We start from the raw sequence: 41,254 nt of genomic DNA, 5'->3' as shown, positions 1-41,254 counted from the left end.
CCAGCTACGCCGGCTTCACCCACTTCTACAATCACCACAGATCACACGGCGCACTCAAATGGGCAACACCAGCCGGCACCCTCGCCACGATCATCAAGGACAACCTCCCCGAAGATCACAACTAGCAACTGGTCGCCGGGGTCGTGAGTGCGGCCGCGACCCGCCAGAATGGGCGAATGCCCGAATCCGAGACCGCGCCCAAGCTCGACGACGAGACCACGGCGGCCCTGACGCTGTTCAACGAATACGTCCAAGCCGATCGCGAGCGCACCCAGCGCGAGAAGCGGATCAAGAAGGCAGAGCGGGCCAAGGACGACGCCGCCGCCGTCGTCAAGAAGCTCGGTGACCGAGGTTCGGCCGAGGAGAAGGCCGAGGCCGAGAAGGCCTACCGCGATGCCGCCGATCGTTGGAAGAAGCTGCGCGACGGCGAGGAGCCCGACGAAGCACCGGCCGAAGACGCAACGCCGGCCGACGAAGCCACGGCGGCCGAGGACACTCCCGGCGAGCAAGCCGCCGCCGACGAAGCTGGCACCGAAGAGGAAGCCCCCGCCGAAGAAAGCGCGTCCGACGAAGAGGAGTGACGCCGGTCAGTGGGGGTGCATGCCCCCGTCGACCACCAACACCTGCCCCGTCATGTAGCTCGATGCCGGCCCGGCCAGGAAGAGCGCCGGACCCACCATCTCGTCGGGATCGGCGGCTCGCTTCAACAAGGTGCCCGAGGCCATCGACTCGGCCGCCCCCGGGCCGAGATTGCGCACCATGTCGGTGTCGACCGGTCCCGGCGCGAGCGCGTTGACCCGGATGCCCTTCTCGGCCAACTCGGCGGCATACGAGCGGGTCATCGACAACAGCCCCGCCTTCATCGCGGCATACATCGACACGCCGCGGGCGAACTGGAACGCGCCGACGCTGATCACATTGACGACGGTGCCCGAACCGGAGACCTCGAGATGCGGGACGGCGGCCTGGACCAGCAGCGCCGGACCACGCAGGTTGACCTCGAACGACTTCTGCCACGTCCCGTCGGTCTGCTGTCCGACGGGCGCGGCCAACGCGTTCGCCGCATTGTTGATCACGACGTCGATCCCACCGAAACGATCGACGGCCGCGCCGACGAGCGTCTCGGCCCCGTCGGCGTCGCCCATGTTGAGGGCCACCCCGAGCGCCGACGCACCCATCGACTCGAGGTGGGCCTGGGTCTCGGCGCACGCGTCGGCCTTGCGGCTCGCCACCACCACGTTCGCTCCCGCCGCCGCGAGTCCTTCGGCCACGGCGCGCCCGATGCCCCGGGTGCCGCCGGTGACGATGGCAGTCCGCCCGGAGTAGTCGAACAGGGTCCTGAGCTTGGTGGCGTCCATGGCGGCGGACGTTAGTGGATTCGACCTCGGGGCTCCGCTTGCCGCGCCGCCAGCGCGCACGCGTGCGCATACAAGCGCGAGTCGTACTCGGTGTCCGCCGCGATTCGATCCAGGAGTTCGGACGACTCCTCGCTCGACTCGTCGCTGACGTTGGAACGCGGTGCGGGTGGCAGTGGGAGACCGGTCAGCGCGACCGTCAGACCGACCATGTCGTCGAGACGCTCGGTCACGCCCACACCGTCGTAGGAGTCCAGCACCCGTGCGGCTCGTGTGTACTCCTCTTCTCCGATCTCCATGGGCCGTGCGATACCCGTGGACCAGAACTGACCGAGGCCCTCCTGGAGCGCAGCCTTCGCCTCGTCATCGTCGCCCAGCGCATCGCCGAGGCCCGCGTGGCGCTCGTTCCGTTCCTGCGTATCGGCGAACAGCTGGGACTGGTAGTTCCTCAATCGGCTGCGCCACCCCTCGTCGGCGTAGACCGCCTCAAGATCGCCGGGAATGCCCAGACTCCGCGCGATCTGGCGCAAGTGGGAGATGGTGCGGGCGATCGGTTCGCGCAACACGGTGAGCCGCAACGCGTCGGGTGCCACCGCGGTCGCAACCCAGGCCGGCTGATGCACGTTGATGAGCCGGAACTCCCTGCGCTTCGCCGGGTCGAGGCCGATCAGGAGATGGCTGAACGTCTTGGCGGTGACCTGACCGAGGTCGCTCCCTTCGGCCGGATAGATCGATTCGGTGGGGAGCACCGACCGAAAGCTGTGGCTCAGCGAGGTGCCACCCGTCTTCATAACGTGCGTGAAGAAGATCTGCCGGGGCGCCATCGGAGGATTGTGACAGAGATCAGTCGGCCAGCAGCCCGAAGAGCATGTCGAAGAAGTGATCGCTCGGGTAGTCGGTGACCAGGTCGAGATTGGGCACGCCCCCGGTCGTGCCGAGTTGGTCGACGTCGAGCACACCGCGCTGGGGACCGTCGCCCACCATCACGTCGACCCACAGGCGCGTCATCGTGGCGGGCGAGGGATCGATGGCGTGGGCCATCGCGATCGGGTCGGGCAGATCGTCGCCGGCGAGGCCGTTGCCCATGGCGAACCTGCGAACGACCTGGGCGATGTCGACCGCGAACTCCGAGTACTTCGTGCCCATGGCCCGCATCTGCGCGTGGCGATCGGCGTCGACCACCGCGGAGCCGATGGAGATGTCCCAGCCCACGAGTTCGAGTGGCAGGCCGGAACGCACCACGATCTGCGCGGCCTCGGGATCGGCCCAGAAGTTGTATTCGGCCATGGCCGACACGTTGCCGGGACCGTTGACGCCGGTGCCGCCCATCACCACGACCCGCGCCACCGCGTCGACGATCTCGGGCGCCCGCAGCAACGCCAACGCCACATTGGTGAGCGGGCCGAGCGTGACGAGCGTGATCTCGCCGGGAGCACCGAGGATGGTGTCGACGATGATGTCGGCACCGCGGCCGGGGGCGGGCGTGCGACCCGACAGCACGAGACCGCAGTCGCCCATGCCGTCGGCGCCGTGGACCTCGGTGGCCATCTCGAGTTCACGCATCAGCGGACGCGCCGCGCCGGAATGGACCGGCACGTCGACGCCACAGAGCTCGACGGTGTAGAGCGCATTCTGCACCGCCTGATCCAGCCCGACGTTGCCGCACGAGACGGTCAGCGCCTCGACCTCGATGTCGGGGTGGCGCAGCGCCATGAGGATCGCGACGGCATCGTCGGAAGCGGTGTCGGTGTCGATCAGAAATCGGCGCATCGGCGGATCCTAGGTGGCCGGCTCGGACCCGCCCAGCACCGAGCTGCTCCGTGGCAGCCCGGCCACTCCGCGTGATAGACCCGGGTCGTGTTCACCCGGCTCGGCAGGCTCGCCGTGCGACGGCGCGGCCTCGTGCTCGTTGCGACCATCGTCGTCATCGCCGCGGCCCTCGTCGTGGGCGTCGGCGTGATCGACCGCCTCGCCGGGTCCGGTTTCGACGACCCCGACGCCGACTCCGTCGCCGCACGGACCCAGCTGGAGGAGACCTTCGACACCGGGTTCACCGACGCCGCCTTCCTCCTGACCGTTCGCGACCCCGGGCCCGACGAACCGGCCGTGGACCGGGCCGACGTGGTGGCCGCCGGCCAGGCGTTCACCGCCGAGATCGCCGCGCTCCCCGGCACCGACGACGTGGTCTCGTACTGGTCGGCCGAATCCCCTGAGGCATTGCGATCGACCGACGGCACCCGGGCGCTGGTGCTCCTCCGATTCCCCGGCGAGGCCGACGACCCGGTGCGCGAGGCACTGTCGATCCGGCTGACCGAGGACTTCGTCGAGACGCCCCGCGGTCCGCTCGACGTCCGCATCGGTGGTCGCGACCCGGTGTTCGAACGCATCGGCATGGCGGCCGAGCGCGACCTCGCGATGGCCGAACTCATCGCGGTTCCGCTCACGCTCATCCTGTTGCTCGTGGTGTTCCGCACGATCGTCGCCGCGTTGATTCCCGCCGTCGTCGGCGTCGCCACGATGATCGGCGCGTTGCTGGTGCTCTTCCTGATCACACAGTTGACCGACGTCTCGATCTTCGCCATCAACCTCGTGGCCACACTGGGTCTCGGTCTGGCGATCGACTATTCGCTGCTGATCGTCAACCGGTACCGCGAGGAACGGGCTCGGGGGCTCGACGTCGACGACGCGGTGGTGACGACGGTGGGCACCGCCGGCCGCACGGTCGCGTTCAGCGGGCTGACCGTGGCGGTGTCGCTCTCGGCGCTCCTGGTGTTTCCGATCTACTTCCTGCGGTCCTTCGCCTACGCCGGCATCGGCGTGGTCGGCTTCGCCCTCCTGCTGTCCGTCGTGGCGCTTCCTGCGACGCTGAGCCTGCTGGGCGACCGGATCGAAGCCGGCGCGATCCGACCCCATCGGTCCCGCCGCCACGGCATCAGCATCTGGCGGGCGCAGGCCGACCGGGTCGTCGATCACCCGTGGCGCTATCTGGTCGTCGGCACGATCCTCCTCGGCGCGTTGGCCGTTCCGTTCGCCGGCGTCGAGTGGGGCGAATCCGACCATCGCTCACTGCCGCCCGGCGACGAGGTGCGAGCCACCACCGAACTGATGACCACCGAGTTCGACGCGGCGGAGATGAACGCCTTCCCCGTCGTCGCGACCGGCGGCGTCACCGCCGACGCGATCACCAAGTACGCGCTCGAGATCTCGCAGCTGCCCGGTGTGCAGCGCGTCGACACCGCCAACGGGGCGTTCGTCGGCGGCGCCTCGATCGTGCCGGGAGATGAGGCGACCACCGCCCGGTTCCTGCGAGACGATGCCACCTGGTTCAACGTCGTGCCCGGTGTCGAACCGATCAGCGCCGAGGCCGAGCGATTGGTGGAGACCCTCCGGCGCGGCGACAGTCCGTTCGACGAGGTCCTGATCGGCGGCGGCACCGCCGGGTTCATCGACACGAAGGCCGCGATCCTCGACAACCTGGCGCTGGCCGCGGCCCTGCTCTTCGGCGCGACCTTCGTCCTGCTCTTCCTCATGTTCGGCAGTCTCCTCGTGCCGCTGAAAGCCATCGTGCTCAACCTCTTGAGCCTCGGCGCCACGTTCGGTGTGCTGATCGTCGTGTTCCAGGACGGCCTGTTCGAGTCGACGCTCGGTTTCACCGCGACCGGCTTCACCGACATCAGCACGCCGGTGTTGGTGTTCGGTATCGCGTTCGGGCTGAGCATGGACTACGAGGTGTTCCTCCTGTCGCGCATCAAGGAGGAGTACGACCGCGCCGAACCGGGCCGGGCCGGGCGGAACGAGAACGCGATCGTCGACGGCATCGACCGAACCGGCCCGCTGATCACGGCGGCCGCATTGTTGTTGACCGTCACGTTCCTGGCCACCGCCGCCTCGAGCCTCAGCTTCCTCAAGCTCTTCGGCATCGGCCTCGCGGTGGCCGTGGTGGTCGACGCATTCCTCGTGCGGGTGACCATCGTTCCGGCGCTGATGGCGGTCGCCGGCAAGTGGAACTGGTGGGCGCCGGCGCCACTGCGAAGCTTGCACGACCGGTGGGGGTTCGCCGATCACGACACCGAGCCGGTCATCGATCTGGCCGATGAGATCGACCTTCGGGACACGATCGATCTCACCGACGAAGGCGACCTGGCCGACGAGATCGACCTCCGCCCGGGCGCCCATGACCTAACTTCGTGACACGACTCGAGGGGGAGAGCGTCATGGACGAATGGTTGGCGGAGCTGGGACCGGAGGCGCGCGAACGCCCCGAACCCACCGTTCGGGGATCGGTGGTTGCGGCGGCTGCGGTCCTCGCCGTCGTTGGCTTGGGGGCGATCGCCATCGATGCCGGCAGCGGCGACGACGGCACGAACATCGTCGGCGTACTGCTCGGTCTCGTGACCGTGGGTGCCGGTCATGCGACCCTCGTCGCCCTCCCGCCCAAGGTGCGGCCGGCCGGCGTCACGCTGGTCGCCCTCGGTACCGTCCTCGCGCTCGGTTTCATCTTCGACGACCTCGACGCGCCCACCCTGCCGCTCCTGCTCCTCACGGCGGCGTATGCGGCCCAGTGGCTGATCGGTCCCGCTCGCGGCGCGACCACCCTGCTGACCCTCGCACTGCTGAGCGCGTGGGCGCTGATCATCGATGTCGTCTCGAGCGACGAGTCGTCCTCGTCCGCGACCGTGAGCCTGGATGATCTCTCCGTGCCCGCCACCTCGTTCACGAGCGGCGACGAGACCGTCAGCTACGTTTCGCTGCTGATCGGCATCGCGCTGCTCCTGGCCACGCGGGCGCTCGACGGCCGGCGCTTCCACGGCCTCGCCACGAGTTCGCTGATCGTCGGTGACATCGCCTTCGTGATCGGCACGTTCGGCGTGGTGGCCTCCTTCGGCGACGACGCCGCGGGATCGATCTTCATCATTCTGGCCGGCCTCGTCCTCGCGTTCGTGGGCGCGGGCGGCGACCGTCGGCTCACCACCTGGCTGGGTGGCATCGGGGTGCTCATCGGGCTCCTCACCCTGCTGAGCACGATCGTCGAGCTCGACGACGCCACGCAGTTCGGATTGGTCGCCATCGTGCTCGGCGCCGGCATCGTCCTCGGTGTGGCCTTCATCACGCCGGACGCTGCCGACGACGCCGCGCCGATCGACACCCAGCCGGCCAACGCCGCTGCGGTGAATGCCCCGGCGCCGCCCGTCGATGCCCCTGCCCCACCGGTGCCGACCGCCCCGCCACCACCGGTGGTGCAGACCGGTTGGCACGCGGACCCGACCGGGCGTCATGAGTTGCGCTGGTTCGACGGCAGAACCTGGACCGCCAACGTGGCCGATCAGGGCGACGTGTCGACCGACGAGGGCGTCTGATCGCTCACGGCCGTTCGTACGGTGAGTCGGCAAACCTCGGCGGGCCGTCGGTGGCCCACCGCTAGCCTGACTCACGATGACTGCCACCGAGAATGACGGCGCCGCTCGCACGACGGCGCCCTACCCGCACGTCGAGAGTCCGGATCTTCCGGCCATCGAAGCGCGCATTCTCGAGCGGTGGGAGACCGCCGCCACGTTCGAGGAATCGGTCGCGCAACGCCCCACGGTCGTCGAAGGCAGCAACAACGAATACGTCTTCTACGACGGTCCGCCGTTCGCCAACGGTCTTCCGCATCACGGTCATCTCCTGACCGGCTACGTGAAGGACGTGGTGCCGCGCTACCAGACGATGAAGGGCAAGCGCGTCGAGCGGCGCTTCGGCTGGGACTGTCACGGCCTCCCGGCCGAGATGGAAGCCGAGAAGCAACTGCCGGTCTCGGGCCGCGCGTCGATCATCGACTACGGCATCGAACGTTTCAACGAGTACTGCCGCACCTCGGTGTTGAAGTACACCCAGGAGTGGGAGGAGACGGTCACCCGTCAGGCTCGCTGGGTCGACTTCGAGAACGACTACAAGACCATGGACCTGCCCTACATGGAGTCGGTCATGTGGGCGTTCAAGCAGCTCTGGGAAAAGGGCCTCATCTATCAGGCCAACCGCGTGCTGCCCTACAGCTGGGGCGCCGAGACACCGCTGTCCAACCACGAGATCCGTCTCGACGACGCCACCCGGCCACGCCAGGACCCCGCGGTCACCGTCGCGTTCACGCTCGACCCGGTCGACGGCGACGACGGCCCGATGGCGATCCTCGCGTGGACGACCACGCCGTGGACGTTGCCGTCCAACCTCGCCCTCGCGGTCGGCCCCGACCTCGACTACGCGGTCATGCTCGACGCCGACGGCACCCGCTATGTGCTCGGCGAAGCCGCAGTCGAGACCTACGCGAAGCAGCTCGAGAACGCCGAGCAGGTCGGCACGCTCAAGGGCACCGACCTGGTCGGCCGCACCTACACGCCCCTGTTCCCCTACTTCGCCGACATGGCCGAGGTCGACCCGACCAAGCCCCACCACGGCACCAGCCGCGCCTTCGTCGTGCTGTCCGGCGACTTCATCGACACCGACGAGGGCACCGGGGTGGTGCACATGGCCCCCGGGTTCGGCGAGGACGACCAGCGTCTGTGCGGCGAGGCCGGGATCGGCATGGTCGTGCCGGTCGACGATGCCGGGCGCTTCACCGACGACGTGGTCGAGTGGGCCGGCGAGAACGTGCTCGAGGCGAATTCCGGCATCATCAAGCACCTGCGCGAGACGGGTCAGCTGATCCGCCACGACAGCTACACCCACAACTACCCCCACTGCTGGCGCACCGACACGCCGATCATCTATCGGGCGATGCCGAGCTGGTACGTGAAAGTCACCGACATCCGCGACCGGATGCTCGAGACCAACCAGGAGATCAACTGGGTGCCGTCGCACATCAAGGACGGTCGGTTCGGCATGTGGCTCGAGGGGGCCCGCGACTGGTCGATCAGCCGCAACCGCTTCTGGGGTTCCCCGATTCCCGTCTGGGTCAGCGACGACCCCGACCACCCGCGCACCGACGTCTACGGCTCGCTCGACGAGCTCGAAGCCGACTTCGGGGTGCGACCCGAGAATCTGCACCGACCGTTCATCGACGAGCTCACGCGGCCCAATCCCGACGACCCGACCGGGCAGTCGACGATGCGACGCGTCCCCGAGGTGCTCGACTGTTGGTTCGAGTCGGGCTCGATGCCCTTCGCCCAGGTGCACTACCCGTTCGAGAACAAGGACTGGTTCGACAGCCACTTCCCGGCGGACTTCATCGTCGAGTACATCAACCAGTCGCGCGGCTGGTTCTACACGATGCATGTGCTGTCGACCGCCCTGTTCGATCGTCCCGGTTTCCAGAACGCCATCTGTCACGGCGTGCTCCTGGCCGACGACGGTGCCAAGTTGTCCAAGAAGCTCCGCAACTACACCGAGCCCTCGGAGATCTTCGAGAAGCAGGGATCGGACGCCCTGCGGTGGTACTTCATGTCCACCAACATCGTCCGTGGTGGCGACACCCGCATCTCCGACCAGGCGATCGACGACGTCGTTCGCCAGGTGATCCTGCCGATCTGGAACGCATATTCGTTCTTCACGCTCTACGCCAACATCGAGGGATACCGCGCACAGTTCCGTCCTGCGGCCGACGACGACTCGGTGATCCTCGATCGCTACATCCTGGCCAAGACCCACGACCTCGTCGTGAGCGTCGAGACGCGCATGGACGCCTACGATCTGCCCGGTGCGGCGATGGAGGTGCAGGCCTTCATCGACGCACTGAACAACTGGTACATCCGTCGTTCCCGCGACCGGTTCTGGGGCACCGACTCCGGCCACGCCGACAAGGCCGGCCTCGACACGCTCTACACCGTGCTCATCACGCTGGTGCAGGTGGCCGCGCCGCTGATGCCGATGATCACCGATGAGATCTGGGTCGGCCTCACCGCCGGCGACGGCGACCAGCCCGAGTCGGTGCATCTCACCGACTGGCCCCGGGCCGACGCCTATCCGGCCGACGCCGCGCTGGTCGCCGCCATGGACCGTCTGCGCGACGTGGCGTCCACCGGACTGCGACTGCGCGAGGACCAGGGCCTGCGGGTGCGCCTTCCCCTCGCCTCGGTCACCGTGGCCGGCCGCGACGCGTCGACCCTCGAACCGTTCTCCGACCTGCTGGCGGACGAGCTCAACGTCAAGGCCGTGCACGTCACCGAGGAGATCGGTTCGCTCGCCACCTTCATCCTCCGCCCCGACGGAAAGGCCCTGGGGCCTCGTCTCGGCAAGGACGTGCAAGCGGTGTTCGGCGCGGCCAAGAAGGGCGAGTGGACCGCCAACGACGACGGTTCGGTGTCGGTCGCCGGCCACGTCCTGGCCGAGGACGAGTACGAACTCGCCCTCGAATCCCCCGACGATGTCGTGGCCGCCGCCCTGCGTTCCAACGATGCGGTCGTCACCCTCGACACCGACGTCACCCCCGAGCTCGCGGCCGAGGGACTCGCCCGCGACATCGTCCGCGAGGTCCAGAACGCCCGCAAGGCCGAGGACCTCGTGGTCACCGACCGCATCCGGGTGTGGGTCGAGGTCGCCTCCACCGGCGCCGTCGCCGCGCTCGAGGTCCATCGCGCCTACGTCGCCGAGCAGGTCCTGGCCACCGAGGTCGTGACGGGCGCCGGCGACGACCATCTCCACATCCACGAAGCGACCCTCGACGGCGAGCCCTTCCGCTTCACCCTCTGCGTCGACCCCTGACCGTTGCATTCGGGGTCAGACCCCCGTTGCGATTCCAGGCGTTCAGCTGCCGATGCGGCGGCCGTCCTCCACGAGGTTGATCTCCCAGAGCACCTTGTCGAGGGCATCCGCCGAGCTGATCGTCGGGTAGCGCAGCGGGGTCTCCTCGGTGACGCACGTGCCGATGGGCGCGAGCATCGTCCACGGCGTGGGATGGGCGAACTGCACGACCGAGTAGCGGTCGCCCTGCTGGCCGGGGCTCGACACGACACGGTGGATACCGGGCGGGATGACCCCGTTGGTGAGGCGCTCGAGCATGAGGCCGGTGTTGATGATCGCCCGGTTCTCCGGCGGGGCCGCGTCGACCCACTCGTCGTCGATCTTCACCTGGAGCCCCGCAGCGGTGGCCCGGGGCAGGGCGGTGATCAGGTTGATGTCGGCGTGCTCGCCGGCCCACACGTGCTGCTCGCCGGGGGCGTTCTCCATGGCGGGATAGTGGATGGCGCGGGTGAGGGTGGCGCCGTCGACGAGCATGTCGTCGAAGAAGCGTTCGTCCACACCGAGGCCGGCGGCGATGATGCGCAGCACGCGGGCCTGGAGGTCGGCGATGGTGCGATGGAAGCCGAGCAGGAGATCGTGGACCCCGGGCAGGTCGTTCTCGGGCAGCGTCGGCGGGCCGTAGCGGTGCGGATACTTGCCCCGCAGCGGATGCCCGTCCGCCAAGGGCGCTCCCCAGTTGAGCATCTCTTTCCAGTCGGGCACGTCGGCGCTCGCCGCTGTCTCCACGAGCAGGCCGGTGTAGCCGCTCTGTCCGTTGGAGCCGGGCACCATGTAGGCGTCCTTGTTCTCCTGCGGAAGCGTGAAGAACGCTTCGAGCTGTCCGTAGACGTCGTCGATCATGTCGACCGAGAGATCGTGTTCGACATAGACGAACCCGGTGCGCAGGCTCTGGGTGACGCCGTCGATCACGGCCCTGCGAGCGGCGGCATCGCCGGTCTCGAACGCCACCAGATCCACATCGAGAATCGCGTGCTCACTAGCCATGTCGCTCACCCTATCTCGCTCCCCCCTCCCGCAAATTGAGGCGAGTTGGCCACCGGTGCGGTGGTCAACTCCACCAAGATCGGAGCGGAGGGTCACGCGGCGAGGGCGAGTGCGGGTTCGGCAGCCGCCTCGGAATCGGCGACCACCTCGACGCGGGTTCCGACGATCAGACCGAGGCCGGCGAGGCCGGGGAGACGGTCGATGTGGCGATCGATTCGGGCCGCGGCATCGAGACCGTCGTCGCCGCCGAAGAGGTAGGTGATGAGGTGGCTCGTCTCCGCTTCGGGCATCACCGACGACCCGACGGGACGCCAGGCCCGGGTCAGCGCCGATCGGGTGAGGCGCTGCGCCAGCCGCGAGTCGGCGAGCCGGTCGCCGGCCTGTGAGGCGTAGAAGTCGATGTGGCGACCCTCCTGCTTCATGATCCGGCGCAGCAGCGCCGTCAGTGTCGGATGATCGGCCCGCTGGACGAGCCGGGCGTAGCCGGCCTGGGTCGTCCACTCGTTGACCGCACCCCACGTCATGTGGACCGCCGAGAAGTGCCGCGAGAGCGACGAGGTCACCATCATCACCAGGGGGTCGAGACGGTCCCGCAGGCGGGAGCGCACCTCGGTCACCCGTTCGTTGCCGAACGGTTCAGCGTGGGCGGCGAGCACCTTGCCGATCGCCTCGCCGTGCCACAGCTCCTCGAACGCCCAACAGGTGAGGAACGTCGTCATCTCTGGGTCCTTGTGCGCCGGGGTGACCAGCAGGTCGCGGAGATAACAGGCGGTATGGAGCTCGACATCGTGCATGTAGCGCAGACAACGCAGCGCATCTTCGGACAACGGCCGGGTTCGGAAGCCGTCGTAGTCGATGTCGCGGTCATCGAGTCGCCCCACGACGGACTTGTACTTCTCGATGTCGAACTTCATGCCCACCGTTCGGAACGACGCCCTCCCCCGGATTGCCGATCCCCCGCCCCTTCCCCGATTGAGGCGGACTACCCACCGCTGCGGTGGTGAACCCGCCTCAATTTGCGGGGTTGCGGAGTAGAGGGTGGCGCGGGGCGACGGTTCGTGGGTTAGTACGGGTGACATGCAGGAGACGGGAGAGGAGGACTTCGACGTGTTCGTCACACGCACCCAGCCCCAACTCGAGCGCGCACTGGCCGGGCACCTCTCCGCGCCGATGGTGGGCGACGCGGTGGCGGAGGCGCTCGCCTATGCCTGGGAACACCGCGACAGGGTGCTCCCCATGGCGAACCCGGTCGGCTACCTCTACCGGGTGGCTCAGTCGAAGTCCCGTCGCCGCAAGCAGGGCCTGCTGCCGTGGACGTCCGACGACACCATCCCCGACATCGAACCCGGTCTGCCCGCCGCACTGGCCGCACTGTCGCCGAAGCAGTCGCAGGCGATCTGGCTCGTCCACGCCGCGGGCATGACCCATGTCGAAGCGGCCGAGGCGATGGACATCAGCGCATCGACCGTCGCCAACCACCTCGAACGGGGCATGGCCCGCCTCCGCACCGAACTGGGAGTGACCGAATGAGTCTCGAAGACCAGATCCGCCGCATGGGCGACGCCCGAGCGGCCGAAGTGCACACTCCAGAGGCGGTGGCAGCCGCGACGAACACCGACTCGCGATACTTCGCAGCCCGGATCGGCGTGGCCGCTGCAGCCGTTGCCCTGATCGCTGCTGGCATTGCACTGTTCGCGAGTCTCAGCGACGACGACAACAACACCGTTGCCGGCAACCCGACGAGCGACGAGGACATCCGCCACTGGATCCCGTCGGCGGGAGGTGAGATCACCAGCGTCCAGTACGGGACGACCCCGGCCGTGGGCTTCTTCGCAACTCCCGGACAGGAGAACGCGCTGATCAGCACTCCGGAGGACGCCACGGACCCGGTCGATGACGATTGGACCTGGGTCTCGATCGACGGCCCGACGCTGTTCCTCTTGAGCGAGAACAACGACCCGACACCGAGCGACGGACCTGACGGCAAGTCGACCTTCGCCTATCGCACTGAGGAGGGGTCCGACATCGTGGTGCAGAGCCGCCGCTTCGACGCAGCCGACATTCGCAACCACGAGACCGCCTTGCGTGTACTTGGTCCCGACATCGCAGCGATCGCGGCCGAGATCGCGAGCTGGGACGACGGTGTTGAAGTCGTGTTCGCAGGCGACGCGGCGGCTCCCGACCTGACCGTGGCAACTGACGACACTCAAGACGGCGGATTTCTTCTCCGGATCGACGAGCGCGATCCGGCTCGTTTCGCCGCTACCTACCGATGGGCACTCGACGATCCGGGAGAGGCCGTGTCCGACATGTTCGCGCTCGAGGGTGAAGGAACCCTGAACGCTTCGTACGCGACGTACGACCCTACCGAACCCACCGAGGTCACTGGAGACCAGTGGATGGCGATAATCCAACGCCTCATCGGGACTGAGCCAGCCGTGCAGGTCCGTCTCGGTGGGGCTGATTCCGCACGCGCCATCGTGTCGGAATACGACGGACACCACACGGTGGCGCTCGACCTCGTTCCCACAACTGCGACGGTGGCCGACGACACCGGGCTCGTCGGGTTCGCAATCGGATCTGGTGATGGCTCTGGCGTCGAGCTCGTTTTCGAGCCCGATCCCAGTGCGACCCCTGGCCGGCTGATCGTCCGCAGCCGGATGAGCGCAGAGGAGGCACAACTGTTCGCCGACCTTCTCAACATCGAGCTGAGCGAATCGGCATCGTCGACGACCTCACCGACCACGACAACCGAGTCGACATCCACATCGACTACGTCGACGACGCCCGTCCAGACCGGGATATGCGCGGACTACCCCGTACCGACCGACGAAGTGCTCGACATCGCGACCCACATCTCGGCGAACCGCACACCCCTCGACCTCGATCAGGACGGCATCGACGACGAGATGCTGATCTACGACGACGCCGACGGAAACTGGTTCTTGATCGCCCGTCTCCAGGCCGGCTGGACCAACGCGATCGGACTCGGGAGTGACACGGTTCCGGAACTCATCTCAGGGCCCAACGGGTCGCCGGCGGCGTTCGATCTCGACGAAGACGGCGGCCTCGAATTTCTGGTCACCGGGACAAGCGCCTGGGGTGGCGGCGTTCAGTTCATGATCTGGATGGACCCGGATGCCGCCGAGAGCGACCACGCTCAGATTCGCGTCGATCTCGACCAGCCCGCCATACGCAGCTACGAGTACGTCGACCAACAGGCGACGTACGAAGAATTCCGCGAGATCTTCGCCGATGTCCCCGAGATGTTGGAGGTGGTTGACGCCGACCAGCTGCCCTCGTCCTACCGGGTTACACCGGAGAGCTCAGACCCCGATTCGGTCGGGGATCTGGTCAACCAGTTCGAAGGCCAAGCAGGGGTACGGGACGTGACATCGGCCGATCCGAACACCCGACGTATTCGGGGACTCGCCGACGAACTCATGCAGAGAGCCCAGTTCGAAGGGGATGCCATCGTCGTGTCGCTCCGAGAGTGTGCCCTCAATCGAGGTTAGCCCAAGCCGTGCCATCACTTGGTGAATGAACCCTGTTCACCAAGTAGAATCACGACATGGCCAATCTCGATCACTACCTCGTGTCCTCCTCGGGTCAGATGTCGTTGCCCGCAGCCGTGCGTCGACGCTGGGGCCTCGCCGAGGGAGGACCAGTGGATGTGCTCGACCTCGGCTTCGGCGTTCTGACCGTTCCCGCCGGCGCCGGGCCGGCCCTGCTCGACGACCTCCTGCCGGCAGAGGCTCATCGCGCCTTCGTCGCCGATCTCGACGACCCCGAACTCGCGACGACGTGAGCCACGTCGTTCTCGACGACCATCTTCTTCGCGACCTCCTGGCGGCTACGCCGGGGCCCAGCCTCCGGCGCATCCTCCGCACGAGAAGCCCGGCAACGACCAACCTCTACTACCTCCGTCTCTGCCGAAGCGTCGTCCACGCAAGGGGTGGGGCGCTGACCGGCTCGTGGTCGAGCGAGCGACGACATGCGCTCGGACGAAGCCTCGTTGCTCTCCCCGACGAGATCCGGGTCATCCCGCTCCGGGCGCTGGCGTTCGACATGGCGGAGCTGGCCCAGGAACACGGCCTCTCGAGCCTGGGCGCGGAAGCCGTCGCTGCGTGCATCGCGCTCGACGCGCCGCTCTACGTCGACGAGTCTGACGACGGGCCCCGCATTCGAGTCGCTGCCGAATCGAATGCCATCACCTACCGCTCCATTCCGAGAGGAACCACATGACCGAGCAGCTGTACCTCGCCGACCAGGAACTGCGCACATTCACGGCCACCGTCACCGCGGTCGAGCCGGCCGACAACGGCCACGGCGGCCGAATCCTGCTCGACCGGACGGCGTTCTACGCGACCGGCGGAGGGCAGCCCCACGACCACGGCACGCTCACGATCGACGGCGTCGCCCACGAGATCACCGACGTGCGCAAGCAGGGCGTCGACATCTGGCATTCGATCGACGGGCCGCTCCCCGAGCCGGGCACCGAGGTGACCGGCGAGGTCGACTGGGACCGTCGTCATCAGCTGATGCGTACCCACTCGGCCATGCACGTGCTCGGCGGCGTGATCTGGAACGAGTACCGGGTGCTGTCGACGGGAAACAACATGGAGCCGTTGAAGGGTCGCATCGACTACGAGTTCGACCCGCTGCCCGACGGGTTCGCCGAGAAGATCCAGGCCGCGGTCAACGCCGAAATCGCCGCCGACCGTCCGATCGAGGTGACGTTTCTCCCCCGCGAGACCGCGGTGGAGGACGAGGACCTGATCCGCACCAAGGTCAACATGATCCCCGAGGCGGTGAAGGAGATCCGGGTGGTCGACATCGTCGGGCTGGACAAGCAGGCCGACGGCGGGACCCATGTCCGTTCCACCGGCGAGATCGGCACGTTCACCGTGGTCAAGACGGAGTCCAAGGGCAAGGGCAACAAGCGCATCCGCTGGGAACTCAGCTGACCCCACGGTTCTCGAGGCGACTTAGCCACCGCTGCGGTGGTGAACTCGCCTCAATTTGCGGAGGGGGTGGGGGGAGACCAGAGGCAGAGCGGGGCGATCGCTGGCAAGCTTGAGGTATGGCCATCACCGAACAGCCCGATTCGCAGGACGCCGGCACCGTCCCCGACAGCACCGACCTGGTCACGGTCGACGTGGCCGGGATCGTCGCTCGTGTACGCGAGACGTACCAGAGCGGCCGCACCCGCCCGATCGAATGGCGCGAGGAACAGCTCGACGGCCTCGTCCGCATGCTCAAGATGGAGGGCCCCCGCTTCGAGGCCGCCCTCGCCGCCGATCTCGGCAAGCCCGCACTCGAGGGCTTCGCGGCCGATGTCGGCCAGGTCGCCGGCGAGATCGCGGGCATGAGCAAGCACGTGGCCAAGTGGGCCAAGCCCCGCAAGGTCCGCCTGCCGTTGACCGCGATGCCCGGCAAGGGCTACATCGTCCCCGAACCCCTCGGCGTCGCCCTCGTGGTGGCCCCGTGGAACTATCCGATCCAGCTCCTGCTCCTCCCCGTGGCCGCCGCCATCGCCGCGGGCAACGCGGTGATCGCCAAGCCGTCGGAGATCGCCGGCGAAACCAGCAAGGCCCTGGCCGAACTCATCCCGCGCTATGTCGACCCGGAGGCCATCGCCGTGATCGAGGGCGACGTGGCCGTGGCCACCGAGCTGCTCGAACAGCGCTTCGACCACATCTTCTACACGGGCTCCACCGAGGTCGGCCGCATCGTGGCCATGGCCGCGGCCCGCCAGCTCACCCCGGTCACTCTGGAGCTCGGCGGCAAGAGCCCCGTGCTGGTCGACGACTCGGCCAACATCGAGGTCACCGGCCGCCGTCTCGCCTGGGGCAAGTGGCTCAATGCGGGCCAGACGTGCGTGGCCCCCGACTACGTCCTCGTCACCAAGGCCCGTCGCGACGAACTGGTCCGGAGCATCGAGACCGCGTTCTCCGAGTTCGCCGACGGCGCCGGCACGAAGGACAACCGCGACTTCGCCTCGATCGTCACCGAGCGTCACGCCGGCCGCCTCGCCGGCCTGCTCGAGGACCATGGCGGCGTCGTCGCCGTCGGCGGCGAGGTCGATGTCGAGGCCAAGCACGTCGCCCCGACCGTCATCGTCGACCCGGCCGGCGACTCCAAGCTGATGCAGGAGGAGATCTTCGGGCCGATCCTGCCGATCATCACCGTCGAGTCGATGAGCGAGGCGGTCGAATTCGTCAACGCCCGTGAGAAGCCGCTCGCCCTCTACGTGTTCTCCGAGGACGACGAGAAGGCCGACGAGCTCATCGCCCAGACCACCTCCGGCGGCACGTGCGTCAACCACGTCGTCCAGCACCTGCTCCCACCCGAACTGCCGTTCGGCGGCGTGGGCGAGTCGGGCACCGGCCGCTACCACGGCATCTCCGGCTTCGACACGTTCTCCAACCTGCGCTCGGTGCTGAAGAAGCCGACGAAGATGGACCCGAAGCTGCTCTATCCGCCCTACACGTCGCTCAAAGAGAAGCTGATCCGCCGCTTCATCTGACCCTCACCGGCGTTCTGGTGGACCGAATGATGCATTCCTGCGCACCTCGGTCCACCAGAACGGCGAGGGGATGGGCCCAAAAAGAACTCGGCGCCGGTCTCGCCCCACGCCCGGGTCGTGGATATCGTGGTCACCTGTGACTCTGCAGGGGGAGACGACGGCATGAGCACGCACGACGTCGTGGTCGTCGGTGCCGGTCTCGCGGGTCTCGCTGCTGCGGTCCGGTTGCGCGAACGGGGCCACGAGCCACTCGTCCTCGAGCGCAGCGACGGCCCCGGCGGCCGCGTCCGCACCGACGAGGTCGACGGCTTCCGGCTCGACCGCGGCTTCCAGATCCTGCTTCGGGCCTATCCGACGGCCAAGGAGATGCTGGACTACGACGCTCTCGACCTGCAGAACTTCGACGCCGGAGCACTTGTCCACATCGGCGACCGGATGCACCGTGTGGCCGATCCCTTCCGTAGCCCGGGCGACGCCTTCGGCACCCTGCGGGCTCCGATCGGCAGCATCAAGGACAAGGCTGCGGTCCTGAAGTTCCGCAACAGGGTCGGCAAGAACGACGTCGAGGACCTCTTCGCCGCGAAGGAGACGACCGCGATCGAGCGGCTGCGCGAGATCGGATTCTCCGACAAGATCATCGAGCGGTTCCTCCGTCCGCTCTTCTCCGGCATCGCCCTCGACACCGAGCTCCAGTTCTCCAGCCGCTCGCTCGAGTTCATCTTCCGCATGCTCTCCGAGGACGACGCCGCCGTGCCCGCGCAGGGGATGGGCGAGATTCCGAACCAGCTCGCGGCGAGACTGCCGGCCGGGTCGTTGCAGACCGGGGCCGAGGTCACCGAGGTCGGCGAGCACCACGTCGTCGTCAACGGCAGCCGGCTCGAATCCTCTGCCGTCGTGATCGCCACCGATGCCGGCGACGCGGCGCGACTCACCGGTGGCGAGGTCGGCGATCCCGGCACCAACGCCGTGACCACCTGGTGGTTCGCGGCCGACGAGGCGCCGGTGCAGCGTCCGGTCATCGTGATCGACGGTGACGGTGGCGGTGTCGTCAACAACCTTGCGGTGCTGTCCCGGGTGTCGTCCGCGTACAGCCCCGACGATCGTTCCCTGATCGCCGTCTCGACGCCGCGACTCGACGTCGACGAGACCGCAGTGCGCGCCACGCTGACCGACTGGTTCGGGGGCGGCGTCGCCGACTGGTCGACGCTGCGAGTCGACGCCATCGAGCGCGCCCAGCCCCGCCAGGCGGTGGGCGAAGACCCCGATCAGTCGGTGCGGTTGGCGTCGGGCATGTTCGTCGCCGGCGACCACCGTCAGCACGCCTCCATCAACGGCGCGCTCATCTCGGGGTGCCGGTCGGCCGACGCGGTCGCCGCGCGACTCTGCCGAGACTGCTGACGTCACTGCAGAGGTCTACTGCCGACGGCGCGTAAGTGCAGGTCAGCGACGAGTTGCCCGCGAGCCGGAACTTCTTCTTGACGCGGGTGTAGTTACGCGGCTGTAATTACGAGTCCGCAACTCTTGTGTTCGAGACGCGGCGAGGCGTGATCTGACCGGGTGTCACTGCCTTCGATTCGCATTTCCCGGTGCGGGGAAGGGGCCACGAAGATGGCAATCACCGAGAATTCAGTGACCGAGGCGACAAGCGAGCGACTGAGCTCCGTCGGCACCACCGAGGCGGTTGCGGTCACCGCCACCAGCATGCGCGTCAAGAAGCGCAGCGGTGCGCTCGAAGCGGTCGATGTCAACAAGATCGTGAACGCGGTGGCCCGCGCCACCGAAGGCCTGCTCGGTGTCGACCCGATGGTCGTGTCCACCCGCACCATCGCTGCCCTCGCCGACGGCGCCACCACCCGCGAGCTCGACGAGCTGTCGATCCGCACCGCCGCCGGCCTCATCGTCGAGGAACCCAACTACTCCAAGGTCGCCGCCCGCCTCCTGTCGACCTACATCGACAAGGAAGTCCGCAACCAGAACGCCCCCTGGTTCTCCGAGTCCGTCGCCCTCGGTCACGCGGTCGGCATCATCGGCGACGAGGTGCTCGAGTTCGTCAACGCCCACGCCCCCGAGCTCAACGCCGCGATCGACAGCCAGCGCGACAAGCGCTTCGAGTTCTTCGGTCTGCGCACCGTCTACGACCGCTACCTGCTGCGTCACCCCGAAACCCGCAAGGTCATCGAGACCCCGCAGTACTTCTTCCTGCGCGTCGCCTGCGGTCTGTCGACCAACCCCGACGAGGCCATCCGCTTCTACGACCTCATGTCGTCGCTGGCCTACCTGCCCTCCTCCCCCACCCTGTTCAACTCGGGCACCACCCACCCGCAGATGTCCAGCTGCTATCTGCTCGACTCCCCCGAAGACAGCCTCGAGGGCATCTACAAGCGCTACACCGACATCGCCCGCCTCTCGAAGTTCGCCGGCGGCATCGGTGTGGCCTGGCACCGCATCCGCTCGAAGAACAGCCTCATCGTGGGCACCAACGGCCTGTCCAACGGCATCGTGCCGTGGCTGCGCACCCTCGATGCCTCCGTCGCCGCGGTCAACCAGGGCGGCCGTCGCAAGGGTGCCGCGTGTGTCTACCTCGAAGCCTGGCACGCGGACATCGACCAGTTCCTGGAGCTCAAGGACAACACCGGCGACCACGCCCGTCGCACGCACAACATCAATCTCGCCAACTGGATCCCCGACATGTTCATGGAACGGGTCGAGAAGGACTGGCAGTGGAGCCTCTTCGATCCGAAGAAGGTCCCCGAACTCATCGACACCTTCGGCGACGAGTTCCGCACCATCTACGAGCAGGCCGAGGCCGACGGCAAGTTCGAGAAGCAGGTCCCGGCCCGCCAGCTCTACCAGCGCATGATGAAGACGCTGGCCGAGACCGGCAACGGCTGGATGACCTTCAAGGACTCGTCCAACGAGAAGTGCAACCAGACCGGCAAGGGCGCCGGCGGCGACACCAACTCGCGCGACCGGGTCGTCCACCTCTCCAACCTGTGCACCGAGATCCTCGAGGTCACGAGCCAGGAGGAAACCGCGGTGTGCAACCTCGGGTCGGTCAACCTCGGCGAGTTCGTGGTCGAGACCGAAGGGGTCACCGCCATCGACTTCGAGCGCCTCGGTGAGGTCGTGCGGCAGGTCGTGCCGTTCCTCGACCGGGTGATCGACATCAACTACTACCCCACCAGCGAGTCGGCCACGTCCAACGCCCGCTGGCGTCCGGTCGGCCTCGGGCTCATGGGCCTGCAGGACGTCTTCTTCAAGATGGGCGTGCCCTTCGATTCGCCGGTTGCCCGCGATGTCAGCCGTCGCATCTCCGAGGAGATCTACTTCAACGCCCTGTGGGCCTCCACCGAACTCGCCGAGGCCAGTGGTCCCCATGGGGCGTTCGCCGAGACCCGCGCCGCGGCCGGCGACCTCCAGTTCGATCTCTGGGGCGTCGAGCCGTCCAGTCCCGAGCGTTGGGCGCCGCTGCGCGAGCGCATCGAGACCCACGGCCTGCGCAACTCGCTGATGATCGCCATCGCCCCCACCGCCACGATCGCGTCGATCGCCGGTTGCTACGAGTGCATCGAGCCCCAGGTGTCCAACCTGTTCAAGCGCGAGACACTGTCGGGCGAGTTCATGCAGATCAACCGTCACCTGGTGAAGGAACTCCAGCGTCGTGCGCTGTGGGACGCCGAGATGATCAGCGACGTGAAGAAGGCCGAGGGCTCGATCCAAGGCATCGAGCGCATCCCCGACGACCTCAAGGCCGTCTACCGCACGGCCTGGGAGATCCCGATGAAGTCGCTCATCGAGATGGCGGCCGACCGTGGCGCCTTCATCGATCAGAGCCAGTCGCTCAATCTCTTCATGGAGGCACCCACCATCGGCAAGCTCTCGTCGATGTACATGTATGCGTGGAAGTCCGGGCTCAAGACCACCTACTACCTGCGTAGTCGTCCGGCCACCCGCATCAACAAGACCACGGCCGGCCCCGACAAGGGTCCCGACGGTGGTCCCGACGGCGCCCCGAAGAAGACCTTCACCGACGAAGAGGCCGTCGCCTGCTCGCTGGAGAACCCCGAGCACTGCGAGGCGTGCGACTGATGGCACTCGCCGACGACTACCTCAACACTTCGACCGCGCCCGCCATTGCGGCCGCCGACAAGCCGGCCGGTCACTACGCCGCCCCGGCGGGCAGCCAGACCAACATCCTCGACCCGGGGTTCAATCTCACCCTGCGGCCGATGCGCTACCCGCAGTTCTTCGACATGTACAAGGACGCGATCAAGAACACGTGGACGGTCGAGGAGATCGATTTCTCCGACGACTTGACCGACCTCGACCGCAAGCTCATGCCGGCCGAGAAGCACATGATCAGCCGTCTCGTGGCGTTCTTCGCCACCGGCGATTCGATCGTGGCCAACAACCTCGTCCTCAACCTCTACGAGCACATCAACGCGCCCGAGGCTCGGATGTACCTGTCGCGCCAGCTCTACGAAGAGGCGCTCCACGTCCAGTTCTACCTGAACCTGCTCGACAACTACATCCCCGACCCGGCCGAGCGGGCCGAGGCCTTCGCGGCCATCGAGAACATCCCGTCCATTCGGGCCAAGGGCGAGTTCTGCTTCAAGTGGATGGAGTCGGTGGGCAGTGGGCCGCTCGAGACGGTCGAGGACCGCAAGCGGTTCCTCATGAACCTGATCTGCTTCGCCACCTGCATCGAGGGACTGTTCTTCTTCGCCGCCTTCGCCTACGTCTACTTCTTGCGCTCCAAGGGCTTGCTCAACGGCCTCGCCGCCGGCACCAACTGGGTGTTTCGTGACGAGTCGATGCACATGAACTTCGCTCTCGAGGTCATCAACACCGTGCGCAAGGAGGAGCCCGAGCTATTCGACGACGATCTCGGCGAGCGCATCACCGAGATGATCGAAGAAGCCGTCGACGCCGAGTTCACGTTTGCCGAGGATCTCCTCGGCGAGGGCGTGCCCGGCATGTCCACGGGCGACACCCGCACGTATCTCGAGTTCGTCGCCGATCAGCGTCTGGCCCAGCTGGGCTTGGCCAAGCGCTTCGGCTCGCAGAATCCGTTCTCCTTCATGGAGCTGCAAGACGTGCAGGAGCTCTCGAACTTCTTCGAGCGCACCGTGTCGGCCTACCAGGTCGGTGTCGAAGGCGATGTCAACTTCGACGAGGACTTCTAGCGCTACCACCACCCCGTCTCGCGAGGACGGGAACCCCCCCGACGGCCGCCCGTTCGCTTCACCGAAGCGCCGGGCGGCCGTCCCGCGTTCGGCGCGTCGCGCCTGCTCCCGGCGACAGCGCTACCCTGACCGGCCATGGCGATCGGACGACTCGGCGTGGTCATGCTCGTGGCGTCGATCGCGGCGTCGTGCAGCCAGGCAGAAACCGCGGGGCCCGATGAACCGGAGTGCGAGGTCCTGGTCGACGACTACGGTTTCGAGATCGAGGTGTGCGGGTCGGCAACTACCGGCACCGCCGACGAGGCCACCGCCGAACTCACCGATCTCGTCCTGGCCATACCCTCGCCCGATCTCCAGGAGATCGTCGGCGACGCGCTGCGGGTGATCGGCGATGCCGCGGCTCCCTGTGCGTCGTTCGCGGCATGGGCGCCGCGCATGAGCGCCGCCGCCGACGCGCTCGACACCGCCACGGCCGCAGCAGTGGCCGACGACTCACTCGATACCTGGATCGGCAGCGATGAGGCTGCCGGGCTCGCCACGGCCGTCGAGCAACGGTTGATCGATCTCCCCGAGTGCGACGATCCGCCCTCTGAGGAGGACGGGCTGGCTCTGGCCGGGACCCTGACCAGCGCCGTCGATCGGTGGCGCCACGCGATCCGGCCGGGATTCGCATCCGGGTCGTCGGCCTACTGGTGGAGCAGCGACGCGCTCGGCCATTCGCTGATGGTGCAGGACGTGCTCGCCGACGAAGGACGGATCGACGTCGTCGTCATCGGAGACTCCGCTGTCAAACTCGGCTTCGACCCGATCGCCCTCGGCGACGGCCTCGAGCAGGTTGCCGTCGGCCTCGGCATCAACGGGATGGTCATCGGGCAGTACGCAACCTGGCTGGACGAGCTCGACGGGCTCGGGGCCGAGCCAGGTCTCGTGGTGTTGCAGGTCGCGCCGTACCAATCCCTCTACGCATGCGGCGACCTCCGACCCGCACTTCAACAAGGCGCGCGCGAGCGTCGAGGCGATGCGTTCGCCCGGGTCGCCGGGCTCGCCGACATCGACCCGTCCCGCCGGGTGAGCGGCGGAACGTCCGGCACCTACGACAGCCTTCTGCTCGACACCTATGCCGACTTCTTCGCCCCCGGCGGGCGGGGGCTCGCCGATCCCTCGCGCGACGCCATCACCGAGGCCGAGTTCGACAACATGGTCGACGTCTACACCGCGATCTACGGCAACCCTCCTTGTACCGACTGGGCGGACGCTCTCGACACCACCCTCACGCAGATCGAGGCCGCCGGGGCCACGGCGGTCGTGGTCGACATGCCGGTGTCGAGCGAGCTCGACGCGATCCACCAGAACTCGACGAACGCGCAGGAGGACCTCACGGCACCCTTCGCGCTCGTCGCCGACGCCCACGGCGTGGACTTCCTCGACTTCAGCGACCTCCTCGGCGATGACGACTTCCGCGACGTCGTCCACCCCAACCCGGCCGGGCGGGCGCAACTCACGGCCGCGCTGCTGACCGCGCTCTCGCCCACGAACTGAGCCGGTAGGCGCCGGCTACGGCCCGGGGAGGATCCAGGCCCGACCGTCGAGATCACCGGTGAGATCGACGGCGGGGTCGAACATCGGTATCGCCGGCCGACCGTTCATCGAGACGAAGGACCGGGCCCGGACCTCGAGGTCACGACCGTAGTGGGCCTCGATGAGCTCAGCCGTCTGACGGATCAGGTCGGGGCGAATCGCGGCTTGGGTCGTCTGCCAATCGGTCAGCACCAGCTCGGGTCCGGCCTCCCATTCGTCACCCGTCGCGGGGTCGGTGACCGCGAACTCGAGACTGCCCGCCTTCTCGGTCAGCATCACCCTCCACGCCAGGTAGTAGCCCTGCTCGTTCCAACGGACGTTGCCCGGGAGCGCGTAGTGGCGCAGGGGCAACGCGAGCTGCAACACCGCGAAGGCCATCAGGAGGCGACGGACCCGGGGGCTCGAGCGGGCCGGCGTCGCCGGGTCTACATCGCCCGGCCGGCGCTGGCCACGCAGCCGCGATGGCCAGTCCTGATCGAAGAAGATCAACCGTTAGGGACTCTTAACACCCACTGCCTATCGTTAGTGACAACGAACGTGAAGGGAGAGTCCCCGGGTCTAGGACAGGAGGACAGGTGTCAGACACTTCCGGGACAGGTGTCTGACACCTTTGGGACGGTTAGGTGACGGCGGTGCGATCGGGGGTGAACGACTCGTGGATGCCGCTTTCGACGATCAGCGCCAGCCGCTCGATGGCCGTGTGGACGTCGACGAAGGATGTCGTGAGCGGGGACAGCCCGAGACGGAGGTTGTCGGGAGTCCGGAAGTCGGGAACGACGTTGCCGATCTCGATGAGCGCGCGGGTGATCCGCCAGGCATCGGCATGGGCCAGGGCGGCGGCGGCTCCGCAACGCGCCGGCTGGCGGGGCGAGGCCCAGCGGAACCCCAACGGGACGAGGCGTTCGTCGGCCAACTCCCGGACGAATTCGACCAGAGCTCGGCCCTTCACGGCGATCGCCGGCATCCCCGCCTCGGCCACCAACTCGATGCCCGGAGCCGTCGCGGCCAGCGACAGGACCGGGGCGGTACCGACCTGGAATCGGCGGATGCCGGTGGCGGGGGCGTGGTCGAGGCCGAATTCGAACGGGTCGGCGTCGCCCCACCATCCGGTGATCGGGTTGTGCAACTCGTCCTGAAGGTCGCGCCGCACGTAGAGGAAGGCCGGCGACCCGGGCCCGCCGTTGAGGAACTTGTAGGTGCAGCCGACGGCCAGGTCGGCCCCGACCCCACCGAGATCGATCTCGACCGCGCCGGCCGAATGGCTGAGATCCCAGAGAACCAGCGCACCCACGTCGTGGGCGGCGGCGGTGATGGCTGCGAGGTCGTAGGTGTAGCCCGACTTGAACGCGGTCGACGACAGCGACACGAGGGCCGTGGTCTCGTCGATCGCCGCCAACAGCCCATCGACCGGGCCGTCGACGCCATCGGAGCCGACGACGCAGAGCTCGCGGCCCGACCGGGCCGCGAGACCGGCGAGCACATGGATGTCCGACGGAAAGTTCAGATCGTCGGTGACCAGGGTCGTGCGCTCCGGCCGGGCATCGAGGGCCGCCCCGGCCAGCTTGTGGAGGTTGGTCGTAGTCGATTCCGAGACGATCACCTCGCCCGGCCCGGCGCCGATCAGCGGCGCGATCAGGTCGCCGACATCGGACGCCAGATCCCACCACCCCTCGTTCCAGGATCGGATCAGACGATCGCCCCACTGGGCACGGACGACATGATCGATCACCGCCGGCGCCGCGCTCGGGAGTCGGCCGAGCGAGTTGCCGTCGAGATAGATCAGCGACGGATCGGCGACCTCGAACCGAGCCGCGAACGAGGCCAACGGGTCGTCGACGTCACGGCGTCGGACATCGTCGAAGCCCGGGCGAGTGGGAAACGGGCCGAGGTCGATGCGGGGCGTCACGGACCGACAGTATGCGGCCGGAAACTTCCCTGCGTCGCGGCCCGACCGCCTCGTCGCGCTCGGCGAGACAGGGGCGGGACAGGTGTCTGACACCTTTGGGACGGGAGGACGAACTGGTCTCGGAGCGCTGAAGGATCTCGTCAGGCTGAGTCTGCGGCTGCGGTCGCAGTCGCGGTCATCAGTTCGACCAGACGTTCGAGGTGGTGTCGCTCGGTCGACTCGACCCCGACCGACACCCGCACCATCCACCGCCCGTCGAGCACCGACGGCGACAGGAACGCCTCGCCCGAAGTGTTGATGGCCCGCAGCCACCGGAGCGTGTGCTCGTCGAGTTCATCTCCGTGGTCGGGGGCCGAGAGACCCGGAGGCACATGTCGGACACACACGGTCTGCAGGGGAACCGGCGCGACGACCTCCCAGTCGGGCAGCGCGCGGAACCGCTCCGCCAGCCACGCCGCGTTCTCGAGATCGCGGCGCAGGCGGGTCCGGATCTCCTCGATGCCGTCGATGCGCAGCTGGTACCAGAGCTTCAACGCTCGAAAGCGGCGCCCGAGGGGGATTCCCCAGTCGCGGTACTGGGTGGCGTCGCCGCCGGCGGTCGAGCGGAGGTAGCTCGGGTTGGTCGACATCACCCGGATCAGATGATCGGGATCGCGCAGATACATGAGTGAGCAGTCGAGGATCGTGCCGAACCACTTGTGGGGATTCCACGACAGCGAGTCGGCGCCCTCCAGTCCGACGAACAGCGACCGCATCTCGGGAAGCACGAGGGCGGCACCGGCCATGGCCGCATCGACGTGCACCCACGCACCGTGGACCGCCGCTGCTTCCACGATCTCGTCGATCGGGTCGAACGCGGTGGTGCCGGTCGAGCCGGCCGACGCCACGACGATCGCCGGCCGCCGCCCGGCATCGCGGTCGCGCGCCATCTCAGCGGCGAGCGCGTCGGCCCGCATGCTGCGGCTGACCGGATCGACCGCCACCGACCGGATGTGATCGCCGCCGAAGCCGGCCAGCAACGCGCCCTTACGAACCGACGAATGGGCTTCCTCGGTGGTGTAGACGCACAGCGGCGAGGACACGCCGGCGAGGCCGGTCGTGACCTGGGAGTGATCGGTGGCCCGCTCTCGGGCGGCGAGCATGGCCACGAGGCACGCGGTGGACGCGGTGTCCTGGATCACGCCGTGCCAGCCGTCGTCGAGGCCGGTCAGCTGACGCATCCAATCGACCATCACCTCCTCGACCTCGGTGAGGGCGGGCGACGACTCCCACGAGATGCCCAACGATGCGAGTCCCGACGACGCGACGTCGCCGAGCACCGACGAGAGGCTGGCGTTCGACGGGAACCACCCGAAGTGCATCGGGTGCTGGACCTCGGTGATGCCCGGCGCGATCAGGCGGTCGAGATCGTCGAGTACGACCGCGCCATCCACCGGGGTGGTGGGCGGCGTGGCCGGCAGACGGGCCGCGATATCGCCCGGCTCCACGTCCGGGCGAACGGGACGCGACTCGACCTCGGCGCGCCGGTCGGCGATCCAGTCGACCAGCTCGTGTGCCGCAACCCGGAACTCCTCAGGCGTCACCGCAACCGCCCCCCATGGGGCGCAGACTAGCCCTCGCGCTCGACCGAGCCGCCGTAGCCGTCGGTGCCCGAAGCGCCGGCGGCCGAACCGAGACGGTCCAGCGGCATGGTGTTGGTCGAAGGCGTGGGCGTGAACGCAACCGGCATCGACTTGACCCCGCCGATGAAGTTCGAACGGAGATAGGAGACCTCACCATCGAGGTGGATGTCGGGCAAGCGTTCGGCGATGCCCTTGAACATCAAGGCGATCTCCATCTTCGCGAGGTTGGAGCCGAGGCAGAAGTGCGGGCCGCCGCCACCGAACCCCACGTGGTCGTTGGGGCTGCGGGTGATGTCGAAGGTCCACGGGTCGTCGAAGGCACGGGGATCGCGGTTGGCGGCGATGTGCCACATCACGATCTTGTCGTTCTCCTTGATCTGCACCCCACCGATCTCGTAGTCCTGCATGGCCTGACGCCGGAAGTTGAGCACGGGGGTGGCCCAGCGCACGACCTCGTCGACCATCGTGTCGGCGTACTTGTCGGGATCGCTCTTGTAGAGCTCCCACTGATCGGGAAACTCGAAGAAGCCGTGCATGCCGCGGGTGATCGAGTTGCGGGTGGTCTCGTTGCCGGCCACACACAGCAGCAGGAAGAACATGTCGAACTCGACCTCGTCGAGCGCCTCGCCGTCGACATTGGCCGACAGCAGCGTGGTGATGATGTCGTCGGCCGGCTTGTCGCGGCGATCGTTCTGCAGCGCGTTCGAGTAGGCGAACAGCTCCCCGAAGGCGCCCATGACCTCGTCCTCGCTCGCCGCGAAGTCGGGGTCGTCGGCACCGATCATCGAGTTGGTCCAGTCGAAGATCTTCGACCGGTCCTCGAGCGGGATACCGACCATCTCGGCGATCGCCTGGAGTGGGAGCTCGGCCGAGAGCTCGGTGACGAACTCGGCCGTGCCGCGCTCGCTCACCCGATCGATGATCATCTGGGTGCGGTTGTGGAGGTAGTCCTCGAGCAGGTTGATCATGCGCGGCGTGAAACCACGGCTCACGATGCGGCGGTAGCGCGTGTGCTTCGGTGGATCCATCGACAGCATCAGCGAGTCGTTCTGGAAGCTGTCGATGTCGTCGCCGCGCACCCGCTCCTGCATCTGGGTGCCGCCCTTGTTCGACGAGAAGATCTCGGCCTGACGGTTGATCTCCTTCAAGTGCGCGAGGCGGGTGATCGCCCAGAAGCCGGGCCCCTTGTCGCCCTCGTCGATCCAGTGGATTCCCGGCTCGGTCTCGCGAAGCTGCTCGAGCATCGCGTGATGCTCCTGGCGCTGGAACGCGTCCATGTCCCAGAGATCGACTCCCTCGAAACCTTGGTGTTCAACCGTCGACATGTCGGACTTCTCCTCAGAAAGCTTCCCTGGAAGATAACCGCAGAACGGCGACGATGGAAGTCAGGTCGGCACGCGATTTCGGATCGGCACGCCGATGGTCGGCTCGGGGCCGACGTAGCGGGCGCTGGGTCGAACGATCTTGCCCACGCCGTGCTGTTCGATGAGATGGGCCGACCAGCCGATCGCCCGGCTGACGGAGAACGTCGGAGTGAACATCGCGCGGGGCAGGCCCGCCAGCTCGAGCACCACCGACGCCCAGTACTCGACGTTGGTCACGATCCGCGGCTCGGGCTTCCACTCGGCGAGCACGGCCAGAATCTCCGTCTCCATGCCGGCGGCTCGCTCGACCAGATCACCGCCGAGACGCTCGGCTGCCTCGCGCAACACGACACCCCGCGGGTCCTCGGCGCGGTACACCGCGTGACCGAAGCCCATGATCTTCTCGCCGGCATCGAGTCGGGCACGAACCCAGTCGGCCGCCCGATCGGGGGCGCCGATCTCCTCGATCATCTGGATGCACCGACTGGGGGCACCGCCGTGGAGCGGCCCGGTGAGCGCCCCGACCGCGGCGACCAGGGCACCGGCCATGTCGGCCCCGGTGCTGGCGACGACACGACCGGTGAAGGTCGACGCATTGAAGCCATGGTCGACGGTGGCGACGAGGTACTGCTCGACGGCGCGAGCTGCGGCCGGGTCGGGTACCCGCCCGGTGGCCATCCGCAGGTAGTCGGCCGCGTGACCCATCGTCGGATCCGGGGCGACCGGATCCTCTCCCTGCCGCACTCGTTGGTGACGGGCGAGAATCGTCGGCACGACGGCCACCAGCCGCCGGGCGTCGTCGTGCAGTTGATCGAGCGAACGATCGAGCATCGAACCCCGGCCCTCGACGTCGCCGAGCGCCAACAGGCCGACGCGCAGTGTCACCATGGGGTCGGCGACCCGTTCGGCGGTGGCATCGACGAGCGCGGCCACCGGCTCGGGCAGCCAGCGGTGGGCACCCGCTTCCACCGTCACGGCCTCGGTCGGGAGGGCTCCTCGCAACTGGAGTGTCCACACGTCCTCGAGCGAGGCGTGGCGGGCCAGTTCGGCTGCGTCGTACTGGCGGTAGTGGAAGAAGCCTTCCTGGCCACGGACATCGCCGAGCATGGTGTCGGCGACGGCCAGACCCTTGAGGCCGGGTGGGGCAGTGTTGGGAGAACCAGTGTCGGGTGTTGTCATGCCTCCAAACTGCGCCTTTCCGAGTACATTGACAACATTGATCGGGTCAACATTGATTCCATCAACCTACGGAGCCCCACCCGATGAACGCGACCGACGAACGAATCAGCGCGGCGGAGGCGGCATCCCGACTCGGGGTGAAGCGCGAGACGATCTACGCCTACGTGAGTCGCGGTCTCCTGCACTCCGAACGTCACCTCGACGGGAAGTCGTCGACGTTCGACCCCGCCGAGATCGACCGCTTCCGCCGCCGCAAGGCCGACGACCGCCCGGGTCGGCTCGAGGTCCCGATCTCCTCCGGCATCACCGACGTGGTCGACGGGTCGGTGCGCTACCGCGATCACGGGCTCGACGACCTCGTCGCCGCCGGCCACTCCTATGAGTCCGTGGCCGAGCTGCTGTGGGGAGGCGAGTTGACCGCGGCCGAGCCGTGGACGTCGGACCGCGCCGTCGCCACGGCCGTTCGGCGAGCGGCCCGCGCTCTTCCCGCCCACGCCACCCCCACCGATCGGATGATGGCCGGCGTGGTCGCGGCCGGTGCCGCCGACCCCTTTCGCGACGACCGTTCGACCGAGGGTGCGGTCACCACCGGTCGACGACTGATCCGGGCGATCGTCGACTCGCTGCCCACCGACCACGAGGTCGAGAGCGATCGCATCGCCGAGCGACTCTGGGTGCGCCTCACCACCGCCGACCCCGATCAATGGCCGGTTCTCGAGACCGCCCTGGTGATCCTGGCCGACCACGGCATGGCCACGTCCACGCTGGCCGCCCGTCTCGCCGCGTCCACCCGGGCGGCGCCGCACGCGGTGCTCCTCGCCGGGCTCGGTCCGCTGGCCGGGCCCCTCCACGGCGCCGCCAGCAAGACGGTGCACATGATGTTCGAGGACGCCGAGGCCAACGGCCCGGACGCGGCGATCGCCGAGGTGATGCGGCGCGACGGCCGGGTCCCCGGCATCGGTCACTTCATCCACCGCACGCGCGACCCGCGTCACGATCTTCTCTTCGATGCACTCGGCGAGGCATCCGTCGACACGACGGTCGGGGAGGACCGGATGGACGTCGTGGCGTCGGTCGTCGCCCGCACGAGCGAGCGGATCACCGCGGCCCCCAACGTCGACCTGGCGCTCGGGGCGATGACCTACATCACCGGCATGGGGCCCGACGCGGGTGAGGTCGTGTTCGCGATCGCCCGCACCGCGGGATGGCTCGCCCACGCCCTCGAGGAGTACGACGAGAGTCCGATCCGGTTCCGGCCGGTGGGCCGCTACGTGGCCCGGCCCCGCTGACGGCTCACGCCGCTAGTCATCGTCGACGATCACGAAGATCCCCAGACCGAAGAAGAAGTAGTCGATGTCGGCGTTGGCCGATGGTGAGCTGAAGGCGACGATGCCCCACTCCCCCAGCCAAGCCGGCGGCTCGTCGACCGTGTCGCCGTAGACCGTGATGTCCACCGTGGTCGAGGTCTCTCCGGGTGCGAACGTCGCGGTGCCGCTCGCCGCCGCGAAGTCGATTCCCTCCGTCGCGATACCGGGGGCGCCGGTGTCCCCGGTGGCCCACTCGACGGTCACCTCCTGCGACACCGGGTCACTGAGGGTCAGCGGCACGGAGACGACCTGCGAACCCGCGTCGCCCTCCCAGAAGGCGACGATGCCCGGCGCGATGGTCGGCCGGACGTCGATGGCCCAGTCGAACTCGACGGTGTCGGTGTCGGTGCCGTCGTCGGTGGTCACCGTCACCGAGAAGTCGCCGGATTCGGTCACCGTGCCCGAGATCACGCCCGTCGACGGGTGGATCGAGGTGCCGGTGGGCAGGCCGACGGCCGAGAAGGTGAACGGATCACCGTCGGGATCGGTCGCCCCGATCGCCAGGTTCACGGCATCGCCGACGGTCGAGACCTGGTCGTCGACCGGCATCAGCACCGGCGCGTTGTTCGGGACCGGATCGATCGTGATGGTGACCTCGTCGTAGTACGACGGATCGGCGGCGAGGGTGGCCCGCACGGTCACGTCACCTCCGGCCGGCACCGAGCTCGGCGCGATGAACAGACCACCGGCGGTGATGGTCCCGACGGTGGCGTTGCCGCCGACGACCCCGTCGACGGACCAGGTCACCGCCGAGGGCGCGTTGGCGACGGCGGCGCTCAGGCTCGCCGACGTGCCGGCGATGAGCGAGGCCGGCGCTCCGGAGATCTGCACCGACGGGGTCGGTACCTCGCCGACGTCGATCGACACGGCCGCCCTCGTGGGGTTGAGGGGGTAGGCACTCGAGTTGTCGAGGGCCACGTACTCGAAGCTGTCGGACCCGACATGGCCCGGGTCGGGCGTGTAGGTGACCGAGGCCGACGAGAACTTCGTGCCGGTCGCGACGTTGAGCGATCCGTGCGCCGGCGGGGTGACCACCCGGAACCGACGAGACCCGGGTGACCCGAACGACTCGCTCGACAGCGAGATGGCGACCGGCGCACCCTCGAGCGTCTCGACCGACTCGACCGGTCGCGCGTTGTAGCCGGGGATCACCGACGATGTCTCGGAGAAGCCGATCTGATTGTTGGACTCGTCGGATTCGAGAATGCGATTGTGCGGGTCGGCCTCGTTGGCCAGGTAGTAGATGCCGGGTGCGGTGTCGCTCACGTCGACCCACTGGAAGGTGAGGTAGGCGCCATAGACGTCGCGCCACCCGTTGCTCACGCCCATCACGAGATCGGTCGTGTTGGGATTGTTGCTGTCGCAGAACTGGGTGACCGAGCCCGTGTAGGTCCGGCCGGGTCGCGGCCCGCTCCAGTCCTCGGCCTCGGCGTGTTCGATGTCGTACAGGCAGAACCCGACCTTCTGGCCGGGCGCGGCCTCGGCCGTCTGCGACTGGTTCCACAGCGAGTAGCGGCCCACCTCCATGAGGTGGAAGTGGTTGTGACTGTCGGCCGTCTCGTACTGCACGGTCGGCGTGCCGACCACGTTCCAGTTGCCGTTGGTGTCGAGCGCCCGCTGATGCACGGCGGCACTGTTCGAGGAGTTGGTGATCTGCGGATTGCCCGACACCCGCAGCGGGCCCTGGCCGACATTGGTGACGTAGCCGTCGAAGCGGAGGATGAGCCGGGGGGTGCCCGTGTAGTTGTTTATCTCGACCGATCCGTTGGGGTCGGGCTGGTCCGAGATCAGATCGGGCAGGAGGATCGTGGCGGCGCCGGCCGGCGACGCGGCCAGCGGCAGCGAGAGCAGTCCGGCGGTGGCGACCAACGCGACGAGGCGGCGCGACGGGCGGGCCAGGCGAACGCCACGCCCGAGAGCCAACGCCAGCAGGAGCGCGACAGTGGCGAGCACCACGAACGACAACGGCAGACCCCCACCGCCGGCGGTCGAGTCGAGCGCGTCCGCGGCGCGTTCGGCGGCGGCGAGTTGGTCGGGATCGTGGTGGGCTGCGGCCGGCGAGGCCACTGCGACCACCGCGCCGATGACCGCCAGCACCATGACCGTCAGCTTGCGACCGGGGCGTTCGCCGAGTGGACGGCGGTTGGGTCGGGTGGGGAAACCGGGCATTGCTCACTCCGAGTGGTCGACCGAGGGGCCGGTTTCGCTGTGGCTTCTCTTCGGCGCCGCGACCAGGCCTGCCGAAGGATCATCGCCTCCCCGCGAGCGGAGAGTACGGGGTGCTTCTCGTGCTGTCGACCCCTCGGTGGCCCGGTGGGACCGACGCTCAGTGAGCGCCCGTGTCCGTGCCGGTCTCGGTGTCGGCGCCCAGCAACTGCTCGACGGCCATCGACGGGGTGACGTCACCGGCCAGCACCGCGCGCTCGATGGCCGGGCGACGGGCGACGACCGCGGGGTCGGTCTCGAACCGGCCGACGAGCCGGTCGACGAGCATCGCGTTCATCCACTCGAGCTGTTGCGTCCGCCGCCGCTCATCGCGCTCGCCCGAGGCGGAGAGCGTGCGGCGATGCAGCTCGATCTGTTCCCACAGCTCGTCGAGTCCGGCGCCGGTCAGGCCCGAGCAGGTGAGCACCGGCGGCGTCCAGTTTTCGCTGGCCGGCTGAAGGAGATGAAGGGCCCGTCGATAGTCACCGGCGGCCAACGCGGCCCGGTCCGCGTTGTCACCGTCGGCCTTGTTCACCGCGAGCAGGTCGGCGAGCTCGAGCACGCCCTTCTTGATGCCCTGGAGTTCGTCGCCCGCGCCGGCGAGCATCAACACGACGAAGATGTCGACCATTCCGTGCACCACGGTCTCGGACTGCCCGACGCCCACCGTCTCGACCAGCACGACGTCGTAGCCGGCGGCCTCGAGCACCAGCATCGATTCGCGGGTGGCCCGGGTGACGCCACCGAGGGTGCCGGCCGATGGCGAGGGCCGGATGAACGCCCGGTCGTCGACCGCGAGCGCGGCCATCCGGGTCTTGTCACCGAGGATCGACCCACCGGTGCGCGAGCTCGACGGGTCCACGGCGAGCACGGCCACGCGGTGGCCCTTCGCGGTGAGCGAGGTGCCGAGCGACTCGATGAACGTGGACTTGCCCACCCCGGGCACGCCGGTGATGCCGACCCGGTGCGCGGCCCCGGTGTGTGGGAGCAATCGAGTCAGCAGCGCGCCGGCCCGCTCTCGATGGTCGGGCCGCGTCGACTCGACGAGCGTGATGGCCCGTCCGATGGCCGTGCGGTCGCCGGCCAACACCCCCCCGGCCAGTTCGGTGTCCATTTCCTCTGCCATCGCCGCCGACGTTACCGTCTCCGCCATGGCCCACGAACGAGCAGAGATCGAAGCAACCATCCAGCGCTACCTCGAGCTGCGGCGTGCCGCGATCGCAGGCACGATCCCGTGGAGTGAGCTCAGCGAGGTGTTCACCGAGGACGCGGTGTTCGTCGACTCGATGTGGGGACGCCACGAGGGGGTCGACGCCCTCGTCGAGTTCCTCGACAGCTCGATGGCCGGACTCGCCACGTGGGACTTTCCCCATTTCTGGGAAGCCATCGACGGCGACCGCGTGTTCCTGCGCTGGAGCAACCGACTGCCCGGCGAACTGGAGGACGGCTCACCGATCGACAACTTCGGCATGTCGTACTTGGAGTACGCGGGCGACGGGAAGTTCTCCTACGAGGAGGACATGTACTCCGAGAGCCACCTGATGCAGGCGATGCGTCAGTCCACCTGGCAGCCCGGCGCCGACATGGTCGGCCCGCCCGCCGAGAGGGATTGGGTCTAGCTTTCGGGTGGGGCCCGGCCGGGTCCCGCGAGCAGGAGGAGGCCGCGATGCTGCTCGCGGCGACAACGAGCGATCAGGTGATTGCGGCGACCACGGTCGTTGTCGGCGTGGCGTTTGCCTTCGCGGTGAACCGTGCGGTGCGCGCCGCGGGTCGTCGTACGAAGACACAGGGCACCGCCATGACGGTCGCGGGCCGGGTGCTCAGCATCCTGATCCTTGCGATAGCCACCTTCACCGCGCTCAGCCAGCTGGGCGTCCAGATCGGCCCGCTGCTCGGGGCGCTCGGCATCGGCGGCGCGGTCGTCGCTCTCAGCCTTCAGCCGGTGCTCGGGAACCTGGTCGGCGCAGCGATGATCCATGCGCGACGGCCGATCCGGCCTGGCGACCAGATCGACAGCAACGGAGTGACCGGTACCGTGCTCGACGTCAATGGCCGCGCGGTCGTGATCCTCACCCATGACGGCACGACGGCGTATGTGCCGAACTTGAAGATTCTCGACGAACCACTCGAGAACTTCACCCGCGACCCATCGCGACGGACCTGCCTCGCGGTCGAGGTCGACTACCGCACCGATCTTCGCCAGGCCCAACAGGTGCTGACGCGTGCGGTCGCCGGCGTGGAGGGTGTCGATCTCCCGGTGGCTGCCCTCGTCCGGTCGTTCGAGGCCTCCGGCGTGCTCATGGAGCTGCGCTTCTGGCATCCGTCCGAGGAGCTCGAGGCCTCGTGGATCGTCAGCGAAGTGGCGATCGCCGCTCGCGAGGCGCTCGCCGACGTCGGCATCGACATCGCGTTCCCGCAGACGGTGGTCCACGTGGCCGACGACAGCCCGGCGCTACCGATCACCCGACCGGACATCACCGACAGCAGGGAGGACCCCCCTGGGGAGAAACGGGTCTAACTTTCGGGCATGATCCGCCACACCGTGTTGCTCACGTTCGACGGCGTCGAGGAGTCGCTCGTGCAGACCGTCATCGACGAACTCGAGCGCCTGCCGGGCCTCATCCCCGAGATCCGCTCCTACAGCGTCGGTCGCGACCTCGGCCTCGGGCCCGGCACCGCGACCCTCGTGATCGCGGCCGATTTCGATTCGGTCGATGGCTACGAGACGTACTCCGGGCACCCCGAGCACGTGCGGGTGCTCGACGACCACATCCGTCCTCACGTCACGGCGTTGACCCGAGCCCAGATCGAGCTCGACGGCTAGAGAAGGTCGAGCAGTTCGAGCGCGGCGTCGGGGATCACGGTGCCGGGCGGGTAGACGGCCACCGCGCCCATCTCGAGCAGGGTGGGCACGTCGTCGGGAGGGATGACCCCGCCGACGGTGATCCTGATGTCGCTGCGGCCGAGCTTGGCCAGCTCGTCGCGGAGCTCGGGCACCAGGGTGAGATGGCCGGCCGCGAGCGACGAGGCGCCGACCACGTGGACGTCGGCCTCGACGGCCTGCCGGGCGACTTCGCCGGGGGTCTGGAAGAGCGGGCCGATGTCGACGTCGAAGCCGAGGTCGGCGAACGCCGTGGCGATCACCTTCTGGCCGCGATCGTGGCCGTCCTGGCCCATCTTGGCGATGAGGATGCGCGGTCGGCGACCGTTCGCCTCGGCGAACGCGTCGACCCTGGCTCGCACCGCGGTCACGGAATCGGCGTCGGCTCCCACTTCGGTTCGATACACCCCTTCGATGGTTCGGATCGTGGCGACGTGACGACCGTAGACCTTCTCGAGGGCATCGCTGATCTCTCCGACGGTGGCCTTCTCGCGAGCGGCGTCGATCGCCAGGGCCAGCAGGTTGCCGGTGCCGTCCTCGGCTGCACCGGTGAGCGCAGCGAGGGCGGACTCGACGGCGTCGTCGTCGCGCTCGGCCCGGAGCTGTTCGAGCTTCGCGATCTGCGCGGCGCGCACCTCGGCGTTCTCGATCTTGAGCACCTCGATGTCCTCGTTCTCGTCGAGGCGGTACTTGTTGACGCCGATCACGGCTTGGCGTCCGGAATCGATGCGGGCCTGGGTGCGAGCGGCGGCTTCCTCGATGCGGAGCTTGGGAATGCCGGCCTCGATGGCCGCGGCCATGCCGCCCATCTCCTCGACCTCGGTGATGTGGTCCCACGCCTTCTTGGCGAGCTCGTTGGTGAGCCGCTCGACGTGGTGGCTGCCGCCCCACGGGTCGACCGTGCGGGTGGTGCCGCTCTCCTGCTGGAGGAACAGCTGGGTGTTGCGGGCGATGCGGGCCGAGAAGTCGGTCGGCAGGGCGAGCGCCTCGTCGAGCGCGTTGGTGTGCAGCGACTGCGTGTGGCCCTGGGTGGCGGCCATCGCCTCGACGCAGGTGCGCACGACGTTGTTGTAGACGTCCTGGGCGGTGAGGGACCAGCCGCTGGTCTGGCTGTGGGTGCGCAGCGAGAGCGACTTGGGGTTCTGCGGCTCGAACTGCTTCATCAGCTTCGCCCACAGGAGGCGGGCGGCGCGGAGCTTGGCGACCTCCATGAAGAAGTTCATGCCGATGGCCCAGAAGAAGCTCAGCCGGGGCGCGAACGCATCGACGTCGAGTCCGGCTTCGATGCCGGCCCGCACGTATTCGACGCCGTCGGCCAGCGTGTAGGCGAGCTCGAGGTCGGCGGTCGCGCCGGCCTCCTGCATGTGGTAGCCGGAGATCGAGATCGAGTTGAACTTCGGCATCTCCTCGCTGGTGAACGCGAAGATGTCGGAGATGATCCGCATGCTCGGGGTCGGCGGGTAGATGTAGGTGTTGCGGACCATGAACTCCTTGAGGATGTCGTTCTGGATGGTCCCGGCCAGCTGCGCCGGCTTCACCCCCTGTTCCTCGGCGGCCACCACGTAGAGCGCCAGCACCGGCAGCACCGCGCCGTTCATGGTCATCGACACGCTCATCTCGTCGAGCGGGATGCCGTCGAAGAGTTGGCGCATGTCGAGGATGGAGTCGATGGCCACACCGGCCATGCCGACGTCGCCCGACACGCGGGGGTTGTCGGAGTCGTAGCCGCGATGGGTCGCGAGATCGAAGGCGACCGACAGTCCCTTCTGACCGGCGGCGAGGTTGCGGCGGTAGAAGGCGTTGGACGCCTCGGCTGTGGAGAAGCCCGCGTACTGGCGGATCGTCCACGGCTGGTTCACGTACATCGTGGGATACGGACCGCGCAGGTAGGGCGGAAGCCCGGGCAGTGTCTCGAGGAAGTCGAGATCGGCGATGTCGGCCGCCGTGGTCACGGCGGGGATGTCGATGCCCTCCGGCGTCTCGTTGACGACGTCGTTCACCGCAGCAGCCGGCACGGCCTCGCCCAGGTCGACGGTCGTGAAGTCGGGAATCACGCTCATGGAGGTCAACCGTACAGTTGGTCCGGCCGTCAGGCCTCGTTGCGAGCGCCGTCGACGTAGAGGGCCGCGCAGCCGAGCACGAACAGGAGCCCACCGAACGCGACCCACCAATCGCGGTCCACCACGCCCAGTACGGCGAAGACGAGCGAGCCGGCGCCGAACGTGATCCAACCGAAGCGGGCGAGGGGCGAGATCACCGGACGGGCGAGGTCCCGACGGCGACGCCGGGAACGGTCCCGTCTGCGTCCGGGCGACGAATCCGCATGTCCTCAGACACCGAGATCGGCGTGAAGGCGGGTGAGGGCGTCGAGCACGTCGACGCCGACGTGCCAGAACTCATCGACGCCGGCGGCCGTCAGTTCGTCGCGCAGGTCGCCGGGCGCACCGGCGAGCGCGACCTTGGTGGCGCCGGCTTCCTTCAGCGCGGTGGCCGTGGCCGCGGCCCGCTCGGCGTAGACCCCGTCGGACGAACAGATCACCGCGACGGTGGCGCCGCTCTCGGCGAACTTCGCTTCGGCTTCGAGCGGCGAATCGGCGCCCGGTGTGTCGCCGCCGTCGACGGCCACCCCGCCGACGGCGAGGAAGTTCGTGATCCAGGTGGAGCGGGCGGTGTGGGTGGCGAGCGGACCGAGGGCGGCGAGGTGCACGGTGGGTCGTCGGCCGGTGGCGGCCAGGACACGATCGGCGCCATCGCGCAGCGCCTCGAACGGGGCGGCGAGTCGGCGGATCGGGAACCCGCCGCCGGGCTTACGGGTGGGCCGGTCGACGACGGTCTCGTCGAGGTTCGGGAACTCGGACACACCGGTGATGGGCGTGCGCCGCGTGCCGAGTGCGTCGAGACGTTCGTTCCACGCGGCGTCGAGGGCGGCGGCGATCGTGCCGTCGGCCAGCGCGGCCTCGATGCCACCGTCGGCCTCGACCTTCTGGAAGATCGCCCAGGCCGCATTGGCGAGCCGGTCGGTCAACGACTCGACGAACCACGAACCGGCCGCCGGGTCGACGACGAGCGCGAGGTGCGACTCCTCGATCAGCAGGAGCTGCGTGTTGCGGGCGACCCGCCGTGAGAACCCGTCGGACTCGCCGATCGCGTCGTCGAAGGGCAACACGGTGACGGCGTCGGCGCCCCCGACGCCGGCCGCGAGGGTGGCCGTGGTGGCCCGCAGCATGTTCACCCACGGGTCGCGGCGGCTGTACATCGCCCGACTCGTGACCGCCTGGATCACCTGGGCGGGGCCGTCGGGCGACACGCCACAGGCATCGAGCACCCGTCGCCACAGACGGCGGGCCGCACGCAGGGTGGCGATGGTGACGAACTGATCGGCGCCCGCGCTCAGGCGGAACCCGATGGTCTGCGCGGCGCCGGCGGGGTCGAGTCCGGCCGCTTCGAGGGCACGGAGGTAGGCGACGCCGGTGGCGATGCTCCACGCCAACTCCTCGGCCTCGGTGGCACCGGCGTCGGCGTAGCGGGTGGAGTCGACCGTGACGGCGCGTCCGTTGGGCAGCGTGGGCGCGAGCTCGGCTGCGGCTCGCATCGCGTCGTCGGTGTCGGCGCCGTCACCCGTGACGCCGGTGCGGGCGGTCTCGCCGATCGGATCGAGACCGAGCCAGGCACCGGCGGTCGCGGCATGGCCGCTCTCGCTGACGAGCGAGTGAAGGGCCCGGGCCGCCGCGACATCGCCATGGGGCGAGAGCACCACGGGGGCCAGATCGAAGAGCACACCCGTCGTCGCCTCGCGCAGCGAGTCGAGCGTCCAGCCCTCGGGTGGCGCAACGAGTTCGACGGAGGTGACACCCCGCTCGAGCTCATCGCACACGAGGCGGGCACAGGCCGCGGGGTCGCGACCGTCGTGGACCTGGCGCACATCCCAGCCGCGATCGAGGCGCACCGGGTCGGCGTCGACGAGCCCGACCCGGGTGGCACCATCGGCCGTGTAGAGCGGCTGGATGTCGAGTCCGTCGCGGGTCTCGCCCACCAGCACCTTCTCGAAGGACTTGCCACGAAGCACCTTCTCGACGGCATCGAGCCACTCGTCGCGATGGGGAGTGGGGAACTCCGCGCCCAGATCCAGATCAGTCATGGCCCGACCGTACCGGCGCCGGGTTCCGGCCGTCGATCTCGGGCGCGCCTGGTAGCGCTGTGCCGTTTGGCACATTGGTGGGGCGGCCGACTATCGTCCGCGGCGGCCGATCCAACGGCCTTGAGCACGTCCCTCTGGAGGGGTCCATGTCGAAGAAACTTCTGATCCGATGGCTGTCAGCCGTCTTGGCGCTGGGCATGCTGGCTGCAGCCTGCGGCAGCGACCGAGACGACGACACCGCCACCGAT

General features: G+C 68.2%; 34 protein-coding genes (1 of these 34 cut by a window edge). 19 read left to right on the top strand and 15 right to left on the bottom strand.

Annotated features, from left to right (window positions below):
- The first annotated feature begins 176 nt into the window (after nt 1-176).
- The gene (locus RIB98_13355; GenBank protein ID MEQ8841962.1) at nt 177-581 is read left to right on the top strand and encodes a hypothetical protein; all 405 of its coding nucleotides are present in this window, start codon (nt 177-179) and stop codon (nt 579-581) included.
- Nucleotides 582-587: 6 nt separating this feature from the next.
- Here the strand turns inward: RIB98_13355 and RIB98_13350 are convergent, their stop codons facing one another.
- From RIB98_13350 to RIB98_13340, 3 genes are read right to left on the bottom strand one after another with little or no spacing between them, the layout of a single operon-like run.
- Entirely contained in the window at nt 588-1,358 is a 771-nt protein-coding gene (locus RIB98_13350; protein MEQ8841961.1) for an SDR family NAD(P)-dependent oxidoreductase, read from the bottom strand.
- An 11-nt stretch (nt 1,359-1,369) separates the two neighbouring features.
- Nucleotides 1,370-2,179 carry a hypothetical protein gene (locus RIB98_13345; GenBank protein MEQ8841960.1) on the bottom strand — a complete coding sequence of 270 codons (810 nt, stop codon included), beginning with the start codon at nt 2,177-2,179 and terminating at the stop codon, nt 1,370-1,372.
- Between the two features lie 19 nt (nt 2,180-2,198).
- Nucleotides 2,199-3,125 (bottom strand): nucleoside hydrolase, encoded by a 927-nt coding sequence (locus tag RIB98_13340; protein ID MEQ8841959.1) that lies wholly within the window; start codon nt 3,123-3,125, stop codon nt 2,199-2,201.
- Nucleotides 3,126-3,212: 87 nt separating this feature from the next.
- Here RIB98_13340 and RIB98_13335 point away from each other — a divergent pair, with 87 nt between their 5' ends.
- The 3 genes from RIB98_13335 to ileS all read left to right on the top strand — a co-directional run bounded on the left by RIB98_13335 (nt 3,213) and on the right by ileS (nt 10,028).
- Nucleotides 3,213-5,546, top strand: a complete 2,334-nt coding sequence (locus RIB98_13335; GenBank protein ID MEQ8841958.1) for an MMPL family transporter — start codon at nt 3,213-3,215, stop codon at nt 5,544-5,546.
- Nucleotides 5,543-6,712 carry a DUF2510 domain-containing protein gene (locus tag RIB98_13330; GenBank protein ID MEQ8841957.1) on the top strand — a complete coding sequence of 390 codons (1,170 nt, stop codon included), beginning with the start codon at nt 5,543-5,545 and terminating at the stop codon, nt 6,710-6,712. The genes RIB98_13335 and RIB98_13330 overlap by 4 nt, the downstream gene beginning before the upstream one ends.
- A gap of 76 nt (nt 6,713-6,788) precedes the next feature.
- Nucleotides 6,789-10,028 (top strand): isoleucine--tRNA ligase, encoded by a 3,240-nt coding sequence (gene ileS, locus RIB98_13325; GenBank protein ID MEQ8841956.1) that lies wholly within the window; start codon nt 6,789-6,791, stop codon nt 10,026-10,028.
- 42 nt (nt 10,029-10,070) lie between these two features.
- On the opposite strand, the gene RIB98_13320 is transcribed toward ileS, so the two are convergent.
- Entirely contained in the window at nt 10,071-11,051 is a 981-nt protein-coding gene (locus tag RIB98_13320; GenBank protein MEQ8841955.1) for a 2-oxoglutarate and iron-dependent oxygenase domain-containing protein, read from the bottom strand.
- 92 nt (nt 11,052-11,143) lie between these two features.
- On the bottom strand, nt 11,144-11,965 hold the full coding sequence (locus RIB98_13315) for a hypothetical protein (protein MEQ8841954.1): 822 nt from the start codon (nt 11,963-11,965) through the stop codon (nt 11,144-11,146).
- Between the two features lie 163 nt (nt 11,966-12,128).
- Between RIB98_13315 and RIB98_13310 the strand changes: the two genes are divergently transcribed.
- The 10 genes from RIB98_13310 (at nt 12,129) to RIB98_13265 (ending at nt 24,305) form a co-directional block, all read left to right on the top strand.
- A complete protein-coding gene (locus tag RIB98_13310) occupies nt 12,129-12,581 on the top strand; it encodes a sigma-70 family RNA polymerase sigma factor (GenBank protein ID MEQ8841953.1) in 453 nt (150 codons plus the stop codon).
- On the top strand, nt 12,578-14,566 hold the full coding sequence (locus RIB98_13305) for a permease-like cell division protein FtsX (GenBank protein MEQ8841952.1): 1,989 nt from the start codon (nt 12,578-12,580) through the stop codon (nt 14,564-14,566). Before RIB98_13310 ends, RIB98_13305 begins: the two co-directional genes overlap by 4 nt.
- Before the next feature lie 56 nt (nt 14,567-14,622).
- Nucleotides 14,623-14,859 carry an AbrB/MazE/SpoVT family DNA-binding domain-containing protein gene (locus RIB98_13300; protein ID MEQ8841951.1) on the top strand — a complete coding sequence of 79 codons (237 nt, stop codon included), beginning with the start codon at nt 14,623-14,625 and terminating at the stop codon, nt 14,857-14,859.
- Nucleotides 14,856-15,296, top strand: a complete 441-nt coding sequence (locus RIB98_13295; GenBank protein MEQ8841950.1) for a hypothetical protein — start codon at nt 14,856-14,858, stop codon at nt 15,294-15,296. The genes RIB98_13300 and RIB98_13295 overlap by 4 nt, the downstream gene beginning before the upstream one ends.
- Entirely contained in the window at nt 15,293-16,018 is a 726-nt protein-coding gene (locus RIB98_13290; GenBank protein ID MEQ8841949.1) for an alanyl-tRNA editing protein, read from the top strand. The genes RIB98_13295 and RIB98_13290 overlap by 4 nt, the downstream gene beginning before the upstream one ends.
- A 116-nt stretch (nt 16,019-16,134) precedes the next feature.
- Nucleotides 16,135-17,580, top strand: coding sequence for an aldehyde dehydrogenase family protein (locus tag RIB98_13285; GenBank protein MEQ8841948.1), 1,446 nt, complete (start codon nt 16,135-16,137; stop codon nt 17,578-17,580).
- 162 nt (nt 17,581-17,742) lie between these two features.
- Entirely contained in the window at nt 17,743-18,978 is a 1,236-nt protein-coding gene (locus RIB98_13280) for an NAD(P)/FAD-dependent oxidoreductase (protein ID MEQ8841947.1), read from the top strand.
- Nucleotides 18,979-19,188: 210 nt separating this feature from the next.
- Nucleotides 19,189-21,669, top strand: coding sequence for a ribonucleoside-diphosphate reductase subunit alpha (locus RIB98_13275; protein MEQ8841946.1), 2,481 nt, complete (start codon nt 19,189-19,191; stop codon nt 21,667-21,669).
- Entirely contained in the window at nt 21,669-22,766 is a 1,098-nt protein-coding gene (locus tag RIB98_13270) for a ribonucleotide-diphosphate reductase subunit beta (protein MEQ8841945.1), read from the top strand. Before RIB98_13275 ends, RIB98_13270 begins: the two co-directional genes overlap by 1 nt.
- A 135-nt stretch (nt 22,767-22,901) precedes the next feature.
- Complete coding sequence (locus RIB98_13265) at nt 22,902-24,305, top strand: SGNH/GDSL hydrolase family protein (protein ID MEQ8841944.1); 1,404 nt, start codon at nt 22,902-22,904, stop codon at nt 24,303-24,305.
- Between the two features lie 15 nt (nt 24,306-24,320).
- Here the strand turns inward: RIB98_13265 and RIB98_13260 are convergent, their stop codons facing one another.
- From RIB98_13260 to RIB98_13240, 5 genes are all read right to left on the bottom strand, one after another.
- Nucleotides 24,321-24,833 (bottom strand): HTTM domain-containing protein, encoded by a 513-nt coding sequence (locus RIB98_13260; protein MEQ8841943.1) that lies wholly within the window; start codon nt 24,831-24,833, stop codon nt 24,321-24,323.
- Between the two features lie 130 nt (nt 24,834-24,963).
- Nucleotides 24,964-26,250, bottom strand: coding sequence for an aminotransferase class V-fold PLP-dependent enzyme (locus tag RIB98_13255; GenBank protein ID MEQ8841942.1), 1,287 nt, complete (start codon nt 26,248-26,250; stop codon nt 24,964-24,966).
- Nucleotides 26,251-26,390: 140 nt separating this feature from the next.
- The gene (locus tag RIB98_13250) at nt 26,391-27,833 is read right to left on the bottom strand and encodes a pyridoxal-dependent decarboxylase (protein MEQ8841941.1); all 1,443 of its coding nucleotides are present in this window, start codon (nt 27,831-27,833) and stop codon (nt 26,391-26,393) included.
- A gap of 26 nt (nt 27,834-27,859) precedes the next feature.
- Nucleotides 27,860-29,197, bottom strand: a complete 1,338-nt coding sequence (locus RIB98_13245; protein ID MEQ8841940.1) for a cytochrome P450 — start codon at nt 29,195-29,197, stop codon at nt 27,860-27,862.
- A 60-nt stretch (nt 29,198-29,257) separates the two neighbouring features.
- Nucleotides 29,258-30,415, bottom strand: a complete 1,158-nt coding sequence (locus RIB98_13240) for a citrate synthase (protein MEQ8841939.1) — start codon at nt 30,413-30,415, stop codon at nt 29,258-29,260.
- 83 nt (nt 30,416-30,498) lie between these two features.
- Here RIB98_13240 and RIB98_13235 point away from each other — a divergent pair, with 83 nt between their 5' ends.
- A complete protein-coding gene (locus RIB98_13235; GenBank protein ID MEQ8841938.1) occupies nt 30,499-31,704 on the top strand; it encodes a citrate synthase in 1,206 nt (401 codons plus the stop codon).
- Between the two features lie 12 nt (nt 31,705-31,716).
- Here the strand turns inward: RIB98_13235 and RIB98_13230 are convergent, their stop codons facing one another.
- A complete protein-coding gene (locus tag RIB98_13230) occupies nt 31,717-33,951 on the bottom strand; it encodes a lysyl oxidase family protein (GenBank protein MEQ8841937.1) in 2,235 nt (744 codons plus the stop codon).
- A 157-nt stretch (nt 33,952-34,108) separates the two neighbouring features.
- On the bottom strand, nt 34,109-35,113 hold the full coding sequence (gene meaB, locus RIB98_13225; GenBank protein ID MEQ8841936.1) for a methylmalonyl Co-A mutase-associated GTPase MeaB: 1,005 nt from the start codon (nt 35,111-35,113) through the stop codon (nt 34,109-34,111).
- Nucleotides 35,114-35,138: 25 nt separating this feature from the next.
- Here meaB and RIB98_13220 point away from each other — a divergent pair, with 25 nt between their 5' ends.
- Genes RIB98_13220 through RIB98_13210 form a run of 3 tightly spaced genes read left to right on the top strand, consistent with a single transcriptional unit; the run spans nt 35,139 to nt 36,811 of the window.
- A complete protein-coding gene (locus tag RIB98_13220; protein ID MEQ8841935.1) occupies nt 35,139-35,606 on the top strand; it encodes a nuclear transport factor 2 family protein in 468 nt (155 codons plus the stop codon).
- A 47-nt stretch (nt 35,607-35,653) separates the two neighbouring features.
- The gene (locus RIB98_13215; protein ID MEQ8841934.1) at nt 35,654-36,505 is read left to right on the top strand and encodes a mechanosensitive ion channel family protein; all 852 of its coding nucleotides are present in this window, start codon (nt 35,654-35,656) and stop codon (nt 36,503-36,505) included.
- A 9-nt stretch (nt 36,506-36,514) separates the two neighbouring features.
- Nucleotides 36,515-36,811: a Dabb family protein gene (locus tag RIB98_13210; GenBank protein MEQ8841933.1), complete on the top strand. Its 297-nt coding sequence runs from the start codon at nt 36,515-36,517 to the stop codon at nt 36,809-36,811.
- Here the strand turns inward: RIB98_13210 and scpA are convergent.
- The 3 genes from scpA to RIB98_13195 form a co-directional block, all read right to left on the bottom strand.
- Nucleotides 36,808-38,928 (bottom strand): methylmalonyl-CoA mutase, encoded by a 2,121-nt coding sequence (gene scpA, locus RIB98_13205; protein ID MEQ8841932.1) that lies wholly within the window; start codon nt 38,926-38,928, stop codon nt 36,808-36,810. The genes RIB98_13210 and scpA overlap by 4 nt on opposite strands.
- Before the next feature lie 29 nt (nt 38,929-38,957).
- The gene (locus RIB98_13200) at nt 38,958-39,125 is read right to left on the bottom strand and encodes a hypothetical protein (GenBank protein MEQ8841931.1); all 168 of its coding nucleotides are present in this window, start codon (nt 39,123-39,125) and stop codon (nt 38,958-38,960) included.
- Nucleotides 39,126-39,197: 72 nt separating this feature from the next.
- Entirely contained in the window at nt 39,198-41,006 is a 1,809-nt protein-coding gene (locus RIB98_13195; GenBank protein ID MEQ8841930.1) for a methylmalonyl-CoA mutase family protein, read from the bottom strand.
- Between the two features lie 146 nt (nt 41,007-41,152).
- Here RIB98_13195 and RIB98_13190 point away from each other — a divergent pair, with 146 nt between their 5' ends.
- Nucleotides 41,153-41,254 carry the 5' end (the start) of an ABC transporter substrate-binding protein gene (locus tag RIB98_13190; protein ID MEQ8841929.1) on the top strand. It continues 1,365 nt past the right edge of the window, so the window shows 102 of its 1,467 coding nt (coding positions 1-102); the start codon lies at nt 41,153-41,155; the stop codon falls past the right edge of the window.

The sequence above is a fragment of the Acidimicrobiales bacterium genome, assembly GCA_040219515.1.
Taxonomy (GTDB): Bacteria; Actinomycetota; Acidimicrobiia; order Acidimicrobiales; family Aldehydirespiratoraceae; genus JAJRXC01.
This window is presented reverse-complemented; position numbering and strand designations above follow the sequence as displayed.

Bases quoted from the DNA above. Each gene is read 5' to 3' on its own strand.
- RIB98_13355 (MEQ8841962.1), top strand. From the start codon at position 177: ATGCCCGAATCCGAGACCGCGCCCAAGCTCGACGACGAGACCACGGCG.
- RIB98_13350 (MEQ8841961.1), bottom strand. From the start codon at position 1,358: ATGGACGCCACCAAGCTCAGGACCCTGTTCGACTACTCCGGGCGGACT.
- RIB98_13345 (MEQ8841960.1), bottom strand. From the start codon at position 2,179: ATGGCGCCCCGGCAGATCTTCTTCACGCACGTTATGAAGACGGGTGGC.
- RIB98_13340 (MEQ8841959.1), bottom strand. From the start codon at position 3,125: ATGCGCCGATTTCTGATCGACACCGACACCGCTTCCGACGATGCCGTC.
- ileS (MEQ8841956.1), top strand. From the start codon at position 6,789: ATGACTGCCACCGAGAATGACGGCGCCGCTCGCACGACGGCGCCCTAC.
- RIB98_13320 (MEQ8841955.1), bottom strand. From the start codon at position 11,051: ATGGCTAGTGAGCACGCGATTCTCGATGTGGATCTGGTGGCGTTCGAG.
- RIB98_13315 (MEQ8841954.1), bottom strand. From the start codon at position 11,965: ATGAAGTTCGACATCGAGAAGTACAAGTCCGTCGTGGGGCGACTCGAT.
- RIB98_13310 (MEQ8841953.1), top strand. From the start codon at position 12,129: ATGCAGGAGACGGGAGAGGAGGACTTCGACGTGTTCGTCACACGCACC.
- RIB98_13305 (MEQ8841952.1), top strand. From the start codon at position 12,578: ATGAGTCTCGAAGACCAGATCCGCCGCATGGGCGACGCCCGAGCGGCC.
- RIB98_13300 (MEQ8841951.1), top strand. From the start codon at position 14,623: ATGGCCAATCTCGATCACTACCTCGTGTCCTCCTCGGGTCAGATGTCG.
- RIB98_13290 (MEQ8841949.1), top strand. From the start codon at position 15,293: ATGACCGAGCAGCTGTACCTCGCCGACCAGGAACTGCGCACATTCACG.
- RIB98_13285 (MEQ8841948.1), top strand. From the start codon at position 16,135: ATGGCCATCACCGAACAGCCCGATTCGCAGGACGCCGGCACCGTCCCC.
- RIB98_13280 (MEQ8841947.1), top strand. From the start codon at position 17,743: ATGAGCACGCACGACGTCGTGGTCGTCGGTGCCGGTCTCGCGGGTCTC.
- RIB98_13275 (MEQ8841946.1), top strand. From the start codon at position 19,189: ATGGCAATCACCGAGAATTCAGTGACCGAGGCGACAAGCGAGCGACTG.
- RIB98_13270 (MEQ8841945.1), top strand. From the start codon at position 21,669: ATGGCACTCGCCGACGACTACCTCAACACTTCGACCGCGCCCGCCATT.
- RIB98_13265 (MEQ8841944.1), top strand. From the start codon at position 22,902: ATGGCGATCGGACGACTCGGCGTGGTCATGCTCGTGGCGTCGATCGCG.
- RIB98_13245 (MEQ8841940.1), bottom strand. From the start codon at position 29,197: ATGTCGACGGTTGAACACCAAGGTTTCGAGGGAGTCGATCTCTGGGAC.
- RIB98_13240 (MEQ8841939.1), bottom strand. From the start codon at position 30,415: ATGACAACACCCGACACTGGTTCTCCCAACACTGCCCCACCCGGCCTC.
- RIB98_13235 (MEQ8841938.1), top strand. From the start codon at position 30,499: ATGAACGCGACCGACGAACGAATCAGCGCGGCGGAGGCGGCATCCCGA.
- RIB98_13230 (MEQ8841937.1), bottom strand. From the start codon at position 33,951: ATGCCCGGTTTCCCCACCCGACCCAACCGCCGTCCACTCGGCGAACGC.
- meaB (MEQ8841936.1), bottom strand. From the start codon at position 35,113: ATGGCAGAGGAAATGGACACCGAACTGGCCGGGGGGGTGTTGGCCGGC.
- RIB98_13220 (MEQ8841935.1), top strand. From the start codon at position 35,139: ATGGCCCACGAACGAGCAGAGATCGAAGCAACCATCCAGCGCTACCTC.
- RIB98_13215 (MEQ8841934.1), top strand. From the start codon at position 35,654: ATGCTGCTCGCGGCGACAACGAGCGATCAGGTGATTGCGGCGACCACG.
- RIB98_13210 (MEQ8841933.1), top strand. From the start codon at position 36,515: ATGATCCGCCACACCGTGTTGCTCACGTTCGACGGCGTCGAGGAGTCG.
- scpA (MEQ8841932.1), bottom strand. From the start codon at position 38,928: ATGAGCGTGATTCCCGACTTCACGACCGTCGACCTGGGCGAGGCCGTG.
- RIB98_13195 (MEQ8841930.1), bottom strand. From the start codon at position 41,006: ATGACTGATCTGGATCTGGGCGCGGAGTTCCCCACTCCCCATCGCGAC.